Origin of the sequence: Pseudofrankia asymbiotica (assembly GCF_001983105.1) — a bacterium.
Lineage (GTDB): Bacteria > Actinomycetota > Actinomycetes > Frankiales > Frankiaceae > Pseudofrankia > Pseudofrankia asymbiotica.
In genome coordinates this window covers 57,672-106,546 of record NZ_MOMC01000050.1, presented here as the reverse complement: position 1 = coordinate 106,546, position 48,875 = coordinate 57,672, and the positions used below count along the sequence as shown (strand labels likewise).

At 72.6% G+C, this 48,875-nt stretch carries 45 protein-coding genes and 1 pseudogene (1 of these 46 only partly in view); 21 read left to right on the top strand and 25 right to left on the bottom strand.

What is annotated here, in order from left to right:
• The first annotated feature begins 988 nt into the window (after window positions 1-988).
• The 4 genes and pseudogenes from BL253_RS41855 to BL253_RS24825 all read left to right on the top strand — a co-directional run bounded on the left by BL253_RS41855 (window position 989) and on the right by BL253_RS24825 (window position 3,705).
• Window positions 989-1,354 carry a hypothetical protein gene (locus BL253_RS41855; protein WP_131831560.1) on the top strand — a complete coding sequence of 122 codons (366 nt, stop codon included), beginning with the start codon at window positions 989-991 and terminating at the stop codon, window positions 1,352-1,354.
• 205 nt (window positions 1,355-1,559) lie between these two features.
• Window positions 1,560-2,111, top strand: a pseudogene (locus tag BL253_RS24835) (TetR/AcrR family transcriptional regulator); the annotation flags it as partial.
• A gap of 204 nt (window positions 2,112-2,315) precedes the next feature.
• A complete protein-coding gene (locus BL253_RS24830) occupies window positions 2,316-2,729 on the top strand; it encodes an EthD domain-containing protein (RefSeq protein ID WP_076819564.1) in 414 nt (137 codons plus the stop codon).
• On the top strand, window positions 2,722-3,705 hold the full coding sequence (locus BL253_RS24825) for an LLM class flavin-dependent oxidoreductase (RefSeq protein WP_241835090.1): 984 nt from the start codon (window positions 2,722-2,724) through the stop codon (window positions 3,703-3,705). The genes BL253_RS24830 and BL253_RS24825 overlap by 8 nt, the downstream gene beginning before the upstream one ends.
• A gap of 23 nt (window positions 3,706-3,728) precedes the next feature.
• On the opposite strand, the gene BL253_RS24820 is transcribed toward BL253_RS24825, so the two are convergent.
• The 3 genes from BL253_RS24820 to BL253_RS24810 form a co-directional block, all read right to left on the bottom strand.
• A complete protein-coding gene (locus tag BL253_RS24820; RefSeq protein ID WP_158230413.1) occupies window positions 3,729-4,955 on the bottom strand; it encodes a PP2C family protein-serine/threonine phosphatase in 1,227 nt (408 codons plus the stop codon).
• 433 nt (window positions 4,956-5,388) lie between these two features.
• Window positions 5,389-5,877, bottom strand: a complete 489-nt coding sequence (locus BL253_RS24815) for a DUF1203 domain-containing protein (RefSeq protein WP_076819559.1) — start codon at window positions 5,875-5,877, stop codon at window positions 5,389-5,391.
• 88 nt (window positions 5,878-5,965) lie between these two features.
• Window positions 5,966-6,928, bottom strand: a complete 963-nt coding sequence (locus BL253_RS24810) for a hypothetical protein (protein WP_076819557.1) — start codon at window positions 6,926-6,928, stop codon at window positions 5,966-5,968.
• Between the two features lie 381 nt (window positions 6,929-7,309).
• Here BL253_RS24810 and BL253_RS24805 point away from each other — a divergent pair, with 381 nt between their 5' ends.
• The 4 genes from BL253_RS24805 to BL253_RS24790 all read left to right on the top strand — a co-directional run bounded on the left by BL253_RS24805 (window position 7,310) and on the right by BL253_RS24790 (window position 11,235).
• Complete coding sequence (locus tag BL253_RS24805; protein ID WP_076819556.1) at window positions 7,310-8,116, top strand: SDR family NAD(P)-dependent oxidoreductase; 807 nt, start codon at window positions 7,310-7,312, stop codon at window positions 8,114-8,116.
• Complete coding sequence (locus tag BL253_RS24800; RefSeq protein WP_081438658.1) at window positions 8,113-9,009, top strand: SDR family NAD(P)-dependent oxidoreductase; 897 nt, start codon at window positions 8,113-8,115, stop codon at window positions 9,007-9,009. The genes BL253_RS24805 and BL253_RS24800 overlap by 4 nt, the downstream gene beginning before the upstream one ends.
• A gap of 67 nt (window positions 9,010-9,076) precedes the next feature.
• On the top strand, window positions 9,077-9,688 hold the full coding sequence (locus tag BL253_RS39550; protein WP_158230412.1) for a nuclear transport factor 2 family protein: 612 nt from the start codon (window positions 9,077-9,079) through the stop codon (window positions 9,686-9,688).
• A gap of 578 nt (window positions 9,689-10,266) precedes the next feature.
• Complete coding sequence (locus tag BL253_RS24790) at window positions 10,267-11,235, top strand: intradiol ring-cleavage dioxygenase (RefSeq protein WP_076819553.1); 969 nt, start codon at window positions 10,267-10,269, stop codon at window positions 11,233-11,235.
• 111 nt (window positions 11,236-11,346) lie between these two features.
• On the opposite strand, the gene BL253_RS24785 is transcribed toward BL253_RS24790, so the two are convergent.
• Window positions 11,347-13,002, bottom strand: coding sequence for a GGDEF domain-containing protein (locus BL253_RS24785; RefSeq protein ID WP_076819595.1), 1,656 nt, complete (start codon window positions 13,000-13,002; stop codon window positions 11,347-11,349).
• Window positions 13,003-13,336: 334 nt separating this feature from the next.
• Between BL253_RS24785 and BL253_RS24780 the strand changes: the two genes are divergently transcribed.
• Both BL253_RS24780 and BL253_RS24775 read left to right on the top strand, forming a co-directional pair.
• A complete protein-coding gene (locus BL253_RS24780) occupies window positions 13,337-14,113 on the top strand; it encodes an ABC transporter ATP-binding protein (RefSeq protein WP_076819593.1) in 777 nt (258 codons plus the stop codon).
• Complete coding sequence (locus tag BL253_RS24775) at window positions 14,110-15,489, top strand: FtsX-like permease family protein (protein WP_076819551.1); 1,380 nt, start codon at window positions 14,110-14,112, stop codon at window positions 15,487-15,489. Before BL253_RS24780 ends, BL253_RS24775 begins: the two co-directional genes overlap by 4 nt.
• Here BL253_RS24775 and BL253_RS24770 read toward each other — a convergent pair.
• The 10 genes from BL253_RS24770 to BL253_RS24725 form a co-directional block, all read right to left on the bottom strand.
• Window positions 15,470-15,925, bottom strand: a complete 456-nt coding sequence (locus tag BL253_RS24770) for a GNAT family N-acetyltransferase (RefSeq protein ID WP_076819549.1) — start codon at window positions 15,923-15,925, stop codon at window positions 15,470-15,472. The two genes, BL253_RS24775 and BL253_RS24770, sit on opposite strands and share 20 nt — an antisense overlap.
• Window positions 15,926-16,041: 116 nt before the next feature.
• The gene (locus tag BL253_RS39545; protein WP_241835089.1) at window positions 16,042-17,061 is read right to left on the bottom strand and encodes a class I SAM-dependent methyltransferase; all 1,020 of its coding nucleotides are present in this window, start codon (window positions 17,059-17,061) and stop codon (window positions 16,042-16,044) included.
• Between the two features lie 104 nt (window positions 17,062-17,165).
• Window positions 17,166-19,343 carry an FtsX-like permease family protein gene (locus BL253_RS24760; protein WP_076819547.1) on the bottom strand — a complete coding sequence of 726 codons (2,178 nt, stop codon included), beginning with the start codon at window positions 19,341-19,343 and terminating at the stop codon, window positions 17,166-17,168.
• Window positions 19,340-20,029, bottom strand: coding sequence for an ABC transporter ATP-binding protein (locus BL253_RS24755; RefSeq protein WP_076819545.1), 690 nt, complete (start codon window positions 20,027-20,029; stop codon window positions 19,340-19,342). The genes BL253_RS24760 and BL253_RS24755 overlap by 4 nt, the downstream gene beginning before the upstream one ends.
• Window positions 20,026-20,550, bottom strand: a complete 525-nt coding sequence (locus tag BL253_RS24750) for a PadR family transcriptional regulator (RefSeq protein WP_076819543.1) — start codon at window positions 20,548-20,550, stop codon at window positions 20,026-20,028. The genes BL253_RS24755 and BL253_RS24750 overlap by 4 nt, the downstream gene beginning before the upstream one ends.
• A 48-nt stretch (window positions 20,551-20,598) precedes the next feature.
• A complete protein-coding gene (locus BL253_RS24745; protein WP_076819542.1) occupies window positions 20,599-23,019 on the bottom strand; it encodes a GGDEF domain-containing protein in 2,421 nt (806 codons plus the stop codon).
• A 177-nt stretch (window positions 23,020-23,196) separates the two neighbouring features.
• Entirely contained in the window at window positions 23,197-24,192 is a 996-nt protein-coding gene (locus BL253_RS24740) for a D-2-hydroxyacid dehydrogenase family protein (RefSeq protein WP_076819540.1), read from the bottom strand.
• 49 nt (window positions 24,193-24,241) lie between these two features.
• The gene (locus BL253_RS24735) at window positions 24,242-24,757 is read right to left on the bottom strand and encodes a hypothetical protein (protein WP_131831558.1); all 516 of its coding nucleotides are present in this window, start codon (window positions 24,755-24,757) and stop codon (window positions 24,242-24,244) included.
• Window positions 24,758-24,762: 5 nt separating this feature from the next.
• Window positions 24,763-25,359: an ester cyclase gene (locus BL253_RS24730; protein WP_081438654.1), complete on the bottom strand. Its 597-nt coding sequence runs from the start codon at window positions 25,357-25,359 to the stop codon at window positions 24,763-24,765.
• Between the two features lie 62 nt (window positions 25,360-25,421).
• The gene (locus BL253_RS24725; protein ID WP_076819537.1) at window positions 25,422-25,850 is read right to left on the bottom strand and encodes an ester cyclase; all 429 of its coding nucleotides are present in this window, start codon (window positions 25,848-25,850) and stop codon (window positions 25,422-25,424) included.
• Window positions 25,851-25,978: 128 nt separating this feature from the next.
• On the opposite strand from BL253_RS24725, the gene BL253_RS24720 reads away from it, so the two are divergent.
• The 5 genes from BL253_RS24720 (at window position 25,979) to BL253_RS42440 (ending at window position 29,958) form a co-directional block, all read left to right on the top strand.
• Window positions 25,979-26,602, top strand: coding sequence for a TetR/AcrR family transcriptional regulator (locus BL253_RS24720; RefSeq protein ID WP_076819536.1), 624 nt, complete (start codon window positions 25,979-25,981; stop codon window positions 26,600-26,602).
• 45 nt (window positions 26,603-26,647) lie between these two features.
• Window positions 26,648-27,058 carry a GrpB family protein gene (locus BL253_RS44000; protein ID WP_076819534.1) on the top strand — a complete coding sequence of 137 codons (411 nt, stop codon included), beginning with the start codon at window positions 26,648-26,650 and terminating at the stop codon, window positions 27,056-27,058.
• A 220-nt stretch (window positions 27,059-27,278) separates the two neighbouring features.
• Window positions 27,279-29,015 (top strand): ubiquinone-dependent pyruvate dehydrogenase, encoded by a 1,737-nt coding sequence (poxB, locus tag BL253_RS24710; protein WP_076819589.1) that lies wholly within the window; start codon window positions 27,279-27,281, stop codon window positions 29,013-29,015.
• Window positions 29,016-29,130: 115 nt separating this feature from the next.
• A complete protein-coding gene (locus BL253_RS24705) occupies window positions 29,131-29,691 on the top strand; it encodes an isochorismatase family protein (protein WP_076819533.1) in 561 nt (186 codons plus the stop codon).
• A 105-nt stretch (window positions 29,692-29,796) separates the two neighbouring features.
• Window positions 29,797-29,958, top strand: a complete 162-nt coding sequence (locus BL253_RS42440) for a hypothetical protein (RefSeq protein ID WP_158230411.1) — start codon at window positions 29,797-29,799, stop codon at window positions 29,956-29,958.
• A gap of 42 nt (window positions 29,959-30,000) precedes the next feature.
• Here the strand turns inward: BL253_RS42440 and BL253_RS24700 are convergent, their stop codons facing one another.
• On the bottom strand, window positions 30,001-30,378 hold the full coding sequence (locus BL253_RS24700) for a VOC family protein (protein WP_076819531.1): 378 nt from the start codon (window positions 30,376-30,378) through the stop codon (window positions 30,001-30,003).
• 147 nt (window positions 30,379-30,525) lie between these two features.
• Here BL253_RS24700 and BL253_RS24695 point away from each other — a divergent pair, with 147 nt between their 5' ends.
• On the top strand, window positions 30,526-31,341 hold the full coding sequence (locus BL253_RS24695; RefSeq protein WP_076819530.1) for a DUF2071 domain-containing protein: 816 nt from the start codon (window positions 30,526-30,528) through the stop codon (window positions 31,339-31,341).
• On the opposite strand, the gene BL253_RS24690 is transcribed toward BL253_RS24695, so the two are convergent.
• Window positions 31,291-31,962, bottom strand: a complete 672-nt coding sequence (locus BL253_RS24690; protein WP_076819529.1) for a TetR/AcrR family transcriptional regulator — start codon at window positions 31,960-31,962, stop codon at window positions 31,291-31,293. The genes BL253_RS24695 and BL253_RS24690 overlap by 51 nt on opposite strands.
• Window positions 31,963-32,255: 293 nt before the next feature.
• Between BL253_RS24690 and BL253_RS24685 the strand changes: the two genes are divergently transcribed.
• A complete protein-coding gene (locus BL253_RS24685) occupies window positions 32,256-33,077 on the top strand; it encodes a hypothetical protein (protein ID WP_081438652.1) in 822 nt (273 codons plus the stop codon).
• Between the two features lie 127 nt (window positions 33,078-33,204).
• Here BL253_RS24685 and BL253_RS24680 read toward each other — a convergent pair whose 3' ends face one another.
• The 5 genes from BL253_RS24680 to rsgA all read right to left on the bottom strand — a co-directional run bounded on the left by BL253_RS24680 (window position 33,205) and on the right by rsgA (window position 38,239).
• A complete protein-coding gene (locus tag BL253_RS24680) occupies window positions 33,205-33,807 on the bottom strand; it encodes a YdeI/OmpD-associated family protein (RefSeq protein ID WP_076819527.1) in 603 nt (200 codons plus the stop codon).
• Between the two features lie 82 nt (window positions 33,808-33,889).
• Window positions 33,890-35,191 (bottom strand): RNA polymerase sigma factor, encoded by a 1,302-nt coding sequence (locus tag BL253_RS24675; RefSeq protein WP_076819525.1) that lies wholly within the window; start codon window positions 35,189-35,191, stop codon window positions 33,890-33,892.
• A 33-nt stretch (window positions 35,192-35,224) separates the two neighbouring features.
• A complete protein-coding gene (locus BL253_RS24670) occupies window positions 35,225-35,644 on the bottom strand; it encodes a YciI family protein (protein ID WP_076819524.1) in 420 nt (139 codons plus the stop codon).
• 225 nt (window positions 35,645-35,869) lie between these two features.
• Window positions 35,870-36,280: a VOC family protein gene (locus BL253_RS24665; RefSeq protein WP_076819522.1), complete on the bottom strand. Its 411-nt coding sequence runs from the start codon at window positions 36,278-36,280 to the stop codon at window positions 35,870-35,872.
• Between the two features lie 777 nt (window positions 36,281-37,057).
• Window positions 37,058-38,239, bottom strand: coding sequence for a ribosome small subunit-dependent GTPase A (gene rsgA / locus BL253_RS24660; RefSeq protein WP_241835087.1), 1,182 nt, complete (start codon window positions 38,237-38,239; stop codon window positions 37,058-37,060).
• A 383-nt stretch (window positions 38,240-38,622) separates the two neighbouring features.
• Between rsgA and BL253_RS42435 the strand changes: the two genes are divergently transcribed.
• Both BL253_RS42435 and BL253_RS24655 read left to right on the top strand, forming a co-directional pair.
• Window positions 38,623-38,763 (top strand): hypothetical protein, encoded by a 141-nt coding sequence (locus tag BL253_RS42435; RefSeq protein WP_158230410.1) that lies wholly within the window; start codon window positions 38,623-38,625, stop codon window positions 38,761-38,763.
• Between the two features lie 594 nt (window positions 38,764-39,357).
• Window positions 39,358-40,389, top strand: a complete 1,032-nt coding sequence (locus BL253_RS24655) for a helix-turn-helix transcriptional regulator (protein ID WP_241835086.1) — start codon at window positions 39,358-39,360, stop codon at window positions 40,387-40,389.
• Window positions 40,390-40,466: 77 nt separating this feature from the next.
• Here BL253_RS24655 and BL253_RS24650 read toward each other — a convergent pair whose 3' ends face one another.
• The 3 genes from BL253_RS24650 to BL253_RS24640 form a co-directional block, all read right to left on the bottom strand.
• Window positions 40,467-41,261 carry a PIG-L deacetylase family protein gene (locus BL253_RS24650; protein ID WP_241835085.1) on the bottom strand — a complete coding sequence of 265 codons (795 nt, stop codon included), beginning with the start codon at window positions 41,259-41,261 and terminating at the stop codon, window positions 40,467-40,469.
• Window positions 41,262-41,456: 195 nt separating this feature from the next.
• On the bottom strand, window positions 41,457-43,388 hold the full coding sequence (locus BL253_RS24645) for a serine/threonine-protein kinase (protein ID WP_076819517.1): 1,932 nt from the start codon (window positions 43,386-43,388) through the stop codon (window positions 41,457-41,459).
• Between the two features lie 141 nt (window positions 43,389-43,529).
• A complete protein-coding gene (locus BL253_RS24640) occupies window positions 43,530-44,321 on the bottom strand; it encodes a CHAP domain-containing protein (RefSeq protein WP_076819515.1) in 792 nt (263 codons plus the stop codon).
• A gap of 236 nt (window positions 44,322-44,557) precedes the next feature.
• Between BL253_RS24640 and BL253_RS24635 the strand changes: the two genes are divergently transcribed.
• Both BL253_RS24635 and BL253_RS24630 read left to right on the top strand, forming a co-directional pair.
• Window positions 44,558-44,980, top strand: a complete 423-nt coding sequence (locus BL253_RS24635) for a VOC family protein (protein WP_076819513.1) — start codon at window positions 44,558-44,560, stop codon at window positions 44,978-44,980.
• Between the two features lie 173 nt (window positions 44,981-45,153).
• The gene (locus BL253_RS24630; RefSeq protein WP_096336081.1) at window positions 45,154-46,032 is read left to right on the top strand and encodes a PASTA domain-containing protein; all 879 of its coding nucleotides are present in this window, start codon (window positions 45,154-45,156) and stop codon (window positions 46,030-46,032) included.
• 225 nt (window positions 46,033-46,257) lie between these two features.
• On the opposite strand, the gene BL253_RS24625 is transcribed toward BL253_RS24630, so the two are convergent.
• Window positions 46,258-48,875 carry the 3' portion of a diguanylate cyclase gene (locus BL253_RS24625; RefSeq protein ID WP_076819510.1) on the bottom strand. The gene runs 2,317 nt beyond the window's last position, so the window shows 2,618 of its 4,935 coding nt (coding positions 2,318-4,935); its start codon lies off the right edge, out of view; its stop codon occupies window positions 46,258-46,260.

The window sequence follows — 48,875 nt, the reverse complement described above, 5'->3', positions numbered from 1 at the left end:
GAGGTATCGGCGTAGGTGCCCTCGGAGGGAACGGGGGCGGTGGGGGAGGCCGAGGTAGCCGGCCTTTCGGTGCCAGAACCTTCGGAGCCAGAAGAGGTATCGGCGTAGGTGCGCCCGGACGGAGCGGAGGTGGTGGGGGAGGCCGAGGCGGCGGGCGACGACGACCGGGCCGAGAAATGGGCTGCCTCGCGCGACGGTGGACGTCGCGAGACTGTACGCGCGCCCGACCGGCCGCATCCGGGACCCGTCGGCCGCGAGACCCGGTCCGGGCGTGCCGCGATGGTCGCCACAGCCGCGTCGGTGTCCGCGGTGGAGGRGTTCTGGGACAGCGGCGCAGCGCCATTGCCCGGACCGTCGCCACCCGTTTCGAACATGCGTTCATGTTAGCCCGAAATGCGGAATCACACAAACCGACAGGCAGATAGTTGAGCCTAGATGTGTGGCCTTATAAATCAGCCCGTCGCTATCTAAAAGATAAACACCAAGAGGCTTGATGGGAAGGCTTACCAAGAAGCCGGCATCGGTATTTCTCTACGCACGTGAAACCGGTCGGCATGGCACCGGCGGCACGATGAGGACGGCTACCTCCCACACACGGCCACGACCTCGCACAGCACAGCACCACCGCACCGACTCGAACCGGCAGCTATGGAGTCAGCAACCGACATCCTGACCGCACCCGCCGACGATGGCTGCCTGGTCGGCGTCGCGTCGGCGCTGGCGCTGGCGCTGGGGCCGGGGCAGGGGCGGGGCGAACGGCACCCATGAGGTTCTGGCCTGGCTCGGCGTGCGAGTCGGCCACCGCGCCGGTGGCGGACACGCGCGGCTGGGGGTGGTCAAGGCTACATTTGTTGCCTCGTGCTGAGGACCGTGACCTGGGAGTTCGCCGGTCTCGAGCCCCGCGAGCCCGAGAACGGGCGTCGTGCGCCACGATGATCCAGTGGCGCACGAACCGTGCCCAGTCGACGGTGGCCATCAACCAGTAACGTTGATCAACGCGCAGGGGCTGACGCTCGGGCTCGACCATACAGGCGGGTGGATCACCTGGGGCCCTAACAATCCCGTCCGACCGGCGCAAGAACGCATCCTCTGGTTGCTACCGCTATTGGAAAGATCCCCGGACGAGGTGGCGGTATCCGTCATCACCGCAGAGGCGGGCGCGTCGCTCATCCCAGCATTGCTGCGGTTCGTGCTCGAATCATGGAGCGGCTACTGGGCCGGCATGGCCCTCGGGTGGTTCGAGGCCGGCATTCCCGGGACCGATCTGATCAATACCCTCGCGGGCCTGGAGGATTCTCCGACCAGCCGCGACTCATCCGACATCGAGCGTTGCGGCTGTGGAACAAGGCAATGATCGGATAAGGCCCCAGGCGCTAAGATCGTCTGGCGGGATGTGCCTCCCACAGCTGAATGCTGGTCCCAGGGCATGCGTGACGGTCAGGTCCCACCGCGTGCTTGACCAGTGATGATCTCCGGACCGGCGGTCCGCTTCGGTGCTACGGTGTGGACCGGCGGTCCGCTTGGCGCGGGGGCCCGAGGTGGGTGGGAGGCGCAGGCTGGTGAGGGTCGTACCGGAGCGAGCGGATGCCGCCCGCAACCGCGAGGCCATCCTGACCGCGGCGGCTGACCTGTTCGACCGGGCCGGCGTCGAGACGGTGTCGATGAACGAGATCGCCGAGGCCGCGGGGGTCGGGAAAGGCACCCTCTTCCGCCGGTTCAGCGACCGGGGCTCGCTGATCGAGGCCGTCCTGGCCCGCCGCGCCGCCGCGTTGCTGCGGCAGGAGCAGGGGCCCCCGCCGCTCGGGCCCGGTGGCGAGCCGGCCGAGGCACTGCGCGCCTACCTGGACGGGCTGCTCGACCTCGTCTGGGCCAACCGGTCCCTCATCCGGGCGCTGGAACACAGCGGGCCGAACGTGTTCTACGCGAACCCCGCCAGCCGGCACTGGATCGCCGAGCTCACCCGGCGGATCGCCGCCGCGCGCCCCGGCGAGGACGCCGACTACCTCGCCCACATCCTGTACACCGCGCTGCGCGCCGACGCCGTCGACTACCTGCACACCGCCCGCGGCATGTCGCTCGACCGGATCCGCGCCGGACTGCACGCCCTCGCGACCCCCACCGCCCCTGCCGACACCGGCCCACCCGCCTCTGCCGACACCGTCCCACCCACCGCGGTCGCCGGCCCGCCCGCCGGCGCCGTCCCACTCGGGGCGGCGACCGTTCCAACGGCCGCCAGCACCGATTCGAGTGGCGGTTGACGGCCGCGCCATGGGGTCGCCGACCGACGGACCAACCCAGCTGAAGAGAGGAGCTCCATGCTGAAGGTGATCATGCTGTTGAAGCGGAAGCCGGGGCTTTCCCTGGCCGAGTTCATCGAGCACTACGAGAGCGTCCACGTCCCGCTCGTCGAGAAACTCGCCACGCGTGCCAGACGCTACGAGCGGCACTTCCTCCACCCCGCCGGGAACGTCGTCCTTGGCGGGGAGCCCGTGGAACCGGAATACGACGTCATCACGGAGATCTGGTACGACGACATGGCCGCGTTCACCGACGAACAGCGGGACGCGCGGCAGCACGCCGACCTCGTCGGCGCCGTCATCGCCGACGAGAAGGTCCTGTTCGACCGCGCCAAGACCCGCGTCGCGTTCGCCGAGGACCGGGTCTCGGACCTCACCGCCGGATCCGTCGAAGATGGGCGATCCGCTGGAGACGAGCGTCGACGTGGTTGATCCAGAGGTGTCCCTGGAAGTCTCCTGCGGGCTGCCACCGGGGCCGGACTTCGCCGACCTGGCGGTGCTGGCCGAACGGCTCGGCTACCGCAGGGTGTGGATCTACGACTCCGCGCCACTGTGGGAGGACCCGTTCGTCCATCTCGCGCTCGCCGCGGAGCGGACCACCCGCATCGGCCTGGGCACCGCGGTCCTGGTCCCCGCGGAGCGGTCGGTGATGGCGATGGCCGCCGCCGTCGCCGCGATCGCCCGGATCTCCGACGGGCGGTTCCGCGCCTGCTTCGGCACCGGCTTCACCTCCCGGATCGCCGCCGGCCAGCGCCCCATGAAGCTCGCCGCCCTCGCCGACTACGTGACGGCCCTGCGCCAGCTCCTGGCCGGCAGGACCGCGGTCGCGGACGGCCAGCCGGTCCGCATGCTGCACGGGCCGGGCCTCGCCGGCCCCCGCCCGCTCGACGTGCCGATCTGGCTCAGCGTCTTCGGCCCGAAGGGCGCCGGGCTCGCGACCGAGATCGCCGACGGCGTCGTCGGCGCGCCGCACCCCACCCTCCCCACCGCGACGATCATGTCCGGCACGGTGCTCGACCCAGGCGAGGACCCCCGCTCCGACCGGGTCCTGGAGGCGGTGGGACCGTGGCGCGTCGTCGACTGGCACAACGCCTACGCCCAGGGCGGCGCCGCGGCCGTCGACGCGCTACCCGGCGGCTCGGCCTGGCGGGACGCCCTCGAGGCGCTGGCCCCCGACGGCGAACGCCATCTGCTGACCTTCGAAGGGCACGTCACCCACCTGCCCGACCGCGACCGCGCGTTGCTCGAACACATCGACACCCGCACCTTCGTCGGCGACCCCGAGCGCATCCGACGCGGGCTCGCGCGCCTCGCCGGCTTCGGCTTCCGCGAAGTCGTCTACACCCCGGCCGGCCCCGACATACCGCGTGAACTGACCGCTTTCGCAGGCGCCGCCCACAACTCCTAGCGCCGCCCGCCCGCGCCGAGGGGTCAGCGGGTCGCGAGGGCGAGGAGGCACAGGTCGTCCTCGCGGTCGGTCATGCCGACGACGTCGGCGAGGATGCGGTCACAGATGCCGGCCAGACCGTCCGGCCCGCTCCATGGGCCGCCGCTGATGGTGGCCGCCGGCTCGTTCGTGACCGCCGGCTCGTTCGTGACCGCCGGCTCGCTCGTGGTCGCCGGTCTGCCCGTGGCCCCGGATCTGTCACAGGCGTCGGCGCAGGCCGCGGCGGCGGTCGTGGCGAGGGTGTCCAGCCGGTCGGTGATCGAGATGTCCCGTCGCTCCACCAGGCCGTCGGTGTAGAAGAGGAGCCGGGCGCTGGGCGGCAGGCTCAGGTCGCTCTCGCCATAGTCGATCGTGGGGCCGGCGCCGAGCGTCGGTCCGTGCACGTCGTCGAGGTACTCGGCGCCGCCGTCGTCAAGCAGCGGCGGTGGCGGGTGCCCGGCGCATGACCAGGTGAGCCGGTCGAGGTCCGGCGTGAGCCGCGCGATCACCGCCGTGGCGAGCGTCCCGTCCGGGTCGGGAGCGAGGTTCGCGCCGAGCTGCCTGTTGATCTCGGCCGGGGTGTGGCCCTCGAACGCGTAGGCGCGGGCGGAGTGGCGCAGCTGCGCCATCGTGGCGACGGCGGGCAGGCCGTGACCGCCGACGTCGCCGATCGTCACGAAGACCGCGCCGTCGGGAAGAACCACGGCGTCGTACCAGTCGCCGCCGATGCCGGTGTCTCGGCCGGCCGAGCGGTAGCGCGCCACCAGGTCCATGCCGGGCAGGTCGGGCAGCGTCCTCGGCAGGACCGCGCGTTGCAGCAGATCGACCATCGACCGGCGCCAGGTCACGTCGACGAAGACGCCGATCGTGCGGGTGGCCCGCCCGTCACGGCCGGACACCGCCCGGCCCAGGCCCTGGATCCACGCCAGCGACCCGTCCGGCCGCGGCACCCGGTACTCGGCCACGAACGTGTCGCGCCCCTCGTGCGCCGCGTCCACCGCCTCCCGGACCATCGGCCGGTCGGCGGGATAGATGGCGTCGTAGAACTCCTCGATCGTCGCGCCGAAATGATCCGGGTCGATACCGTGCAGCTCGAGGGCACGCCGGTCCCAGACCAGCCGGCCACCGGTGATGTCGTGGTCCCACAGACCGACGGCGTGCGGCATGCCATCGTCGGAGTCCGCCAGCGACCAGGGATCCGCAGGCACCGCCGACTCGAACCGGTCGTCCATCCCACCCGCCTTCACCGGCGACATCCGAGAGCTTCCGGCTGGCTGCCGCGGCCGGACCGCCGCGCGTGACAGCCGTCCGGTAATCCCTCGTACCGCCGCGCAACGGGCAAAGCTGGGTACAAACGCCGACGTATCGGCCGTATCGGGCGCCGTGGCCCGTGTGACATCCGCCAGGCGCCCCGGACCGTGGTCGGCGAGGGTCAAGCTGGCGGCGGTGCCGGCCGTGTCGGCGTGGCGGCGGGCGGCCGCGAGCCTGATGCGCAGCGTGGCGCCGTCGATCGGCTCGCCCGCGTCGCCGCCGCGCCCAACCACCCGCCCGCGCCGCGGCATTCCCGGTCTGGGCGTGGGCCGACGACCAGCCGTGGCGAGCTCCGTGCCAGGCGGCGACAAAGGCCGCGTTGTCCACGGTCCAGAAGGGCTGATGGCCTCGCGGTCAACGATCGCGGTCGACGCGGGTGGCCCAGCAGCCACGGCTCGCGTTGTGCACGTGGACGTGGTCGCACGCGTCGACGTCGAAGAAGCGGTCGAGCGTCCCGGCGAGGTCGGTGCCGGCGACCACAGCAGCGTCGATCATCATCGCGTCCGCGTCGAAGGCGCGGGCGGACAGTTCCCGGCCGACGAGCTGCACCGGAAGGGTCCGGAGGTCCGGCGGCGGCTCGCAGGGGGCGCGGTGCAGGAAGATCGGGCTCGCCGAGCGGTACGGGCTGTCGGCCGTGAACGGATCGTGTGACACGAGGATCACCTCCTCGCCGACGTCCGCGTCCCGCAGGCACTGCCGGCATGGGTAACCCGGATGGGCGTCGACGGCGTACACCGGCGCGTTCGGGTTACCGGCGCGCAGCCGGTCGGCGTCGCGAGGATCGATCGGCCGGAGGCGGTAGGCGGTGGCGGCCTTGGCGGTGGCGGCCTCGGTGGTGGTCATGCGCCCATCATTCGATCGGCGGCCCGGCTCGTCTGGCGGATTTTCGCCATCGCGTCTGGGCACGGCTCGGGATCCTCGGGGTGGTCGGCTAGATCTCGGCGATGATCTGGTCGCGCTTGGTCCCGTACTCGACGTCGGTGACGGCGCCCGCGGCGCGCAGCGCGTCGAGCTCGTCCATCCGCTCGACGGCGGATCGTCGTGGCCTGGTCAGCGGCGTCGACGCGGCCTCGGGCTCCCCGGCCGAGGCCGGGACCGGGACCGGAGCCGGGACCGCCGTGTGGCTCGCCGCGTCCTGGGGCGCGGTGGCGTGGGCCGCGGTGGACCGCGTGGCGGTGGCCTGCTGGACGACGGCGCGTAGCTGGTCGCGCAGGGCYGGGTTCGAGCGGGCGTCGACCAGCTGGTCGAACGGGACGCCATGGGCCTTGAGGATCCGCAGGATCTCCAGCAGGGGGCCGGCCTGCCCGGTCAGGTCATAGGTGGTGTCGTCCTCGGCGAAGGTGAAGCGCGCGGCCACCTCGCCGTTGACGAGCGCGCTGCGGTCCCAGTCGATGGCGAGGGCGTGGGTGGCGGGGTCGACGAGGACGACGACCTTGCGGGCGTTGAGGGTCGCCAGCCGGGTCACCATGGCGATCACCTGCTCCTGGGCGTCGAACGCGAAGCCCGGCCCCTCGACTCGCAGGCGGATCCCAACCGTCGGATGATCGTTGATGCTGATGCCAGTCTCGGTCATGCCGGTGATCCGGGCGAGCGCCAGCACACCGTCACGCTCGAGGGCGACGGTCGGTGCGAGGCCTCCGATGCTCACCRCCACGCCGCCGCCGGCACCCATCCCGGCCAGCCGCATGGCGKCCTGCATGCCGCCGCCGGCGCGGGTGATGAACGCGGCGATCACCAGGTCGAGCACGCTGATCGCCAGGCCGATGACGAGCATCCACGTGAGCAGCGAACGAGTCTCGGCGTCGTTCAGGTAGTACACGAGCAGGAAGACCGGCCCGACCAGGCCGCCCGACATCAGGACGATCAGCAGTGCCTTGGTGTAGCGCCAGAGCATCGGACTGCCCCTGTMCCGAAAGTCAATCGAAGATGGCGCCGCGGCCGGTCACCGCGACCTCCGAACCGTCGGGTCCCACCGGGCTCGATCATCCCGTATCCGGCGCGCGCACCGCCCACGGACCGGCCACCCGAAGGTCCTCGCCTGGTTCGGCCGAGCCGACGTCCGCGACGCGGGAGATCCTCCGCCCTACCGTTGCTCCGGGCAAGGACCAATACGCGTCATGTTCCGGATATGTCCCGCCGGTCGGTCGGGCACCGCCGGGTGGCCAGCCAGACCTGACGGGTCGTCAGGAAAGGGTTGACCCTGTCGGGTCTCGCCCCGTACCGTCCGCCCGTCCGCGCTACGTCCGGGCGGGCGACGTCAGGCGAAGGAGCACTGGTGACGGGTCCGACGGGTCGGTTGGCGGGACGGGTGGCGATCGTCACCGGGGCGGGGGAGGGGATCGGGCGCGGCATCGCCCGCTGTTTCCTGCGCGAGGGAGCCAAGGTCGTCATCGCCGAGTACGACGAGCCGTTGGGCAAAGCGACGGCGGCCGAGCTGGTGTCCGACGTCGGCGGCGACGTCCGGTTCGTGCTCACCGACGTCAGCGACCGGGCACAGGTGATCGCCGCCGTGACCGCGGCGAAGGACGAGTTCGGCACGGTCGACGTCCTGGTCAACAACGCGTGGAGCGGTGGCGGCCTGGCCCGGGCCGAGCTCAAGACCGACGCCCAGCTCGACCACGCCCTGCGGGTCGGCTTCTACGGGCCGTTCTGGGCCATGCAGGCGGTCTTCCCGCTGATGAAGGCGCAGGGCTGGGGCCGGGTCGTGAACATCTGCTCGCTCAACGGCGTGAACGCGCACGTCGGCTCGCTCGACTACAACGCCGCCAAGGAGGCGCTGCGCACCCTGACCCGTACGGCCGCCCGGGAATGGGCGCCGTACGGGGTGGTCGCGAACGTCATCTGCCCGGCGGCGCGGTCGGCCGCCTTCGAGCGGCTGGCCCGGCAGGACCCGGCGCTGCTCGCCGGCGCCGCGGCCATGAACCCGATGGGGAGGCTCGGCGACCCCGAGGCCGACATCGGTGGCGTCGCCGTGTTCCTCGCCAGCGAGGACGCCCGCTACCTCACCGGCAACACGCTCTTCGTCGACGGGGGAAGCCACATCAACGGCGTCTCCTGGGCGCCCGAGCTTCCCGAAGCATGACGGCCCCCGAGTCAGCCGGGCCCGCCGAGTCAGCCGGGCCCGCCGAAACCGTGGTTGACCAGCCGGGCCCGGGTACGGAGCCGGGCCGGTGGCCGACGGCGCTGGTCACCGGGGCCAGCCGTGGCATCGGCCGGGCCGTCGCGCTCGCCCTCGCGGCCGACGGCTACGACGTGGCGGTCACCGCGCGTACCGTCCGCGAGGGCGACGGGCCGTACGGCCTGCCGGGCAGCCTGGAGTCGACCACGGCCGAGGCGACGGCCCTCGGCGCCCGGGTCGTGCCCGTGCCCCTCGACCTGCTCGACGCCGACCGGCTGGTCCCGGCCGTGGAGGAGGCGCTCGACGCCTTCGGCCGGCTCGACGTGCTCGTCAACAACGCCATCTATGTCGGGCCGGGAGGCGACGCCGGATTCCTCGACGTGAGCCGGGCCGAGATCGAACGCCGGATCTACGCCAACCTCACCGCGCAACTGCTGCTCACCCAGCGGGCGGTCCGGGCGATGGTCGACGCGGGCGGCGGCACGGTCGTCGGCATCACGTCGGGCGCCGGCACGGCCGATCCGCGCGGCGGCCCGGGCACCACTGGCGGCTGGGCGGTCAGCTATGGGTGCAGCAAGGGCGGTTTTCACCGGATGGCCGGCGCGATCGCCGCCGAGCTGGGTGAGCGAGGCATCCGTTGCTTCAACGTCGAGCCCGGGCCGGTCGCCACGGAACGGGTCCTCGCCCGCCCCGACCTGCGCTGGGTCGCCGAGCACGGCCGGACCCCCGAGTCCGTGGGCGCCGTCGTCGCGTGGCTGCTGCGCCAGCCGGACGGCGCCGTGCCCAACGGCGACACGGTCAGCGTCGCCGCCGTCGCCCCGGCCCTCGAGGCGGCCGCCCGCGGCGACCAGCGGTGACGGCCGTCCCGCCCCGGCGGGCCACCCGCCGTGGTGGCCACCCGACCCGCCCGAAGGGGATGCGATTGTGAGCGCCGATGACCTCGCGGTCGAGCTGCGACGCCTCCGGCGGGTGGCCGACCGTGACGAGATCCGCCAGCTCGCGTACCGGTATGCCTGGGGACTGGACAGCCGGGACATCGACGCCGTCGCCGAGCTGTGGGTGCCGGCCTCCGTCCCGGCGATGAGGAGGTTGTTCCGCCGGTCCATGAGCGAGGTGGGCGTCACGGTCCTGTTCGTCGGCAACCACATCATCGACTTCGATGGCGATGGCGATGGCGACGGCGACGGCGACGCGGACGGGGGCGGCGCCGACGGGGGCGGCGGGGGCGGCGGCGCGGACGAGGCGCGCGGCCTCGTGTACTGCCGGGGCTACATCGAGACCAGGGACGGCCCGGACCCGGGCCGCTTCGTGGAGCAGGCGATCCTCTACCGGGACCGGTACCGGCGCGTCGACGGCGCGTGGAGGTTCGTCTCGCGCGGGCACGAGCTGTGGTTCGGGATCGAGACGGCGGAGCGCCCGCTGCGGCAACGGGCCGCCGACTGGCCGAGGCATCATGACGGGGTGGGTACCGTGCCGTACGGCGAACCGACCTGGCGGTCCTTCTGGGCCGAGCACGGCGGCGGCCATACGGGATGACCGCAGGCGCGGTGTGGGCTGGCGGCGCGACGGGGAGAGGCTCTCAGGCGCGGTGCGCGCCGCGGCGGGGTGGTCGGGCCGAGTGACCCCGCCGGCGGCGCCTGCTTCGTCGGCGACCGTCACCGCGGCGAGTCCAAGTTTCCGAATTCGCGGCTTCGAACTCCCTTTCTCGTACGTGTCCCGGCATCGGACCATGGCGGTACCGACGTCGGATATCGCGGGCCAGGCTGTGGTTCACCCGAGAAGCGGGCGGGCGCGAAGTCCTCTCCGAGGACGTTCCGTCGCGTGCCGTCGCAGATCCGAACTCGCGCCGGCCGGCGGTTTCGGTATCGACACGCCGCCGGGCTCGGGGCTGACGTCCCGGCTCGCGTCGAGTGGGATTTCCGGTGGAATTCTGAATACCGGCCAGGCTCCGGGCGAGACCACCGGACCGGGCGGATGATATGGAAGGGATGAATAGGATCCGGTCGGGGTGGGCCGGATTACACAGCAATCTCACAGCAGACGCATAGCGGGACCAAAGATCCCTTCGTCACGCTGTGAAGCGCGGAACCATCCGATCGGCAGAGGAGACGCGCGTGGCGAAGAACCAGCGGCCCGACGGGATCCCGTCCTACGAGGGACGCCCGCTCGCCCGGCCGCCGCGGGACGTCGTCGATCAGGGACTCGCGTTCGACATCGGCACCCTGCTGAGCCGCCGGCGGCTCCTGAGCCTGGTGGGGCTCGGCGCGGCGACGGCGGGCCTGGCCGCGTGTGGGTCCGGCTCCGGTTCCGCCACGTCGACGGGCGCGTCGCACGGCTCCGCGACAGCCGGTTCGACCGCGTCCACGTCAACGAGCGCCGCGTCCGGGGAGATCCCGCAGGAGACGGCGGGCCCGTACCCCGGCGACGGCTCGAACGGTCCGGACGTGCTCCAGCAGAGCGGCGTCGTGCGCGGCGACATCCGGTCCAGCTTCGGGACGGCGTCGGGCACCGCCGGGGGTGTCCCCATGACAGTGGAGCTGACGATCGCCGATCTCGCCGGTGGCGGTGGCGCGTTCACGGGCGTGGCCGTCTACGTGTGGCACTGCGACCGGGAAGGGCGCTACTCCATGTACTCGAAGGGCGTGACCGACCAGAACTACCTGCGCGGCGTCCAGATCGCCGACGCGTCCGGCAAGGTGCGTTTCACCAGCATCTTCCCCGCCTGCTACAGCGGGCGGTGGCCGCACGTCCACTTCGAGGCCTACCCCGACCAGGCCAGCATCACCGACGCCACCAAGGCCATCGCCACCTCCCAGGTCGCGCTCCCCAAGGACATCTGCGACCAGGTCTACGCGCAGGCGGGCTACGAGGCGTCCGTGACCAACCTCGCGAGGGTCGGTCTCACCAGCGACGGCGTCTTCGGGGACGACGGCGGCGCCCACCAGCTCGCCACGGTCACCGGCGCCGTCACCACCGGCTACACCGTCTCGCTCGCCGTCGGCGTCGACACCACGACCAGCCCCGGCAGCGGCCAGTCGGCCGGCATGCCCGGCGGCCCATCACCAGGCGGCCAGCCGGGCTGACCAGAGATGATCACCCTTCACGTGCGGCGTTGTCGTGGTGACCGTTGAGTGTGGACAAGCGGCTGGGCTCTGGGGGCAACGAGAGCAGGTCGGCCAGCGCCACCGCGTAGATCACGAGAAGGCGAGAGCTGGGTGGTAGACGACGAGAGTGCCCGTTTGTCGTCGTTTTGCCGCGTACATAGCGAGATCGGCCTGATGGAGCAGGACGTCGGGGGTGGCGGGCCGGGTGGCGGCGCCATCGAGGATGACCATGCCCAGGCTGGCGCGAGGGGTGTAGGGCCGTCCGGCCAGCAGGCACGGTGCCTGAACGGCGACCGCGAGTCGTTCGCCGACGCGGAGGGAGTCGCCGGGGTCGCCTCCGTCGAGGACGAGGGCGAACTCGTCGCCGCCGAGCCGGGCGGCGGTGTCGGCCGCCCGGGTCTCGGCCCGCAACCGGTCGGCGACGATCTGGAGCAGTTCGTCGCCGACCGCATGGCCGAACGTGTCGTTCACCCGCTTGAAGCCGTCGAGGTCCAGGAACAGGACGGACATCCGCATGCCGCCGTCGTGGCCGTCGGTGGCCCTGGTGGCGCCACCGTCGGTGGCCGCTGTCAGGGCCCGCTGCAGCCGTCGCGTGAACAGCGCCCGGTTCGCCAGGCCGGTCAGGGGATCGTGGAACGCCTGGTGATGCAGTTGCTGCTTCTGCTCCCGGGTTTCGGCGAGCAGGTGGGTGTTCTCGGCGACGGTGACCATCTGCCGGACCAGGGCCACCACCAGCAGCGCGATCATGCCGTAGGTCTCGAAGGGGTCGAGTCGGGCACCGTCGACGAGCTTCAGGACTATGAGGAGGCCCGCGGCGGCGAGCACGACATAGGGCAGAACGGCATGCGCCCACATCGCCCGTGGGCCGGGCGGCGCCGGCCCGTCCGACTGTGCGGGGCGCGGAACCGGGATCAGCGCGGCCAGAAAGATCAGCAAGAAGGCGAGGGCGAATCCGATCAGTTCCCACTTTGGCTGGTACAATCCACGCACCGCCGCGATGTACGGCAGGAGATTGGTCGTGAGCGCGTAGGTCACCAGGCCGGCGCCGACCAGGGCCAGCGTCGCGGGGGCGCGCGGCCGGCGAAAGCAAGCGATCAACACGACCGCGGCGGCCAGGACCAGGCCGGCCACCTGGTGGATCAGAGCGAGCTCGAACGCCTCGGTGTTAGGAGCCCGGACGCGCGCGGCGAGCGTCATCGTCCACTGCGCCAGGACCAGCGAGCCGACGATCAGCACGCAGTCCAGCAGAGTGATGGTGTACCAGCGGTAGGCACCGGGCCGCCATCGGCCCTGACTCGCGCGGTTGCCCTCGAGCGGATCGGTCGGCAGGGACAGCAGACCGGCCAGAGCGAGGCCGTAGAGGACGAGAAAGGCGGCGTAGCCGGCGGACATGCCGCCCTGGTGGGGCATGTGGCCGGCCAGGAACGCCGGCGCCACCGACAGGGTCCCCATCATCACGCCGGTGGCGGTGATCGCGATGAGCACTCGCCAGCGGCGCTCCGTGCCGTGTACCCGGCGGGCGGACCAGAAGCAGGCGACCGCGGCGGCAAGCTGGGCGACGGCGGCGACGAACAGCGTGGCGGCGCGGGCGGAGTCCAGGTCCAGCAGCGCCGCGAAGGCGACGTCCAGCCCGAGGAGCAGGGCGGAGGCCACTATGGCGTACCGCACCAGCCGGCGCACCCGACCCACCCCGGTCGCACGCGACGGCAAGCCCGTGGCGTCGGTGACGCCCCCGAGTTCGGACATCATCTGTATCCCTGCGACAGCATACCGCAATCGACCGGATTCATTAGGTGAGTGCCCGCCCGGCTCATCCCGCCTGCTCGGGCCGGCCGACCCCGCGCGACGTGGACGGCCGGCGCGGTCGACCCTCGCCGACGCGGGGCTCTCGGTGGCCTCCACCGGAGTGCTCGCGGGCCCACACCGGTGACCGCCCGCCGATGGCGCCCACCATTTCTCGTGAACGGTGGGGCTAGCTCCACCCCCGGTGGCGGTTCAGGCCCCTCGTGCGTGAACCGGCCCGTTTCTAGCGTGAGTGTCGCTACCCGTCGCGAACGGCCCACTCACCTGGAGCGAGCTCATGACAGCCCCGCCAGTCCCCTTCGCGCTGGAGGCACAGGGCCTGACCCGGACCTTCGGCGCGGGCACCGGAGCCGTGTACGCCCTCGACGGCGTCGACCTCGGCTTCCCCCGCGGCACCTTCACCGCCGTGATGGGCCCCTCCGGCTCCGGCAAGTCCACCTTCCTGTCCTGCGCCGCCGGGATCGACCGGCCGAGCGGCGGCCGGGTGCTGGTGGCCGGCACGGACGTCACCGACTGGGACGAGGACCGCCGCTCCCGGCTGCGCAGGGAGCGCATCGGCTTCGTCTTCCAGGACTTCCAGCTGATGCCCTACCTGACCGCCGAGCAGAACGTCGGCCTGCCGCCGCGGCTCGCCGGGCGGCGGCCCGACCGGGCCCGGGTGCGCGGCCTGCTCGACCTGGTCGGCCTCGCGGACCGCGCCCATCACTTGCCCGGAAGGCTGTCCGGCGGCCAGCGGCAGCGGGTCGCGATCGCCCGCGCGCTGGTCACCGACCCGGCGGTCGTCCTCGCCGACGAGCCGACCGGCGCGCTCGACTCGGCGACCGCCCGGGACGTGCTCGCGCTGCTGCGCGCCTGCGTCGACGAGCTCGGCCAGACCGTCGTCATGGTCACCCATGACCCGGTCGCCGCGGCCTACGCCGACGCGGTGGTGTTCCTCGCCGACGGCCGAGTCGCCGGGCGGATCGAGGCGCCCACGGCGGACGCCGTCGCCGCCCGCGCCGCCCACCTCGACGACCGGGCCGCCCACCTCGACGAGCGGGCGGTGCGGCGATGAGCGGGATGACAGGCCTCGCGCTCCGGTCGCTGCGCCACCGGATGACCGCGCAGGTCGCCACCTTCCTCGCGGTCCTGCTCGGCACCACGCTGATCGGCTCGTTCGCCACCCTGGTCGAGACCGCGCTCGCCCTCGGCCCCGCCGCCCCGGACCGGGACGCCGACCGGGAGACCCTGATCATCATGGGGGCTGTCGTCGGCGGCTGGGGCAGCCTGATCGTGCTCTTCTCGGTCGCCTCGACGGTCGGCCTCACCGCGGCGCGCCGGGCCGGCGAGATCGGGCTGCTGCGTGTCCTCGGCGCGACCCCGCGCCAGGCCCGCCGGCTGATCCGCCGGGAGGCACTGGCCGTCGCCGTCCTCGGCGCGCTCGCCGGCGCCGTGCTCGCCGCCGGCACCGGCTGGCTGCTGCTCGACCTCCTGCGGGGCCATTCGGTCTCCGCCTCGGTGGAGTACGCGGCCGGCCCCGCGTCCCTCGGCGCCGCCGCCGGTCTGGTCGTGCTCACCAGCGTCGCGGCCGCGGCCGTCGCGGCCCGGCGGTCGACCCGCGCGCCCGCCGGCGTGACGCTGCGCGACAGCGACGCGGAGACAGGCCGGATGCGCTGGTACCGGGTGGTGGCGGCGCTGGTGCTGATCGCCTACGGCGTCGGCGGCGGCGTCGTCACGATCACCGTGACGGCGAACTCCGACGACCCGTACGCGGCGATGCAGACGAGCGGGAGCTGCTCCATCCTGGTCGGCCTCGGCCTCGCGCTGCTCGCGCCGCTGCTGCTGCGCTGGCTGGCGGCCCCGCTCGCGGGGCTGATCACGGGCCTCGGCGGCCAGGGCGCCGGTTACCTCGCGGCGTACAACGCCCGGCGGCGGGCACACCGGCTCGCGGCCGTGCTCGCCCCGGTGATCGTGCTGACGTCGGCGGCGATCGGGACGCTCATGCTGGTGAGCATCGACACCCGCACCCTGCCCGGTGGAACCGAGGACTCCGACACCATCAACCTGCTGAACAACGTCGTCGTCGGGATGGCGTCCCTGTTCGCGGCCATCATGGTCGTCAACGCGTTCGCCGCCTGCGTCGCCGACCGCTGGGCCGAGCTGCGCCGGCTGTGGCTCATGGGCGCGACCCCGACGCAGGTCAGGCGGTCCGTGATGGCGGAGGCCGGCGTCGTCGCCGTCGTGGGCCTGGTGTTCGGTGCCCTGGGCTCGCTGGCGACCGTGATCCCCTTCTCGGTCGCCCGCGACGAGGGCGTCGTCCCGGACGCCCAGCTGTGGATCGCGCCGCTGGTCGCCTCCGTCGTCGTGCTGCTCACCCTGGGCTCCGGCCGGTTCGCCGCCCGCGCGACCATGCGCACCGCGCTGGGGGAGGTCAGACGTCCCGCCACATGACGACATGCGGGCCGATGCCCGGCTCCTCCCGCACCTCACCCCGCGTGCGCAGCCCTCCCCGTTCGTAGAAGGGGACGGCGCGCACGCGGGCGTTGCACCACAGCAACCCGCCACCGTGGTCACGGACGTGGTCGAGCACGGCCGCGAGCAGCCGGGCCCCGATCCCGCGGCCGCGCATCGCCTCGTCGGTCGCCATGCCCCGCAGCCGCCAGCCGGCCGCGCCCCATGGCGCCGGCTCCCGCAGCACCGACACGGCCCCGACGACGGTCCCGTCCGCCAGGACGGCGACGACATGGGCGCTGTCCGCCTCGTCGTCACCGGGGAACGCCACGTCGTGAACCGTCTGGTGCGGCCGCAGCACCCGCTGCCGCAACGGCAACGTCGCCTCGGCCGCCGTCCGCTCGAGACGGACCTGCGCCCGCTCGTCAACGCTCACCGCCCCATTCTCGTCCCGGCCCGCCCGCGCTCGCCCGTGCCGGTGGGTGGTCCGCGGAACCCGCCTGAGGAATCCGGGCAGGCATTCGGCGTCGTCGCCGCTCGCGATGACCTGTCCTACTCGCGGGTGGCCAGGACGAGGAAGCGGTGCGGCGGGTCGTCATAGCTGTCCAGGCGCCAGCCGGTGGCGGCAAGCCGTGGCTCGAGGCGGGTGACGGCGAGCGGCTCGTCGGGGCGCAGGGCGCGGCCGTGGCGGGCCGCCAGGGCGGCGCGGCCCGAGGGGTGGAAGATCGCGAGCCGTCCGCCGGAGCGGCTGACCCGCGCGAGCTCGGCGAGGCCGCCGGACATGTCCGGCAGATGGTGCACGAGGCCGGCGGCGAGGACCGCGTCGACGGCGCCGGTGGGGATGGGCAGGCGGCGGGCATCGGCGAGCACCAGCGCGGCATGGGCGTCACGGCCTCTGTGCCGCGCGGCGGCGAGCATCTCCGAGGTCAGGTCCAGGCCGATCACCGTGCCGGCCGGTCCGACCGCGTCGCGCAGCGCGGTCAGGGCACGCCCGGTCCCGCAACCGGCGTCGAGCGCGACCGCGCCGGGGCGCAGCCCGATCTCGCCGACGGCGGCGGCGTACGCGGGCAGGTCGTCCCCGAACCTCGTGTCCCACGTGGCCGCGCGGACGCCGAAGAACGCCTGGCTCTCGCTGACATGCCAGCTCCCGTCGCCGGCCAGCCGGGAGGCGACGCGCCTGATCACCGGCCACGCCGGGTCGTCCACGTCGACGACGACGTCCGGGCGGCGCCCGTCGTCGCGGTCGTCGTGCCGCGCCGAGCGGGATCGCAACCAGACGACGACATCCCACTGGCCGCCGGCCGGCTCGGCGCGCCAACTCGGACCGTCCGCGAGCACCACCAGGTCGGCGGCGTCCTCGCCGCCCGCCGTGCCACCGCCCGCCGCCGCGCCCACGAGCCGGCGGCAGGGGCGACCGCCCGCCCGCAGCCGGTCCGCCAGCCGGTCCGCGAGCACGGCGGGCATGGCCCCGACCGCGGAGCCGTCGACGAGGACCCGAACCGTGCCCGCAGGCACCATCCGGGCGATCGTGCCGGCGACCGCCAGCCAGCGGCCGACCTGCTCGCTGGTCACTTCGACTCCACCGCCGCCGTCACACCGTCCGCCACGGGCACCATGATGGCCACCCGGTCCGTCGGGTGGCCATCAGAGCGGGCAACCGGCCCAGACCTGTCCGGCTAGTCGTTGCGTGCCGCCTCCGGGCCGGTGATCCGCCGCAGCAGTGGCAGCGTCGAGGCGATGACCGCCAGCGAGAGCGCGAGCCCACCGGCGACGACGGCGTAGTACACCCAGCCCGGCGCAACCAGCGTGTAGTCGAGCTGCGCGCGCAGGAACAGCTGCGCGGCCAGGAATCCCATGCCGATCGCCACGGCGGCGGTGACCAGCAGCGGTACCACGCTCTCGATCGCGACCACCCGGCGCAGCGTCGCGAGCTGCACCCCGGTCAGCCGCAGCAGGCTGAACGGTCGCCTGCGGTCACTGAGCCCGCCGGCCACGCTGACCGCCAGGCCGCAGCCCGCGATCGGCAGGCTGCACAGGATCACCACGTTGGCCAGCTGCTGGAACCGCACCAGCGGCCGCGCGCCGTCGGCCTCCCACTCGCCCTCGCTGGCCGGCAGCTGTCCCTGGGGGAACGCGTTCTCCAGCATGGTCCTGGCGCGCTCGAACGCCGCCTGGTCGGTGGTGTCGACGACCACGGAAAGGATGGGCATCCGCGTGACCTCGGCGGGTGTGACGTCGACCGCCTCGATGGCGTCGACTCCCCCGCTGGCCGAGCCGACGAGGCCGGGGGCGACGGTGGCGACCCTGGCGCCGGGCGGGCAGTAGCCATAGACCGCCAGACGGTCCAGCTCGGCACACGTGATCACTGGTTGCCACTTCTTCGGGTCGGTGTCCCGGTGGACCAGCGTTACATTGCGGACGCCGGGGATCGCCCCGAGCCCGGCCGGGACCTGGGCCGTCGTCGGCGCCGGACCATCCTCGGGCCAGAAGATCTTACGAACGCTCGTCGTCGCCACGGAGTCGGTGCGGGGCGCGCCGCGGTTGGCGACGAACGTCGTGATGGCCCCGGTCGCCGCACTGGTCACGAACAGCGCGACGATCAGGCCGCTGACCGACCGGAAGCCGGCCCGCGGGTCGTCGGCGAGGCGCCGGCCCGCGATGAGGGCGGCCGGGCGGCTCGCCCGGCCGGCCAGCAGGCGGGCGGCCAGCATCGTGAGCCACGGCCCGGCCAGCAGCAGCCCGATCAGGATCAGCACGAAGCCGGTGAAGTACGCCATGAGCTGGCCGCTCGTCGCGTCGGGCCGCCGACCGATGAAGAAGGCCAGCTCCGCGAGCCCGGCGGCGAGCGGAAACACCCGCCGGGCACGCGGCGGGCGGGGCGTGATCCGCCTCGTCACGCCGAGCGGCGAGATCCGGACCCGGCGTAGCGCCAGCCCGGCCGCCACGACGGCACTGGCCGGGACGCCGAGCGCGACCAGCAGCACGTCCAGGGCTGTGAGCGACAGGTCCGCGGGGAAGAACCGCTCGCCGGTGAACGGTAACCCGGCCAGTCCCGGCCGGAGCGCCAGGAACAGGCCGAACCCGACGGCGGTGCCGACGGCGGCCGCGAGCGTCGACTCCACCGCCGACAGCAACGAGATCTGCCGCGGCGTCGCGCCCACCAGCCGCATCGCCGCGAAGCGCTGCTCGCGGCGGGCCGCGGCCAGCCGCGTCGCGGTGCCGATGAAGATGAGCACCGGGAACAGCAGCGACACGGCGACGACGGAGAGGGTGACCGCCATGATGTCGGCGTTGAACCCGATGTAACAGTCACGGCACGCGCTCGGCGTGGTGGTCATGATCTGCGTGACCCGGGTGGCCCCCAGCGCCCTGAGGTCCGCGGGTGGGCGGCCGAGGACGATGAGCAGCGAGTCGGGGGAGGGCAGCGCCGACCCGCCGATGGTGCCGACCCCGTGGCCGGGGAAGCGGTCGGCGAGTTCCGCCGCGGGCGTGGCCCGTAGCAGTTCGTCCAGCGCGGGGGAGACGTAGTACTCACCGGGGCCCGGCAGCCGGGGGATGCCCGGCGGTACCGGCGCGTCCGCTCCCAGCGCGGCGACCTCGACCCGACCGATCGTGCGACCGTGGTAGTAGTCGCCCCGGATCAGCCACAGCATCCCGTCGCCGCCGCGGGCGGCCGGGCCGACAGCGGTGTTGAGCCAGGCGTACCGCTGGTTCTGCGCGCCCACCGCGTTCAGGCCCGCGACCGGCGCGAGCAGCATGGCGACGCCGAGCGCCACCGCGCCCGCGATGATGACCAGCCGGACGAGCGCCTCCCGCCCGCCGGCCACCGACAGCCGCACCGCGAACCGGATCATGAGCTCACCAGCGCGTTCACCCTGCCGTCGCGCACGATGACCTGCCGGTCGGCGTACGCGGCGACCCGGGCCTCGTGGGTGACGAGCACGACGGTGGTGTGCTGCTCGTGGGCCGAGTCGACGAGCAGGTTCATCACCTGCTCGCCGGTGATGGAGTCGAGCGCTCCGGTCGGCTCGTCGGCGAACAGGACTCTGGGCCGGGCGACGAGGCCGCGAGCGAGCGCCACCCGCTGGGCCTGACCGCCGGAGAGCTCACCTGACCGGCGCCGTTCAAGCCCGGCCAGCCCGAGGCGCTCGAACCAGGGCAGCGCCGTGGCCATCGCGGCGCCCCGCCGGACGCCGCCGAGAAGCAGCGGCAGCGCGACGTTCTCCTGGGCGGTCAGCTCCGGCACGAGCTGACCGAACTGGAAGACGAACCCGAACCGGTCCCGGCGAAGGACGCTGCGCTCGTTCTCGCCCAGCTGGTCGACCCGGCCGCCCTCGAAGCGGATCTCGCCGCCGCTCGGGACGAGGATCCCGGCGAGGCAGTGCAGCAGCGTGGATTTGCCGGAGCCGCTCGGGCCCATGATGGCGACGATCTCCCCCTCGTCCACGGCGAGGCTCGCTCCGCGCAGCGCCGGGGTCTCACCGAACGACAGGACGACGTCGCGGGCCTCGATGGCCGTGGCGCCCCCACCGGCCGTCATGCCGTCACCGCGGTACGCAGGGCGTCCAGCCGGACGACGGTCGTGTCGATCCAGTGCAGGTCGGCTTCGAGGTGGAACAGTCCGTGGTCGGCCAGCAGGGCGTCGACGAGGTCGCCGCCGCGCTTGACCGTGGTGAGCTCCTGCATCCGCCGCAGGTGTGCGGCGCGCTGCGTGTCGAGGTACTCCTCGGCGGGACGGCCCAGCATCAGCGCCAGCACGACCTTGCTGAACAGCACCGTCTGCAGGTTGGGCTCCGGCTCCACCGGCTCGGTCAGCCAGGTGTCGACCTCGGTCGCGCCGAGGTCGGTGATGACGTAGCGCTTCCGGTCGGGCCCGACGCCCGGCTCGACGTCGCCGATCACGATCTTGCCGTCCCGCGCGAGGCGGCCGAGCGTGGCGTAGACCTGCCCGAATGGCAGGGGTTTGCCGCGGTTGAAGAAGGTGTCGTAGTCGCGCTTGAGGTCGTAGCCGTGGCTGGGTTCGCGTTCGAGGAGGCCGAGGAGGGTCAAGGGGACGCTCATGCGAGCAATATAACCTGAGCGTATACCTCGCGTATATACCTCCAGGGTTTAGAGCGACTGGGGCGTGCTAGAGCCGCTCGATCGGTTGCTGACGACGGGGCGGATCGTGGCCAGGTCGCCGGACCGCTCGGGGTTCCAGTCGCCGAAGAGCCGGCCGGTCGCCTGGTGGCAGCCGATGTCCTGGACGCGGGCCGCGGTGGACTCGTCGGCGACACCGTCGGCGATCACGGTCAGCCCGAGTCGGAGCGCGGCGGTCAGGTAGGCGTGCGAGAGCGCGGCCGTGGCCGGCTCGTGCCGCCTCCCGGTGAGCGACTCGTGCAGGACGATCATGTCGACAGGAAGGATGCGCAGCGCGTCCGGCGCGGTGTCGGTGCTGCCCACCCTGGCCAGCGAGATTCGCACTCCGAGGTCGTGCAGGCGCGCTAGAGCGCGCGCCGTGGCATGCAGATCGGGCGCCTGGGAGGTGCCCACGAGCTCGAGCACCAGCGTCTGCGGCCGTATTCCGGTGGTGTCCACCGTGGCGAGGATCTGCTGGGTGATGTCCCGGCCGGTCAGCTGGGCCGTGGACAGCGGGATGTGGACAGGCAGTGGTCCGCCCGCCGCGTCGTGGTGGTCGGCGGCGTGAGCGCAGGCCGTCTGGAGCAGCAGATCGTCGAGGGCGGGCGCGAGGCCGGCGGAGGCGGCGGCGGTCAGCATCCGGTCGGCTGGCACCGTGCCGAGGGTGGGATGACGCCAGGTCAGCCGGGCCTCGTGTGCCACCGAGGTCCGGTCGATGAGGTCGACGATCGGCCGGTAGTCCACCTCGAGGCGTCCGCCGGATGGGTCGCCGCGGATGGCCGCCCCCAGTGCCGCGTGCAGCGCAGACAGGGTGTCCGGCGAGGCGAGTCGTGGGGTGTACAGGGTCAGGCCCCCGTCGCCCTTGGCCTTGGCCGTGTACATCRCCAGGTCGGCGTGATGCAGCAGTGTCTCGGCGGTGACCGGCCCGGCGGCGGTGTCGACCACGGCCATTCCCGTGCTGGCCCGCACGACGTAGTAGGTGTCGGCGAGCAGGAACGGCTCCCTGACAGCGTCGGTGAGCCGCCGTGCGGCCTCTGCCGGGTCGTCGGCCTCCAGCAGGATCGCGAACTCGTCGCCGCCGAAGCGGGCGACGGTGTCGGCGGCGCGCACGGCGGCGCGCAGCCGGCGGGCCGTCAGCCGCAACAGCTCGTCGCCCGCGGCGTGCCCGAGAGTGTCGTTCACGTGCTTGAAGCCGTCGAGGTCGCAGAAGAGCACGGCGAGGCGGCCGGGAGCCCGGGTCCGCCGGTTCAGGGCGTGCGCGAGCCGGTCGGTGAACAGCGCACGGTTGGCCAGCCCGGTCAGCGGGTCGTGGAAGGCCAGGTGACGCAGGGCGATCTGGTCCTCCTCGACCCGGTCGACCAGCCGGAGGTTGTCCGCCAGGGTGACCACCTGGCGAGCAAGGGTGAGCAGCAGCAGCGCGAGCAGTCCCCACATCTCCACGGTCAGCCCGCGTTGCTGCGTGATCGTGGCCAGGGCGAACCCGCCGGCGGCCACGAGCGGCAGGTAGGGCAACGCGGCCTGCCACCAGCGGCGCCGTGGACTACGGGCGTGCGCCTCGGGCCGGTCGGCGTCCCCCGGTCCGAGGGCCGATGCCGATGCCGTTGTCGGCAACAGGGTGGCCAACGCGATCATCGGCGGCCCCACGACGTAGCCGAGATCGAACAGGTGCGTGTAGTCCGTCGCCCCGCGGACCTGGACGTCGAGCTGGACCAACAGCGAGAAGACGCACGCGAACTGCCCGAGGCCGAGCACGACGAGGCCGCGTGGGTGCCGGAGCCGGCGGAATGCCAGGACGAGAATCACGGCGAGCACCYGCACCAGCGAGACCGCCGCCAGCCCGAAGGAATACAGCACCGTCGATGACCGGATACCAGGACGGACGACGCCCTGGAGAATGACGATCCAGGCCAGGAGCGCGAGCGCGCCGGTCACGATGAGGCTGTCCAGGACGATCACCAGGAGCCAGTAGCGGTCACGGCGTCCGGTCGGACCCCGAATGGTGACGTCGAACGGCTCGGACGGGTAAAGCATCAGCCCGACCAACCCGGAGGTGGCGGGCAGGAGAAAGACGAGCAGGGCGGTGGCGTTGTATTTGGGGATCGCCTGCCCCTGTTTCGCCACGAGAAACAGGTACGGCACGGTCATCACCGCGCCGACCAGGAGCATCACGCACATGAGCGCGCGCCACCACCGCTCGAWCCCGTGATGACGGCTCGCCGCCCAGGCGCAGACGCAGGTACTGACGATGACGGCCGTGGCGTTGGCCACGCGGACGGCCGTCAACGCCTCGCCTTCGGGCAAGACCAGTGCGCAGACTGTCACGGTCACCGCGAACCCGACGAGCCCGACGGCGAACCGGCGAGCATCCTGACCCGTGCGCGGAGCGGCTGATGTCGTTGCGCCGTTGCCCATACGCAGCCAGTCCCTCCCGCCGGCCCCGATTCGATGCGGACAGGCGCACCGGCGGTCAGGCCGCCAGGGGGTGTCGTACCCCTCCAATGCCATCGCTACCAATTGGGTGCATAGAGTGATATAGATCATCGGCCTCGTGTCATGGCGTCGGCGAAAGAACACCGTGTCCACGGGTGTCTAAGCACGCTCGTCGTGACGGGCGGACCGGAGGGCTTCGGGATTGACGATGTTGATCGGCGTGCCGGCGGCGTAGGCGTTGATCTGGTCGAAGACGTCGGCGAACTGCAGCTCCCATTCGTCCCGGGTGACGTAGCCGATGTGGGGCGTGCAGACGACACCCGGCATCGTGAGGAGTGGATCGTCGGGGTCCCGCAGTGGCTCTTCCTCGAAGACGTCGAGGGCGGCCCCGCCCGGCCGGCCCGAGCGCAGCGCGGCCACCAGCGCGCCCGGCTCGACGAGGCCGGCGCGGCTCGTGTTCACGAGCAGAGCCGTCGGCTTCATCAGCGCGAGATCGGCGGCCGTCACGATCCCGCGGGTGGCGGCCACGAGGCGCATGTGCAGCGTCAGCACGTCGGAGGTCCCGAACAACTCCGCCCTGCTCGTGGCGGCCATGTGCCCGTCGGCCACGGCGCGGCGCAGCGACTCCGGCCGGCCCCACACCTGCACGTGCATGCCGAAGGCGCGGCCGTACCCGGCGACCACCGCGCCGATCCGGCCGTAGCCGTAGATCCCGAGGGTCTTGGACCGCAGCGTGTGCCCGACGCCTGACTGCCAGGTTCCGGCCCGCAGGGATGCCATCTGCCGCGGGATCTGGCGCGCGGCGGCCAGGACGAGCCCCCAGGTCAGTTCCGCCGTCGCGTAGGACGGCGAGCCGGCGTGCAGGTTCGAGGACACCACGATCCCCGCGCGGGTGCACGCTTCGACGTCGATGTGCGGGAAGACGCTGCGCTGGCTGATCAGCCGTAGCCGGGGCAACCGCGCAAGCAACGGCGCCCGGATCTCGGTCCGCTCCCGGATGAGCACCAGCCCTTCGTGGTCGCGCAGGCGCCCGGCCAGGATGTCGACGTCCTGGATATGGTCATGGAAGATCGTCACCTCGTGACCCGCGAGCCGACCGAAGCAGTCGAGGGTGCGGAGGGTGTCGAACCAGTCGTCGAGGATCGCGACCTTCATGGCCGTCTCCCTGCCGGGTCGGTCGGCGCGCGCCCGTGCTCCCGCGGGCTCATGCGTGGATGCCGCAGCGTTGGCCGAGGTAGTCGCTGATGTTCTGCAGGGCGCCGCGCAGCCCCTCACCCCCGGCTTCCTGCGCGAGGACGGGATCGGGGGTGCCGTTCTCGGCGAACAACGCGTGTTCGAACGTGTCGAAGCGGACGAAGTCGGGATGGATGACGGCCGGAGCCGCGGTGGTCAGGTCGTCGATGTTGGTCAGTACCTGACGCTCCTCGGCCGGGGTGGTCGACTCGCCGTCGAACACGTTCAGGTTCGCGGCCCCCTTGGCTCGGGCCAGGGCGCAGAACGACGCGTCGGACCCGGCCGGGCCGGTGGTCGGGACCTGGCTCGCCTGGGCCTGGCCCGCGGCCCCGGTGGGAACCTGGCTCGCGGCAACGGTCGGCCGGGGCCCAGTCGACGCGCCGTCGTGGTTCCCGTCGCTGGCGTGGCAGCCGGAGGCCGCCGCGACGGCGAGGGCGGCGAGGGCGGCGAGGGTGAGGATGGCGGACTGTCGGGCCATGAGGCGCATGATGATCATCTTCCGGGTGAGGAGTTGTCGGGACGGGCGGTGGCGGCGCGGGAGCGTTCCCGGCGGCGGGCAAGGATCATTCGCGCGATGTAGGCCGGTCGCGGCGGTATCCAGCCGAGCTGCTTGGCCAGGTCGAGGTCGTCGCGGACTGCGTCGTGCTCGGCGATCGCCCCGTCGACGACGCGGAACCAGTGCACGTGCCGGGCCGCGAAGGCGCGTCCGGTCGGGGGAAAGACCTCGGTGACCGCRCCGTCGGGCGAGTCGTGGACGACGAACGGGCCCGCGTGGGTGCCACGCATGGTGACCCAGGCCGTCGCGCGGTCGCCGCTCACCTCGATGTGGTGGATCTCGAAGCGCGGTTCGCCAAAGGCGCGGCGCAGCCAGACCGCGGTGGCCTTGAGGGCCTCCGGACCGCGCCGGCGGGCGGCCAGCGGCTCGTGTCCCGCCCGGTGGTTGACGAAGTCCGGCGTGACGTTGGTGTCGGCGAGGCGGAGATCTCCGGTCTCGATGATGGCGAACTGCTCCCGGACCAGCCGGTCGACGGTCGCGGCGTCGGTCGAGGAGACGGATGACAGGGTGTCGGCGCTGGTGGGCTTGGTCATGGTGAGCTCCTCCCGGCGGCGGCCCCGGGCGGGGTCGCCGCCGGATGTGAAGGGTGGTGGCCTCAGCGCCCGGGCGTCGCGGCGATCTGACGCTGGAGCTGGTCGAGGCCGACGTAGGCCCAGTGCCGGATACCGCGGGCCTGGTCGTCGCACTGGACGATGTGGAACTGCTCGACCGCGACCCGGCCACCGGTGGCCTCGGCCCCGAACAGGGGCCCGCCGGTGTGGGTACCGGTCAGGTGGATTCGGGCGGCGACCCGGTCGCCCTCGGCGACCAGATCCTCGACCGTGGTCTCCAGGTCGGGTAGGGCCGCGCGCAGCATGCGGATGGTGCCCTTGAGGTGCGCGCGGAAGTCGGGCTCGTCCTCGGCGAAGGGATGACGGTCGACGGCGTCGGGGGCCAGGCACGCGTCGACGACGTCGAGGTTGCCCTGAGTGAAGGCCTCCTCGAAGACGCGGCGGACGGTGCGCTTGTTCGCCTCGGTTTCCACAGCCTGCTTCCTTTCATGATCGTTACTGGCTTGCGGACTCACGTCTGATGCAGTAGCACTGCTTTCACTGCTCTTTATGTGCTGTCGATGCAGTGRCACTGCATCTAAGGCAGTGCTACTGTATCCATGTGRCTCCGCCTGTCAAGACGTCCAGTTACCGACAACTCCAGGCCCAGCAGACCCGCGAGCGGATCGCCCAGGCGGCCCGCCGCCTGTTCGCGGCCCGGGGCTACCGGGCGACGAGCATGGACGCGATCGCCGCCGAGGCCGGCGTCGCAGGCCGGACCGTCTACTCGGCCTTCGGCGCGAAGCGGGAGATCCTGTCGGCGATCTGCGAACGATGGCTGGAAGAGGCCCGCGCCCGTGAACTCGCCCAGGCGGCGGTCGCCGAGCCCGACCCCAGGTCGCGGCTGCGCGCCGCCGCCCACTGGCTGCGGGCGCTGTACGAGGCCGGCTTCGACGTGGTGACCCTCTTCGCGGCCGCCTCGGACGAGGACGCCGAGACCAGGGCGCTTCTGCAGGCCAAGCTGGCCGGCCGCAACCAGGTGATGGACATGATCATCGCCTCGCTCGACGGCGCGCTGCGCGTCCCCGTCCCCCAGGCCCAGGCGATCTACCGCGCGCTCGCCGCCCCCGGCGTCTACGGCGAGCTGGTCGTCGAGTCCGGCTGGGCGCCCGACGCGTTCGAGGAATGGGTGGCTGACGCCCTGATCCGCGAGCTTCTCGATCGGGACCCGTCGAGGCGCGCATGAGCCATCCGGACCGCGTCGCGATCGCGCCGTCGCCGCCGGACGGCGGTGAGCGGCGCTGCCCAAGGCGGGGATCATGACGGCGCGCACCGAACTGGTCGGCGGTCCCGAGCGTCGCACGATCACGAACAGCGCTGTCTTCCGCCGCTGACCGACATCGGATACCTGCTCCGGGTGCGGGAACCTGGACACCGCATGCTCCGCACGCCGGACCTCGCCGTGCATCTGCACATCTGCACGGCCGGCAGTGACTGGGAACGCCGAACCCTGCTCTTCCGGGACTGGCTACGCCGGGACCCGCGTGACCGCGCCCGCTACGAGGCGCTCAAGCGTCGGCTCGCCTCCCGCGACCGGCCGGACATGGACGCCTATGCGGATGCCAAGGGCCCGCTCGCGACCGAGATCATCACCCGAGCGGAGCGCTGGGCCAGCACAATCGACTGGACCCGCGCAGAATGATGGCGGCGCCGCCGAACAGGAGCTCGGACCTCGCTTTCACGAGGCCACGCACGCGATATCCCTGTCCGGGCCCGGGCCCCGGGCCCGGTCGCCCGACATCGGTGGCATAGCTGGCTGACGTCGGCGGATGACGGTCTGCCCAGCCTGGGGCGTGACCGCCCTGACCGCCCTGACCGGCGCTGTCCCGCCCGCATGGTCGGTTCGTGGCAAGGAGCAGCTGATGGCGACCACGGTGGCCGACGTGATGGTGGCGACGCTGAAGGCATCCGGGGTACGCCGGGTATATGGAATTCCCGGTGACTCGCTGAACGGCTTCACCGACGCCCTGCGGCGCGACGGCGCGATCTCCTGGCAGCTCGTCCGGCACGAGGAGGCGGCCGGGTTCGCGGCGGCCGGGGAGGCGGCGCTGACCGGGGAGCTCGCGGTGTGCGCGGGCAGTTGCGGCCCGGGCAACCTGCACCTGATCAACGGGCTGTACGACGCGAACCGCAGTCGGGTGCCGGTCGTGGCGATCGCCGCGCACATCCCGCGGGAGGAGATCGGCGGCAGCTACTTCCAGGAGACCCACCCGGAACTGCTGTTCCGCGAGTGCAGCGTCTACTGCGAGCTGGCCAGCATCCCGGCGCAGCTTCCGCGCCTGCTCGAGCTCGCGATGCGCGCGGCACTGCAGCACCGCGGGGTCGCCGTGATCATCGTCCCCGGTGAGATCTTCCTCGGCGAGGCGTCCGGGGGTGCCACGCCGGCTCCGGTGCGGGCCGTGTGGCCGGTCGTACGCCCGGACGAGCCGGCGCTGGCGGACGCGGCGCGGGTGCTGGACGCCGCCAGCCGGGTGACCATCCTCGCCGGCGCGGGCTGCGCCGGCGCGCACGACCAGCTTGTCGGGCTCGCCGCGGCGCTGAGGGCGCCCGTCGTGCACGCGATGCGCGGCAAGGACGTCGTGGAACCCGACAACCCCTACGACGTCGGGATGACCGGGTTGATCGGGTTCAGCTCCGGGTACCGGGCGATGGAGCACTGCGACGCCCTGGTCATGCTCGGCACGGACTTCCCCTACCGGCCCTTCCTGCCTGAGGGCGTGCCGGTGATCCAGGTGGATGTGCGGGGCGAGCAGATCGGCCGCCGGGTACCGGTTCAGGTGCCGCTGGTCGGCACGGTCAGGGACACGATCGACGCGCTGCTGCCGCTGATCGCCGTCAAGACCGACTCCACGCACCTGGACCGGATGACCGCGCACTACCGGCGGGCCCGGACCCGGCTGGACAGACTGGCCCGCCCCGGCCGTGACGGCGCCCCGCTGCACCCGCAGTACATCGCCGCCACGATCGACCGGCTCGCCGCCGCCGACGCGGTCTTCACCGCCGACGTCGGCACGCCGTCGATCTGGGCGGCCCGCTACCTGCACATGAACGGCGCCCGCCGGCTGATCGGCTCGTTCAACCACGGCAGCATGGCGAACGCCCTGCCCCAGGCCATCGGGGCGCAGGCGGCCGCGCCGGGCAGGCAGGTCATCGCGCTGTCCGGCGACGGCGGCCTCGCGATGCTGCTCGGCGAGCTGATCACGCTGCGCCAGCAGCGGCTGCCGGTCAAGGTCGTGGTGTTCACCAACGGCGCGCTGTCGTTCGTCGAGCTGGAGATGAAGGCCGGCGGCATCGTCACCTACGGCACCGAGCTCGACAACCCCGACTTCGCCGGGATCGCTCGCGCCGCGGGCCTGTTCGGCGCGCGGGTGGAGAGCGCGAGCGAGCTGGAGGAGACGCTGGCCGCCGCGTTCGCGCACGACGGCCCGGCGCTGGTCGACGTCCACACGGCGCGCCACGAGCTGGCGCTTCCCCCGAAGCTCACCTACGGCCAGATGAAGGGCTTCACCCTGTACGCGACGAGGACGATCGTGTCCGGCGGCGGGGACGAGCTCGTCGAGCTGGCCAGGACCAACCTCAGGGATCTGGACGCCGAGTGACCTGAGGCCTCGCGGGGTCGACCGGCGCGAGTCCGATTCATGACAAATCGGTCTAACCTGTCGGTGGTGCGGTCTACGGTGGCCGTTGCTGGTGATCCATCCGAGGAGGCGGGCAGTGACCACACTTCCGGGCCGGCCGAACACCGCGCTGCTCGTGGTGGACGTGCAGAACGGTGTCGTCAACAACGCGCTTCAGCGGGACGCGGTCATCGCGAACGTGGCCTACCTGGTCGAGAAGGCCCGGCGGGACGAGGTGCCGGTCATCTGGGTGCAGCAGACGGACGAGAACTTCGTGCCCGAGAGCGACAGTTGGCGCATCGTGCCCGAGCTGCGCCCCGGCGACGACGAGCGGCGCATCGAGAAGCGCTACGGCGACTCCTTCGAGGACACGGACCTGGCGGGTGTCCTGGCCGGGCTGCGGGTCGGGCGGCTCGTCGTGGTCGGCGCCCAGACCGACCAGTGCATCCGCTCGACGCTGCACGGCGCGCTCACCCGGGGATACGACGCGACGCTGGTCAGCGACGCCCACACCACCGAGGACACCACGGCGTGGGGCGCCCCACCGCCGGACGCGGTCATTGCCCACACCAACCTGTACTGGACCTACCAGACGGCCCCGGGCCGTACCGCCGGCACCGTCGAGACCCAGAACGTCGACTTCGCCGGAACGTCCTGAGCGCCCCCGCACCTGCCTGAGCGCCCCCGCACCTGCCTGAGCGCTCCCGCACCTGCCTGAGCGCTCCCGCACCTGACAGCGCTGCCCGCTGAGACCAGCCGTCGCGTGCGCCGGGGAGCGCGGCGACCGATCCAGCAACTGCGCGCGGCTCTGTGCCTGAACCACGCCGCGATCGGGCTCGTCCTCGACCTGCTCGACCGTATCGACGAGCTGGAGGCCGAGGCACGCACGAGCGTGTCGGCCGCGACGGCCACGGCGACGACCTGAATCGGAAGCCGGCGCGACCAGCACCGATGGGGGACCGTTGGCCTACTCCGTGCCGGCCACGCCGATCACATGACCCTCGGGATCCGAGAACTGTCCGACCACGAGGGTTCCGGGAGTGCCCTCGGGACCCATCCGGCGCTTCCCGCCGAGCCTCTCAGCCTCCCTGAGCGCGGCCTCGACGTTGGGGACCCCGACGTAGAACAGGACACGTCCCTCGTGGTCCGCGCCGCCGCCGACGCCACCGTTGATCCCGCCTCTGGCCGTGCTCTCGTCCACGAACCCGTAGTTGCCCGGCTCGGAGATCGTCTCCGTGGCCGCGTCACTGGTCTGGAACTCCCACCCGAACAGCTCGGCGTAGTAGCCCCGGAGCTTCGCGGGATCGCGCCCGATGATCTCGAAGTGCACGACTGGCTGCCCCATCGCGGGTCCCTCCTGTTGTTCGGCCCTGGTGGAGAGACCCGGGCGACCGAACAGACTCATCGGTCCAGGCGGATTGAGCGACCGCTTAAGATCTGTTGGCCTTCAGTTGAGCAGCCGCTCAAGCGGGCGGCCGATGGAGGAGCTGGCATGAGGCAACCGCGGGTGTCGAGTGTCATCGAGCGGCGTCTGCTGGTGAACTACCGCGTCGCGCCGGCCGCGGTCGCTTCGATGCTGCCCGTGGCGATGCGCCCCCAGCAGATCGACGGCTGGGCGGTCGCGGGCATCTGTCTTATCCGGCTGGGCCGGGTTCGCCCTGCCTGGCTGCCGGGTGCTCTCGGGCTGCGTAGCGAGAACGCCGCCCACCGGATCGCGGTCGAATGGGATGGCCCCGACGGGCCGGAGAAAGGCGTCTACATCGCCCGTCGCGACACCGGGTCGACCGTAAGTGTCCTGGCGAGCGGTCGGCTGGCGGTGGTTCACCATGCCGCGTCGTTCGACGTGCGGGAAACGTCGCGGGACCTGCACATCGCCTACGCCAGCCGGGACGGCGCGACCCAGGTGAGCGTCGACGCCGACGTCGCCGAGCGGTTTCAGGGCAGCACGTTGTTCGCCAGCCTCGGCGAGGCGTCGGACTTCTTCAGGCGCGGGTCGGCGGGCTACTCCGCCGGCCGTGACGCGTCGTGCCTGGACGGTGTGGAACTGGACGTCGCGGCCTGGCGGGTGGAGCCCGTCGAGGTCCGGCACGTGCGTTCCACCTTCTTCGACGACCCCGACCGGTTTCCGCCGGGCAGCGCCGTGCTCGACAACGCCCTGTTGATGCGGGCCGTCCCAGCAATCTGGAAACCGCTTCGGCCGATGCCCGTCCGGGATGAGCCCGCCGCGAGTGCTGGCGCCGGACAGGTGCCCTGCGCGTCAGCCGCTGGTTCCGGCGGCCCTGGTGGTGCGACGGGTACGGCTTCGTAGCGCCCGTCGTGCGACCGGGCCGAAGCTGTCGAGGAGGTCGAGCAGCGCGGCGAGGCCGTCGAGGGAGCTTGTGGCGGCCGCGGCGCCGGCCGGGTCGACCCCCTCGAACAGTTCCAGGCCGATGAACGAGGCCGAGACCGCGCGGGCCAGGCCCGCGAAGTCGGTGACGTCGGCGAGCGCGGACTGTCCGAACAGGCGGCGGAGCACTGCCTCGATCTCCGTGGTCCACAGCCCGAGCGCCGCGCGCACGGCCTCCGCGAGCCGGGCGTCGACCTGCGCGCCGGCGAGCAGCTGGGCGAGCACCGTGACATGGCCATGGCCACGTTCGATCTCGTGCAGCTCCTGGCCGAGCCGCAGCAGCTCCTGGGCCGAGCCGACGGCGGCCAGCCGCTCGCGGTAGAACTCGACCCGTTCGGCGGTGGCGGACTGGCACGCGGCGGAGAGCAGGCCGTCTACCGTTCCGAAGTGGTAGAAGACCAATGCCTGGTTGACGCCAGCCGTCGCGGCGACGGTCCGCGCCGAGATTCCCGCGATGCCGCGCACGCGGATCGCCTCCAGCGCGCCGTCGATCAGCCGCTGCCTGGTGTCGGGTTCGGAGCGCTGCTTGGCAGGGTCGTTCATACGTCCGTTCCCTCGCGCGGCAGCCTGACCACTGCCGTACCTCCGTGGGGGCACTGTACTGGGTCGTGGACCGACGACCAGAAACCAAAGCCAGCCCTTTTTCGCCGCAGCGACTGCCGGCCCTCCCAGGCCCCGTCTCGGCGCCGGACATGATCCCGTTTCCGCCCGCTGAGGGCTCGGTCAGTTGCCCGATGCCCGTGCCTGCCATCTGTGCTAGCAGGGGGATCAATCGGACGGTGCGCCGGTAGTCTGCCCGATGACCGGCCCCGTGCCGCGGTCCTAGCGTCCACCCCATGTCACACGTTTCGAGGTGGGCGCCCCTGCCCGCGGCCGGCGAACGGCCGTCGCGGACGGTGCTGACCACGCTGACCGTCCCGTCCCGCTTCTGCGGGCCGCCAGGCAGCGCCGACGGTGGCTACGTGGGCGGCCGCCTCGCCGGGTATCTCGACGGCCCAGTCACGGTCACCCTGCGTCGACCGCCGCCGCTGGCCGTGCCCATGGCCGTCGAGGTCGGCCCCGAGGGTTCGGTACGCGTCCGGCGGGCTGGCACGTTGATAGCCGAGGCCGCGCCCTCCCAGGACCGCCCGGCCCTGTGGGTACCCGACACCGTCTCGATGGCCGAAGCACGCGCGGCCGAGGGGCAATCACGATACTTCCAACGGCCGGAGTTCCAGACCTGCTTCGTCTGCGGCACTCACCGTGGGCGGGGTGACGGCCTGCGTATCTTCCCTGGACTCGTGCGTGGTCGACCCCTGTGGGCGGCGCCGTGGACACCGGATGCCTCGTCCGCGACCGGCGGTCCGAGTGTGCGCCCGGAGATCGCCTGGGCGGCACTGGGCTGTCCCGGTGGGATCGCCGCCATCGAAGCCCATGACATCGGCGAGGATGCCGCCGTCCTGCTCGGCCAGATGACCGCCGACGTGCCGACACTGCCGGTGGCCGGACACGAGTACCAGGTGGTCGCCTGGTCGGTCAGACGTGAGGGCCGCAGGCTGATCGCCGGCTCGGCCCTGCTGGGGCAGGGTGGCGAGGTGCTCGCGGCGGCCAGGACGGTGTGGCTCACCGTGCAGCGACAGGTCCCGAGGATGACCGTGGGCATGCCAGAGATGTCATGACGGTACGGCGGCGCCGCTGTGGGCTCGCGCCTCCACTCGACGTCGACATCGAGGGCATGTGCCGTAGGACTGGCACGCCGGTTCGCCATCCTCGTTGACAGGTACACGCGTGCGAGTGGACCCGGCCTCAGCGCGCGGGCGGGGTGGTGTCGGGGCCGAGCATCGCTACAAACCTCTCCAGGCGCCGCTGGCGTACGACCTCGTTCGGAGCGGTCATGAGCCGGTGCAGCACCGAGTAGCGGTCCTGTCCGCTCAGCGCCTCGAACCGCTCGTGTGCCCCAGGCCGCGCCGCCAGGGCGGCGGCGAGATCGTCGGGGACACCGGCCGTCGCCGCACCCGCGTAGGCACGGGCCCAGCGCCCGTCCGCCCGCGCTCGATCGATCTCCTGCTGGCCCCGGGGACGCATCCTGCCCTGCGCCGTCAGGCGCGCCACGTGCCCGATGTTCCGCTGCGACCAGATCGACCGCGGGCGACGCGGAGTGAATCGCTGTAGGAAGGTCACCTCGTCACGGCTTCTCTTCTGCCCGTCGATCCATCCGCTGCACAGTGCCTCGTCGAGTCCCTCGGCGTAGGTCAACGACGTCGGGAATACCGTGCCCTTCTTCGCCAGGACCACCCACGCGCCGTCCGACAGGCCCTCGTTCGCGTCCAACCACGCACGCCACGCGGCGACATCGGACACGATCAGGATCTCGGCCTGTCCACGCTCGCCGGATTCCACGTTCTCCATTATCTCCTGAGGCGACGGCGACGGCGACGGCGACGACGTCACGGGCCGCGCCACCGCCGCCCTTGACGCAACCTGTCGGACGTCACGACAGCGCGGCCGCCTTGCGCAGCAGCACCGATCGCTCGCGGACGTTGCGGCACAGCCGGGCGGCGAGCTCCAGCTCGGCGCGTGCCTCGGCGGTCCGGCCGAGCCGGCCGAGCAGCTCGCCGCGCACGCCGGGGAGCAGGTACGACCCGGACAGGCGATCGGAGGCGACCAGCTCGTCCACCAGGACCAGCGCCTCCCGCGGTCCGTGCGCCATCGCGACGGCGACGGCCCGGTTGAGCTCGACGACCGGTGACGGGGCCACCCGGCCGAGCGCCTCGTAGAGGAGCACGACACGCTCCCAGTCGGTCGCCGGGACCGACGGGGCCGACGCGTGGCACGCGGCGATCGCCGCCTGCAGCCCGTACGGCCCGAGCCCGCGCCCCAGCGTCGAGGCCCGGCCCAGGGCGGCCTGGCCGCGGCGGATCGCGGACCGGTCCCACAGCCGCCGGTCCTGGTCCTCCAGGAGCACCGCCTCGCCGTCGGGCCCGGTCCGGGCGGGGAAACGCGCGGCCGTGAGCTCGAACAGCGCGAGCAGCCCGTGTACCTCCGGCTCGTCGGGCAGCAGAGCGGCCAGCATCCGGGCAAGGCGGATCGCCTCGTACGCGACGTCGGGGCGCAGCAGACGGTCGCCAACCGTCGCGGTCGAGCCCTCCGTGAAGATCACGTAGAGCACGCTGAGGACGCCACCGAGCCGCTCGCGCCGGTTCTCGGCCGGCGGCAGCTCGAATGGCACCCCCGCGGCCGCGATCGTCTTCTTCGCCCGGGTGATCCGGGCCTGGACGGTCGGCACGGGCACGAGGAACGCGCGGGCGATCTCCTCGCTGCCGAGACCTCCGACCACGCGCAGCGTCAGGGCGACCCGGGCCTCCGGCGAGAGCACCGGATGACAGGCCACGAACATCAGCGCGAGGACGTCGTCGTCGACCCGGTCGGGATCCCACGGCAGGTCGTCCGCCTGACGCCGCGCAGGCGCGCCCGAGCTCGCCTCGCCCTCGGCGAGCTGGCCGGCGAGCGTCGCGTACCGCTCGTCGAGCGCCGACCGGCGACGGAAGCCGTCGATGGCGCGCCGGCGCGCGGTCGTGAGCAGCCAGCCCACCGGGTTCGCCGGCGCGCCATCCCGTGACCAGGTGACGAGCGCCTCCGCCACCGCCTCCTGCGCGACGTCCTCGGCGAGCGCGAAGTCCCCGATATACCTGGCCAGCGCGCCGACGATGCGTGCCGACTCGATCCGCCAGACGGCCTCGACGGCCCGCCGCGCCGACTCGGCGCTCGGCGGGCCGCCGGAAGCCCCGGTCATCTGGAAGCCCAGGTCATGCGGAAGCCCTGGCCGTCAGAGCTGGCCGGTCCGCTCGCGCCACGCGCGCTCCATGACGACCCACTCGTTGTCCTGCGGGAACTCGTCGATGCCCGGCACGCGGCGGATCTCGCACTTCGAGCCGGTCATCGCCGGCATCCGCTTGGCCCACTCGACCGCCTCCTCCTTCGACGCGACGTCGAGGATGTAGAAGCCGCCGAACAGCTCCTTCGTCTCGCCGTAGGGACCGTCGGTGACCACCGGCGTCTCGGCGCTGAAGTCGACCACCACGCCCTGGTTCGGGTCGTCCAGGCCCTCGGCCGCGACGAGCACACCCGCGCGGATCAGCTCCTCGTTGAAGCGACCCATCGTCTCGAGCATCTGCTCGAACGGCGTGTCCATCATCTTCGCCATGGACTCGTCCGTGCCTCGCATGATCAACATGTACTTCGCCATCTTCGGTCTCCCTGATCTCCCTGGCGCGGGGCCGCCTCTCGGCCCTCACACTCACAGGTCGAACGGGGGAGCCGCGGATCGACACCCCTTCAGCGAACGTCCGCCCCGTCGCCCGCGCCGGCAGGTCGAAGTTCGGTCAGACGCCACGTGTCACCCTTGGCGTGCGACGTCTGACGGAACTTCCAGAACTCGCGGCGCGGTGGGCCAGTGCCGCCTGGCGCGACGCTACCGGCGGTCCGTGTCGGGCTGGGGTGCGCCGCCGACCACTTCTACGGTGTTGCCGTCGGGATCCTGGACGACCGCGACGCGCACGCCAGGACCGACGTCCATGGGGCCGTGCCGCAGCCGCCCGCCGCGGGCCGTGACGCGCTCGAGGGTTCCGTCGAGATCCGTGACGTACATCGTCAGATAGCGCAGACCAGTCGCGCTGAGGAAGGACTCGGGTGGCTCGGTGACGCTGGGCGGGGCCGAGGGCACCATCACCTTTATCACCGTGCCGGGCGCCTGCAGGCGGTGCACGACCCCGGAGCCCGATTTCACCGCGGGGAGTCGTTCCAGCCCGAAGACGTGGGCGAAGAATTCCACCAACGCCTCGTCGGCGCTGACCAACCCGATCTCGACCCGCTGTAATCCCACGGCACTCTCCGTTTTCTCGACTCTCGACGCTGCCTCCGCGCCAGCCCGGGACGCCCTGGCCAGCCACCCGCTCCAGCCCATCCGCGCACCGCGTGGCGGGGGACGCCGAACCATCGCCGGGCCAGGCGCACGCTGACGACCACCCTGCCACGGCGAGGCCGCACCTGGCCGGCGCCCACCGACCGGGCCGTCAGGAAACTGCTGGGTGGCCGGCCGGGTCCGGAACGCGCGGGTGATCTGGTGGGATCGTCGGAGCTCCGGCACGCGAGAACCCAGTGGCTCTGGGACGTCCTGGCGATCGCAGAGTCAACCCCGCTCGCAGCCCGACCGGGCTCAGGCAGGGCGCCGCGTGGGCGGCCGCGCGGCCGTGTGCTCATCCTGTCCGACGTCAGAGTCACCACCAGCACCGTTTCAGGCCCCAGACGTCTGACACGACGCCCGAGACCCCGTGGGCGCCTGCCACGACGCGGGAGAGGGGCGCCCGGGCCGCCGCTTTGCTCTGGCTGTCCATCCGTCCATAAGTTGTGGCGGGCCGGAACGCCGGGATCCGCTCCACAAGCCATGACCGGATCCGACGAAAGACCTGAGTGATGAGGTTGCCTCGCTCTGGCGACGAGGATCCCACCAGATCATGGGCCGAACCATGATCTGGTGGGATCGGAGGCATCGCCCCGGTCACTGGCTACCCGGTCTCCGGGTGTTGGTCACCGGGCGCGGTGCTGTCCTTGGGACCATGCCCGGGCGCCGTCCACGCTCAACGGCCCCTGCGTCCTGCGGCTAGCGGCCGCGTTCCCGGTACATGCGTCGTTGTTCCTTGCTGATCGTTCTCCACTGGCGTTCCTGCTCGGCGCGCAGCCGGGCGTCGCCACGGGCCGCCATGTGGGCGTTCTCCCGCAGCAGCCGGCGGTAGCTCGCCAGCCGCCGGGCCGGCATCGTCCCGTCGTCGACCGCGGCGAGCACCGCGCAGCCGGGTTCGGTCCGGTGCTCGCAGTCGCCGAACCGGCAGCCGGCGGCGAGCTCCTCGACGTCGGCGAAGGCCTGGCTCAGCCCGTTTTCGGCGGCCCACAGCCCGACCCCGCGCAGCCCGGGGGTGTCGATCAGCACCCCGCCGCCGGGCAGCGGCAGCAGCTCGCGGCGGACCGTGGTGTGCCGGCCCTTGCCGTCGGCCGACCGCACCGCGCGGACCCGCTGGGCCTCGGCACCCAGCAGCGCGTTGGTCAGCGTCGACTTGCCGGTCCCGGACGTGCCGATCAGCACCGAGGTGCCGGTGAGGAGAGCGGCAAGGACGTCCAGCCCGGTCCCGTCGGCCGCGCTGGTGGTGACGACGTCGACGCCGGGTGCCGCCGCCGCGGCTTCGGCCTCGGCGGTCCGGGCGGTCTCGGACCAGGCGCCGCCGGCCTGGTCGGCCTTGGTCAGCACCACCAGCGGGCGGGCGCCGCTCTCCCAGGCCAGGGTGACGAGCCGCTCGAGGCGGCCGAGGTTGATCGGGGCGGTCAGCGCGACGGCCACGGCGACGATGTCGACGTTCGCGGCGAGTGGCTGCGGGTCGGACCGCCGGGACGCGGACGCGCGGACCAGCGCGGTCCGCCGGGGGAGCAGCGCGGCGACGGTCAGGGTCTCGTGCCCGGCCGCGCCGGCGACGGGGGCGGGACGCAGCGCCGCCCAGTCGCCGGTGCAGGGCGCGGTGCCCACCGGCCCGGCGGGCACCGTCGCCGGCCATGAGCGGCCGACGGCGGTGACCACCTCGCAGGCTCCCCGGTCGACGCGCGTGATCCGGCCAGGGACGAGGCCGGCGGCGCGGTGCGACGCGAACACGTCGTCCCAGCCGTCGTCCCAGCCGTACGCGACGAGGTCCTGGTCGGCGCCGGGATCGGAGCCGGAGCCGGCTTCGAGATCGAGGTCGAAACCGGACTGGTGGTGATCGGTGTGGGTGTGGTTCGGGTGCGGACGGCCGGGCACGCAAGCGCGGTCGCCAGCGGGAGACGCGAGCAACGGAGGGAACCCCTCGGGGAGTGCCCCGGTGACGGATGGCCGGCGGCGGACCGGCGGTAGCCAGGTCCGTCCGCGGCGTCGTCGTCAGCCGGTGACGATGGACGGTCGGAAGGATCGAGGGCGCGCGAACGCGACAGCCACCGTGGCGGCCATGCCCACCTCCATGCCATCCGGGTCGGAGTGATCGCCAGCCGCGACCGGGCCCGACCACTTCATCGTCCGGCGGGGAAACTACCACCCGCCGGGGCGCACCGCCGCTGAATTTCCGGTGCCGAATCTCCGGCCCAGCCGCGCGCCGATGCCGGGCGATCGCCCAAATTCTCGATCGAGTGGCCGCTCACTCTGTCACGTTGCGGCACGTTGCGGCTGCCTCGGTCCGCGCCGGCCTGCTCTTCGAGCGCTTCCCGAACCTCGCGCTGACCGGCGAGGAGCTCCAGTTCCGCCCCAGCCTCACGTTGCGCGGGTTCTCCCGGTTGACCGTCTCCCCTTAGCGAACTGGCCTATTCGCAAAAGATCCACCGATAGCGCCGCCGAGATGGTCGTCCGTTCCCAGTCGGATATGTTTCTCCGAGCATTCTGGTCATCTGGGTGTCGATTCGGCTCGATGCGGATTTCCGTCCCGTGACCGGCGCGACATCTACCTGGGCGGGCCCTCGGCGGCCGTGTGGCCCAGCACTCGGTCCTCGGCGGCCGCGCAGGGTGGAGAGGCCCGTCCCGACGCCCCTCGTGRCACCCGGCCGGCCGGCGGTGTTCAGCACGCGAAACGCTAGGCTGCGCTGGGACTTAGCAGTGATCCGGGTCGGGCCGAGGCTCTCCTGACGGGGCCCGTCGGGGCCCGTCGAGCCGGGCGGACGGGGCCCCCGCGGTGCGGGTGGTGACCCGCGCCCACCGTCCGGTCATAGCGGATGATTATTGGGCAAAACGGGCATCCAGTCGCGGTGAGCGCATACCGCTGCCGATTTGGATAGTTCGCCCACGTTTCCTGCGTTAACCTGCCCGCCACGCCATCGTGCGACCAGGCGTCGTCAGTTCGCTACGCCCACCGTCGGCTGTGGTGCGGCGGGTGAGGGCGACGGTTCCCTTCCGTGACGGCTGGGGAGTGGGGGATCGTGGTGCCGGGGGACGAGCAGGCGCTGTTCGGGCTGGACGAGACGGGTCTGGCAGTCTTCCGCGCCGCCGCCGGCCACCACCGGGCCACCATCGAGATGCTCGCGGACCGGGCCGGGCTGCCCGTGGAGAAGGTGACGGCCGAGGTCGACCGGCTCGCGGGACGGGGGCTGCTGCGCAAGATCGACGAGGGCTGGGAGGCGCAGGACCCCTCCATAGCGCTGTACGTCGAGCACGCGATGCGCGAGCGCGCCCTGGAGCAGCGGGAGGCCACACTGTCCGCGCAGCGCACCGCCCTGTACCGCAGCCGGCTCCTGTCGGACTACGTCGCCGGCCGGCGCCGCCCCGACAACGTCGAGGGGGTGGCCGCGCTTCTGGACCCCCACCAGGTGTGGGTGCAGATCGCCGAGCTGGTCGAGAACGCGACCACCCAGATCGGCTTCCTGCTGTCCGGGCCGACCCCGCCGCGCCCGGCCGCCGTGGACATGCTGCAGGGGCTGGCGAGGGCCGCCGGGCGGGGCGTGCGGGTCGCCTCGGTGTGGACACCGGACCAGGTGACGGCGGCGCGGGCCCTGGGCGGCGGCCGGCTGCCGGCGGTCGGATGGGTACGCCAGAGCCCACTCGTGCCCATGCGGGTGATGATCGTCGACGGGCGGGAGGCCGTCCTGCCGGTCGACCCGGACGACCTGGGCCAGGGCGCGCTGCTGGTCCGCGCCCCCGGCCCCCTGGCCGTGATCAGCGACCTGGTCGAGCGGGTACACAAGGAGGCGCAGCCGCTGAACGGCCCGCGGCCAGCCGCCGACGGCTCCGAGCAGGCACGCCGCGGCGCCGTGCTGGCGCTGCTGGCCCAGGGGCACACCGACCAGGCCGTCGCCGACCGACTCGGGATCACCCCGCGCACCGTCCGCCGGGACGTCGCCGACCTCTATGTCCAGCACGGCGTCACGAGCCGCTTCCAGCTGGGCGCCATCACCGCCCGCCTCGGCCTCCTGCCACCGCCCCGCCGTTAGGGCTCCGCCCCGCCGTCAGGGCTTCGCCGGCCGGAGCCACGGCGCCGCGCGGGTGGCCCGGGGCGGCGCCGGGGTCGTCACCGGCGGTGGGCCGTCACCAGCTCCGGTGTCCTGGGCGCGTGGCCGGGCTCCAGGCCGATGGCCAGTTCGCGGGTGGCGGGCGCGGCGTCGACGAAGCGTTCCTCTGCGACCCAGTCGGTGAACCGGGCCAGGCCGAACGCGTCGACGGTCGGCCCGATCTGGCTCGCCATCGCGCGCAGCGCCACCACCTTGCGGTCGAGCTCCGGCCCGTCGAGCGCGACGCGCAGGGACAGCGCGTCCGCGGGCACGCCGGCAGGGCGGGCGTCGCTCATGAAGACCTGGAACTCCTCGTGCAGGCCCGCGAAGCGTTCGAGCGCCTCCGCCGTCCAGACCGCCTCCAGCAGGCGGAACCCACGGCCCCGCTCCTCCCAGGCGTGGCGCACCCAGCGGTGCACGGCGACATGGTCCGGGTGAAAGGTCGTCCCGTCCGGCCCGAAGGTCACCACGGTGTCGGGCCGTATCTCGTCGACCATCTGGCCGACCATCCGGGCGCCGACGGGGCCCCAGGCGTCCAGACCGCCGTCGGGCATCCCGACGATCCAGTGCTCCCGGACCCCGAGCACGGCCATCGCGGCGTCCGCCTCGAGGCGGCGCGCCGCGCCGAGCCGCTCCGGCGGCCACGTCTCGGGGTCGTCGGTGCCGCGCTCGCCGGCGGTCAGCGCCACACACACCACCCGCTGGCCGTTCGCCGCGGCCGCGGCCATCAGGCCGCCCGCCAGGTAGGTCTCGTCATCGGGATGCGCCCACACCGACAGCACGGTCCCAAGGTCAGTAACACTCAGTCGATCCATGCCGCCCACCGTGGCCGGCGCCCCTTCCCCGGGTCTTCTCGACGCGGGTCGCGTACCGGACAGTGCCCGATCAGATCGCCGGGCCGGGCCGGGCCGGGCGGGGCGAGGCGGGGCAGGCGATGTCCAGCGGACGTCGACAGGCGCCCGGAGGCGAGCGGCCGGCCCGGCCGCGGCCGTTGATGATCTCCGGGGATGCTACCGGTGGTAGGCGTAGCGGCTGGCCAGGACGGCGATGGCGGTGGTCAGGCGGTGGGCGGTGGCCGGATAGAGCAGGCGTACGTCGAGGAGCAGGTCGCAGCCCATGGCCGGGCTTCGCCAGATGCACAGGCCGCGGTTGCGGGGGATCCACCGAGCGGGTCGGTCGACGTGGGGCGTGCGCAGCGCCCACTCCGGCGTCGGCCAGACCGCGACCACCTCGCGTTGGCCCAGGCGGACGACCCGGGCGCCGCGCGCCTGCGACCACGGGATGTCGTAGTGACGCCCACCCGCCCGCGCCTGGATGCCGCCGGGCGTGATCGAGAGCCAGGGCGGGCTGGACGCCAGGCGTAGCCGCCACACGGCGTGCCGAAGTCCCGTGACGGCGAGAAACACGGCGCCGGCGCCGACGAGCGTGCTGAAGAGCTTTGCTCCGGCGGTGACGGTCGGGTCCTTGCTGCCCAGGGTTCTGAGGCAGGCGACGAGGACGAACAGCGCCAGCAGGGTCGCGAGCAGCGCCAGGACTCCGGCGAGGACGTTGGGCCACCGTCTGCCAGCGAAGGCGCAGGACTCGTCGGAGCCGTTCTCCGTCAGCGCGACCCTGGTGGGCGCGAGCGGCGGATAGCCCGGCACCGGTACCGGCAGGCGCTGGACACCCGGCCTCACCGCGCCCGGCGCCGCCATGCCGGGCGCCGCCACGGCCGGCGGTCCGGGCCGTCGCGCCGCCCGCTCGGCGGGTGCCGGCGGCCGCGGCGGCGCCGCGCGGACCACGGCCTGGTGCGCCGCGGCGTCCGGCGCTGGGAGCTCTCGTCGCGTCGCCTTCAGCGGCGTGGGGCCAGGTGAGGCCGGAGACGGCGGTGCTGGTGCCGGTCGCGGTGGCTGTCGTGGTGGGAGCGCTGGTGCTGGTGCCCCGCCGGGTCGGGCGGCGGGTGCCTGCGGGAGGGCGGGTGCCTGCGGGAGGGCGCGTGCGGGCGGGAGGCCGGGCGGCGCCGCGGTGGCGAGCGCGGGCAGGGCGGGTGGGGTGGGCGGGGCTGGCAGCCAGGCCGCGATCTCGGCCTCCCGCTCGCGGACCAGCCGAGTGACCTCCGGCGGCCAGGCCGGCGACGGGCCGAGATCGGCGGCGAACAGCTCCAGCAGTGTGGCCGGGGCCGGGCGGTCCGCCGGGTTCCTGGCCAGGCAGGGCAGCAGGCGGTCCCGCAGCGCCGCGGGCACCCCGCGCAGGTCGGGCAGGTCGTGCACGATCCGGAACAACAGGGCCGCCGGGTCGCCGGGCCCGAACGGGTCGCGGCCGGTGGCCGCGAAGATCAGGACCAGCGCGAACGCGAACACGTCGCAGGCGGGGCCGACCTCGCCGCCCATCGCCTGTTCGGGCGACATGTAGGCGGCGGTGCCGAACACCTCGCCGGCGCGGGTCAGCGCCGTCTGGTCGGCGGCCCGGGCGATCCCGAAGTCGATGAGCCGCGGGCCGTCGGCGGCGAGCAGGACGTTGTTGGGTTTCAGGTCCCGGTGGGCGATGCCGTCCCGGTGGACGGCCATGAGCGCCTCAAGCATGCGGGCGCCCAGCATGAAGCAGGCCTCCAGCCGCAGCGGGCCGAGGACCTCGACGGCCTCGCGCAGCGAAGGGCCCGGCACGTACTGGGTGGCGAGCCAGGGCCGGGGGCCGTCCGGGTCCGCGTCCGCCACCGGCGCGGTGAAGGCGCCGGCGATCCGGCGAGCCGCCGCGACCTCGCGGCGGAACCGCTCCCGGAACACGGGGTCGCCCGCGACGGACTGGCTGATCACCTTGACCGCCGCGAGCCGCCCGGCCGGTGAGCTCGCGAGGTAGACCCGGCCCATCCCGCCCTCGCCGATCAGCGCGCGGACGAGGTACGGGCCGATCGTCTTGGGATCTCGCGGCCCCGGGGCGCGCAGGCGCCCAACGGAAGACGTCACGGGCCACCATTTCCGACCAGCACGGGGTCCGACCAGCACCGGGCAAGCCGCCCAAGAGCGGACGACTCGTCCCGGGCCGCAGATTACCCCACCCGCGCCGCCCGCTCACGGCCCACCGGCCCCGGGCCCGCCGGACGGCCGCTAACGCCCCGCGAGGTCGAGGAAGAAGTCGAGGCCGGTCCAGGTCGGCTGGGTCACCACGCCGTCGGCCCGCAGCGACGGGTTCTTCGTGCGGCAGAACTCCTGGAAACCGCGCACGGCCTTCTCGGTTCCCGCGTCGAAGACACCGTTCGGGTCGACCAGCCGGTTCGCGCCCTCGCGTTGGGACGCGATGTTCAGCGCGTTCTGCAGGGTGACGACCGGATGGGCGAGGTCGGGGAACACCCCGGTGGGGCCGCGGTCGCGCGCGCCCAGCCGCAGGTCGGGGAAATGGCCGAAGCGGTTGCCGGCCGGCGCCACCTGTGGCCTCAGCCCGGCGGGTACGCCGCTGAACAGGTGCTGCCAGCTGACGCAGCCGGCGATGAGCTGGCCGCCGGCGGTCCACGTCTTCGCGAGGACCTGGTCGTCGCCGATGTTGCCCTCGACCGTCTGGATCTGGTCGCCGGACCGCCCGACCACGATGCCGGTGTGGGTCTCGGCGGTGAGGGCCTTCTCCTCGCCGGTCCAGTCGAAGACGATCTGGTCCCCGGGCCTGCTGCTGGTCGACGGAATGGCCAGGCCGTGCGCCTGCGCCCACGACCAGATCGCGGGTACCCAGGCCGTGCGAATTCCCGGCTGAACCCCGATGTCCTCATACATGCAGTAGGCGAACATCGCGCACCAGGGGCTTCCCGGCGCCTGGAAGCGGTCATTCCAGAATGTGTGGTTCTCCTGCGCCGGCTTGAAACCGACCTGGTCCCTGCAGTGCTTCACGAACTCGTCCACGGTCGCCATGCCCACCGTCCCCCGGTTCTGTGCGTGGCCGCCGGCCGGTCGCTCAGCGCGACGGCCGCGGCGATGCCTCAGTGTGGCAAGCCGATCGACACGCCCGTTCGGCTCGGGCATGTCTCGATGGCGACGGCGCATTCCAGTGCGCGCCTTCCGGCGTCATAGGGTGGGCTCCGGCGCCACGTGCCGGTCACCGGCCGGGTGAGGCATGGAGGCGCCGGAACGCCCTCGGAGACATATTCATGCCCGTCCACCTGAACCACACGATCGTGCATGCCCGGGACAATCGCGAGTCCGCCGACTTCCTCGCCGGCATCCTCGGCCTCGAGGTCGGCCAGGAATGGGGCCCGTTCATCCCCGTCGTCACCGGAAACGGCGTCACGCTGGACTTCGCGACGGCCCCGGCGGACAGGATCACCACCCAGCATTACGCGTTCCTGGTGTCGGAGCCGGAGTTCGACGCGGCCTTCGCGCGAATCCAGCGTGCCGGGGTCATCTACTACGCGGACCCGCACGGGCAGCAACCAGGCCAGATCAACCACAACGACGGCGGTCGCGGCGTCTACTTCCTGGACCCCTCCGGCCATGGCATGGAGATCCTGACGCGCCCCTACGGCGGCGGCCCCGCGCTCGCCGCCCAGGACGGAACCAGCCCGCTGTCGTGACCAGGCGCGGCCGTCATGGTGATCGAGTCGCCGGGAGCGGCCGTGATGACGCCGCGGGCGCCGTCGTCTGCGCGAAGTCGCGATGTCGGCCTTGACTCATCGCCCGGGTGAGTGGCCGGACGGGGTGAGGGGGTCCCTGTTCAGGTCGCGTGTGTCAGGTTATCCTGACATGCATGGCTAAGGGTAGGAGCGGTCCGTGGCAGGAGGGCCGCCGAGCGTGGGAGCGGCTGGACACCTGGCGAGACCGTGTGTTCGGCCGTCCGGAGAACATCGACCACGGCGAGGCGGCACTCGGCGCGCTGACCGACATCGGCACCCTGCGGCGGCTGCTCGACCAGACCGAGCTCGAGGCGGTTCGCGCGGCCCGCTTCCACCGCAAGTCGTGGGCGGAGATCGCCACCCGGCTCGGCGTCTCCCGCCAGTCGGCCTGGGAGCGCTGGCGTGACCTCGACGAGAACCTCCCGCCACTCGCCTCCGGGCCGGCCGCGGGCGCCGTCAGGCTCCAGGTGCCCATCGACGACGCCGCCGCCGAGCAGGTCAGGCGGGCGCGCGCCCTCGCCGAGGAGGTCATGAAGGACTCCGACGCGACCGGCGCGCCGCCCGACGCGAGCGTGGAGCCGGCCTCCGGTGCCGGTGCCGCGGTGGCGGCGGCGGCCGGCGGCCGAGGGGAGGAGGCGGACGGCTCCGGCCGGAGGGCGCGGCGCCGGGCGGGCAAGACGATCGTGGTGCCGAACGTGGTCGGCCGGACGTGGGAGGACGCCCGGTCGGTACTGGCGGGCTGGAACTTTCCCGCCGTCGCCGTCGGCCTGTCGACGGAGCCTGGCGCCGGGCTGGTCGAGGTCGAGCCGGACTCGGGCGCGCTGGTCACCGGCCAGGCCCCGGAGGCCGGTGCCAGGGTGGCGTCTGGCACGCCGGTGCGTCTGTGGATCGGCGGCCGGGGCGAAGGCTCGGCTGGTGTCCGCGAGCCCCGCCGCCCGTTCCCGTCCTCGCCGCCAGCCCTGGAGATGGTCCCCGAGCCCACCATCGAGTCCGTCATCCAGGCCGTCGGCTAGCTACGCCCGGGCGCCCCGGGCGCGGGCGGGCTTGCTCGGCGGCAAAAATGTTGAAGGTATCGACATTCGGCCGAGCTTCCGGCATAATTGAGGTATTGCCGGCCGTGCTGGCGCGGATCCCCCCGTACCGCGCCAGCACGGCCGGCTTCTTCGTTGTCGCGCGACGCCCGCGGTTCGCGGGACCGCCGGAAGACGATCACCAGGACTCCGCGACTAGTTCTGTCCCTACCGGGCCGCGGGGTGAGGAAGCGCCGTTTCCACCCGGTTGCGCCCACCATCCTTGGCCTGGTAGAGGGCGTTGTCGGCGAGGTCGACGAACGCTTTCACGTCGTCGTCGGAAGCAGGCGTGGTCGCCGCGACCCCGATGCTGACGGTGATGATCCCGTTGGGCGGCGTCGGATGCGGCTCGGCCAGGGCATCGATGGCGGCGCGGAGTCGTTCCGCGATTCGCTCGGCGGTTTCGAGGTCCGCGCCCGGCATCACCACGGCGAACTCCTCGCCGCCGTAGCGGGCGGCCAGGTCGGTGTCGCGAGTGCTGCGGGCGAGGCAGGCGGCGATGCGTTGGAGGCAGCGGTCGCCGGCGGTATGTCCGTAGTGGTCGTTGTAGGTCTTGAAATGATCGATGTCGACCATGGCGAGCGCGACGGGCGTTGCCTGGTGCCTGGCTCGGCACCACTCGGCGTCCAGGATCTCGTCGAGACGTCGACGGTTGGCGAGCCCCGTGAGCGGGTCGGTGATGGAGAGCTGTTCCAGACGCCGGTTGGCGGCAGCGAGTTGCCGGGTGCGCTCGGTGACCTTGCGCTCCAACGACGCGTAGATCATGGCGTTGTCGAGGGAGACGGCCAGCTGCCCGGCGATGAGCATGATCCCTTCGAGTCGTTCCGTGGTGAACGCTCCGCGGATCATCCGATTCTCCAGCAGCAGCATGGCGCGCAGCTCGCCGCGGATCATGATGGGTATGGCCAGGAGCGAACAGCGGTCCAGGTCGGCGAAGTAGGGGTCGCGGGTGAACCGGTCGTCGCGCGTCGCGTCGGTGCTGACGAGAGGTTCGTGGGTGCGTTCGGCGTACCGGACGGCCGAGSGCGGCAGCATGCGCCGGTAGCCGGCCCCGTCGAGCGAGATGGCGTCGTTGTCCCCGACGGGTACCGACCAGCGGCCCTCCCGCTCGTCGTCGCGCAGGAGCAGGTGGACGCCGGTGGCGCCGGTCATCGCCGACAGGATTCCCGCAACCTTGGCCCGAAGGCCGTTGGCGGTGGTTTCGGAACTGAGGGCCTGAGAGGCGGCGACGATGCCGAGCAGGTCGAGGGTGCCGGCGGTGACGATGGATTGGGTGGCTGTGAGTTCGACCGGTGGTTGCGCGGCCGGCCACGCGCCGCCGGATTCGGCTCGTAGTTCCGGGTGGGCCCAGTCGAGCTGGCTGATCTTGGTGGTGGCACCCCAGTCCGTGTAGTGGCGGCGAGCTTCGGCGAGCAGCGCATGGCCGACGTGCCGTACGCCGTGGGCCAGGTAGAACCGGGCGGCACGTTCCGCGATGAGTGCCCGATGCCAGGGACGTGCGCGCGTGACGGCCTCGTGCTGCGCCAGGTCGAAGGTGTACATCGCCTCGCGTAGGTCGCCGGCTGCCCAGGCCCGCTCCGCTTCCACCAGGCGCAGCAGGTGCACGAAGTTGACCGGCGCGTCGGCCGCGCGCGCGGCCAGCCAGGCGATCGACTCGTCCAGCTCGGCCAGCGCGGCGCCGCGCTGGTCCGCCTGGGCCGAGCTGGCCGCGCTGGCCGCGCGAGCCCGCGCGGCCAGCGCGAGAGCACGCAGCACACGCGCCACCGCCACCTGATACTGCGCCTCGAAGGCCGGCAGCAACGGCGCTACCGCGGCCGTGTGCCGGGCCAGCTCCTCCGGACGATCGAGGATGGCCGCGACGACCGCCCGGCTGATGTGGAGGTGCAGGGCGATGAAAGGGTCGTCGTCGAGCATGCTCAGCTGGGCCGCCTCGTCAGCGGCTGACCCCACGGCCTCGCCGCGCATCACCCGGGTCAGCCAGCGGCATGGCTTGAACATCTGTTCGGCGTATCCATTTCCGGTGCGCGCGGCGATTGCCTGTGCTTCGTCGATCTCGGCGGCGAAGATCTCGAGTGATGGTGCGCAGTCCAGCAGGTTGTACAGCAGCGCGTAGTGCGTCCAGCACGCGTTCTGCAGGTCACCGCCCTGGATGAGGCCCTCCCACGCGTGCCGTGTCACGGACACGTTGTCCTCGAGCGGTTCGAACCAGTGGCCGGTACTGACCGTGTACAGAAACTGCGCATGCCACACCTCGGGCTCATAGCCGCGATCCAGCCCGACCGCGATKATCCGTCGCATGATGCGGTGCGCGACGCGGTAGTCGTGCCGGCGAGGGATGATCAAATTGGCGATATGGCTGGCCGGGCCGAGCATGCTGGGATCCGGGCCATGCCGTGCCCACATCGTCAGCGTCGTCACGGTCAGCCAGGCCATCATCGGCTGGTCCCAGAAGAACGCCACGGGCATGATCCGGTTGACCAGTCCGATGAGGTCGAGCAGCGAACGGTCGGTGATCGGCGGGCGGCGTAGATCATCGGATTCCGTGGTCTGGTCGATCCACTGGTAGAGCGCGTCGAGCCCGCGGTCGACCTCCCCGTCCAGGCGGTCCCGGTCCGGGACGGTGAGGCCGAGCTGACGCAGCTGGTCCAGGCCGAGCCGCATCGCCTCGCTGAAGTGGCCCTGGTTGGCGAGGCTGCTGACCTGCGCCGCCGTGGCGGCCGTGCGCTGCGCCGGGTGGGTACAGAGCCGGCTGATGGTCTGGTACTCCTCATTCGTCTCCTCCAGCC

Excerpts from the sequence above, each read along its gene's own strand:
- BL253_RS24830 (WP_076819564.1), top strand. The coding sequence starts at position 2,316 with ATGCTGAAGGTGATCATGCTGTTGAAGCGGAAGCCGGGGCTTTCCCTG.
- BL253_RS24820 (WP_158230413.1), bottom strand. The coding sequence starts at position 4,955 with ATGGACGACCGGTTCGAGTCGGCGGTGCCTGCGGATCCCTGGTCGCTG.
- BL253_RS24815 (WP_076819559.1), bottom strand. The coding sequence starts at position 5,877 with ATGACCACCACCGAGGCCGCCACCGCCAAGGCCGCCACCGCCTACCGC.
- BL253_RS24800 (WP_081438658.1), top strand. The coding sequence starts at position 8,113 with ATGACGGCCCCCGAGTCAGCCGGGCCCGCCGAGTCAGCCGGGCCCGCC.
- BL253_RS24785 (WP_076819595.1), bottom strand. The coding sequence starts at position 13,002 with ATGTCCGAACTCGGGGGCGTCACCGACGCCACGGGCTTGCCGTCGCGT.
- BL253_RS24780 (WP_076819593.1), top strand. The coding sequence starts at position 13,337 with ATGACAGCCCCGCCAGTCCCCTTCGCGCTGGAGGCACAGGGCCTGACC.
- BL253_RS24775 (WP_076819551.1), top strand. The coding sequence starts at position 14,110 with ATGAGCGGGATGACAGGCCTCGCGCTCCGGTCGCTGCGCCACCGGATG.
- BL253_RS24760 (WP_076819547.1), bottom strand. The coding sequence starts at position 19,343 with ATGATCCGGTTCGCGGTGCGGCTGTCGGTGGCCGGCGGGCGGGAGGCG.
- BL253_RS24755 (WP_076819545.1), bottom strand. The coding sequence starts at position 20,029 with ATGACGGCCGGTGGGGGCGCCACGGCCATCGAGGCCCGCGACGTCGTC.
- BL253_RS24750 (WP_076819543.1), bottom strand. The coding sequence starts at position 20,550 with ATGAGCGTCCCCTTGACCCTCCTCGGCCTCCTCGAACGCGAACCCAGC.
- BL253_RS24740 (WP_076819540.1), bottom strand. The coding sequence starts at position 24,192 with ATGAAGGTCGCGATCCTCGACGACTGGTTCGACACCCTCCGCACCCTC.
- BL253_RS24735 (WP_131831558.1), bottom strand. The coding sequence starts at position 24,757 with ATGCGCCTCATGGCCCGACAGTCCGCCATCCTCACCCTCGCCGCCCTC.
- poxB (WP_076819589.1), top strand. The coding sequence starts at position 27,279 with ATGGCGACCACGGTGGCCGACGTGATGGTGGCGACGCTGAAGGCATCC.
- BL253_RS24700 (WP_076819531.1), bottom strand. The coding sequence starts at position 30,378 with ATGGGGCAGCCAGTCGTGCACTTCGAGATCATCGGGCGCGATCCCGCG.
- BL253_RS24695 (WP_076819530.1), top strand. The coding sequence starts at position 30,526 with ATGAGGCAACCGCGGGTGTCGAGTGTCATCGAGCGGCGTCTGCTGGTG.
- BL253_RS24690 (WP_076819529.1), bottom strand. The coding sequence starts at position 31,962 with ATGAACGACCCTGCCAAGCAGCGCTCCGAACCCGACACCAGGCAGCGG.
- BL253_RS24685 (WP_081438652.1), top strand. The coding sequence starts at position 32,256 with ATGTCACACGTTTCGAGGTGGGCGCCCCTGCCCGCGGCCGGCGAACGG.
- BL253_RS24680 (WP_076819527.1), bottom strand. The coding sequence starts at position 33,807 with ATGGAGAACGTGGAATCCGGCGAGCGTGGACAGGCCGAGATCCTGATC.
- BL253_RS24675 (WP_076819525.1), bottom strand. The coding sequence starts at position 35,191 with ATGACCGGGGCTTCCGGCGGCCCGCCGAGCGCCGAGTCGGCGCGGCGG.
- BL253_RS24670 (WP_076819524.1), bottom strand. The coding sequence starts at position 35,644 with ATGGCGAAGTACATGTTGATCATGCGAGGCACGGACGAGTCCATGGCG.
- BL253_RS24650 (WP_241835085.1), bottom strand. The coding sequence starts at position 41,261 with ATGGATCGACTGAGTGTTACTGACCTTGGGACCGTGCTGTCGGTGTGG.
- BL253_RS24640 (WP_076819515.1), bottom strand. The coding sequence starts at position 44,321 with ATGGCGACCGTGGACGAGTTCGTGAAGCACTGCAGGGACCAGGTCGGT.
- BL253_RS24635 (WP_076819513.1), top strand. The coding sequence starts at position 44,558 with ATGCCCGTCCACCTGAACCACACGATCGTGCATGCCCGGGACAATCGC.
- BL253_RS24630 (WP_096336081.1), top strand. The coding sequence starts at position 45,154 with ATGGCTAAGGGTAGGAGCGGTCCGTGGCAGGAGGGCCGCCGAGCGTGG.